We start from the raw sequence: 57,671 nt of genomic DNA, 5'->3' as shown, positions 1-57,671 counted from the left end.
CTTTTGAGTCCCAAGAAGCGAGGCTACTGAGTCATAGTGGCGTTGTGCAGCTTAGTTTGTTGTCTCGTCAGCGTTTAGCCATGCATGATTATGTCTTAGGATTAGCTAGCCAGAGTGCATCATGGCAGTATTTGCCATCTTTTACACAATGGCTTCAGCAAGCTTTATTGCATTTAGGGCTCATTTTTGAAAATCAATATTGGTTAGATACCCATCAAGGCAATTGCCACTCAAGTACTGAGCTGTTATATCGACTTCCTATGGCCGCGGTATTGATTGATAAAAATAATCGTGTCAGGGTATTTAATCACGCTGCCCAGCATAGCTTTTTAATCGGTGAAAACCTCGCTATTGAGGAATTAGTGCGTGCGGCTGAGCGTGGCATTTTGTTAGATACCATTCAATTGGTGCGTGACCGTGTTTTAGGCCAAGCTTGGTGCGAATTACCGACTATTGCAGGCACCGATAAGTACAACTGGTTCAAACTCAATTTCAGCCGCATGTCTCGCGCTAATGAAATGTTATTGATGATTGCTGAGAGTTGTAACAACAATGAAATAGATGGTTATGGTGAGCGCTTACAAGCTAATTTTGATGCACTAACAGGGTTACCGAATCGGACCTATTTCGAATCTATCTTCACCACGGGTCAGCACTCTGGCGACAAGCTATTAAAGTTTGTTGGCTTTATCAATCTTGACCAGTTTCAAATCGTCAACAATATCAGTGGCCATAAGGCAGGGGATCAATTGTTGATTGAAGTTGCCCAACGGCTAAAAAAATTGATCAGAAAGGGCGATATGGTGGCGCGACTCGGCAGTGATGAGTATGGCATTTTGATGCATGACATTAATTTAATGACCGCTAAACAAGTTGCTGCGCGTATTTGCCAAGCATTAGCCGATCATGAATTTATCTGGCAAGGGAGAACCCATGCTGTGACCGTCAGTATGGGCTTAGCAGCCATTGAAGCTGAAGATGATATTACTCAAGCGCTGGGACGAGCGGATGCAGCGTGTCGTGTGGTGAAAGAGCGTGGCAGAAACGGTTGGCACCTTTATAGCGTAAGCGATCCATTGATGGATCGCATGCATACGGACATGAACGCTTCAGTGGATATTGTTGGTGCATTAGCGCTAGATCGTTTCGTGTTGTATTACCAACCAATAGAGTCTTTTAAGGCTTCTGATTGTGGGTTACATATTGAAATTTTGCTGCGTATGGTCAACGAAGCGGGCGAGCTGGTGCCTCCTGGGGTATTTTTACCCGCAGCAGAAAGGTTTAATTTAGCCGCAAAATTGGATCGTTGGGTGGTGGAGAATGTCTTGCGCTGGGGCAGTGCACATTTGGACTTATGGCTGCAGATGTCCATGATAGCAATTAATTTATCTGCCCTGTCCTTGGGTGATGAAGAGTTTATGGAATGGCTAGAGATGCGCTTACTCTCAGAACCTGAGTTAGTAGATAAGCTATGTTTTGAAATCACTGAAACCGCTGCAGTGAGCCAGTTAGATAATGCGACGCGGTTGATTGAAATCATCCATTCGATGGGCTGTCAGCTTGCACTTGATGATTTTGGTTCCGGGTTTTCCAGTTTTGCCTATTTGAAGTTTTTACATATTGATTATGTGAAAATTGACGGTCAATTTATTAGTCAGATCTGTAATACACCAGCTGACCAAGCGATTGTAAAAGCAATTTGTGAGCTGGCAAAAGATATGCATTTTAAAACCGTCGCTGAGTTTGTAGAGTCCAAGGAGGTTGGTCGGCTGCTATTGTCATATGGTGTTGATTTTGCGCAAGGCTATGGTATCGCTAAGCCGCAACCTATGGCAAAGCTCACTAGTGCAGATAATTTACAGTGGGCCGCGTCATTATAAGCATGTATAAATGCGTTAGATTATGATGACTATCCTGATTAACTTTTGTCATTGATGAACATTGTTTAACCTGCATCGACCTCGATATACGCTGGCTAACGTTTCGCTTTGACAGGTTTCCTAGTACACTGCTGATTAGATTTTTTTGCTGACACCTCTGTTTTGAAACACATTCCAATATATAACCTTTTTGAGCCCATTCGCCAGGCGATGCAACAGCATCAACAGTTGATCATTGAAGCACCAACGGGGGCGGGCAAGTCAACAGCCCTGCCGTCAGAAATGCTCGACTGGTCAGAGATTTCTGGAAAGGTATTGATGCTAGAACCACGTCGAGTGGCTGCTCGCAGCGTGGCGCAATATATTGCCAGCCAGCGGGGAAGTCGGCTGGGCAGCGAAGTGGGTTATCGCGTCCGTGGAGAAACGAAAGTTAGCCACGAAACCAAATTGGAAGTGGTCACTGAGGGGGTGTTGACCCGCATGATCCAGCAAGATCCGGAATTAATCGGTATTGATGTGATTATTTTTGACGAGATCCATGAGCGTCATTTACCGACGGATTTAGGCTTAGCACTGGCGTTAGAAGTGCAAGCTTCCCTTCGCGAAGATTTAACCATTATCGCGATGTCAGCAACCATGGCTGGATTACCATTAACAGCGCTGATGCCGCAAGCGAGCTATCTAGTCAGTGAGGGGCGCAGCTTCCCGGTTGAAATAAGTTATCAGCCGCCAAAACCCAATAGTGATTGGATACAACATATGGGGGCGGTGATTTGCGGGTTATGCCAATCAGGGCTAGAAGGATCGTTATTGGCCTTTTTGCCTGGTCAAAGAGAAATTTTGGCCTTACAGCGATATTTAACGGGTCGAATCGATGATGCGCAGTTTGTCATTGCGCCGCTATATGGCGCCTTACCTGCAAAGCAACAAGATATAGCGATCGCACCTAGTCAAGATGGTCGGCATAAAGTGGTGCTTGCAACCAATGTCGCAGAGTCGAGTTTAACCATCGCAGATATTACTTATGTGGTGGACAGCGGCTACATGCGTCACGCCAGTTTTAATCCTAAAACTGGTGTTACTCGCCTATCGCTTAAACGTATTAGTCAGTCTTCAGCGGCTCAGCGGAGCGGCCGTGCAGGCCGAATAGCTGCCGGAACATGTATACGTTTGTGGAGCAAAGAGCAGCATGATCGTTTGCTTACAGCACAAGAGCCGGAAATAAGTCATAGCGATCTCACTGCGATGTGTTTAGACGCCGCGCTTTGGGGAGTTGCTGAACTTTCAGCGCTGCCATTAATTTCAACGCCAACCTCGGCAAATGAGCAGGTGGCTTGGCAACTTTTACACCTGCTTGAACTAACTGATGCCAAAAATAAAATCACCGCGCATGGTCAACAGGCTTATCAGTTAGGGTGTGAGCCTCGCTTAGCCCATATGTTGCTTAAAGCGCAGATGTTGTCAGAGCAACAGAGTAGGCCGCTATTAGTCGGGCTTGCAGCAATGCTAGTTGGTACCATTGAATCGCGAAGTCGCAGTTCAAAAGGCGCTGATATTGTTAACTACTTAGCGGAGAGCTTACAGGGCGAGACCGGAAAGAGGGTGAAGCAATGGCTTCATCATTTTAACGTACGAGCTAGTCACAGTGAGTTGCTGGCAGCGGCCAATGAGAGCGATGTTGCTATGCTATTGGCGTTTGCGTATCCGGATCGTATCGCTAAGCGACGGGGTCAAGGTTTCCAGCTCTCAGGTGGGTCCGGGGTGAATCTTGCTGAGCATGATTCACTGGCCCATAGTGCTTGGCTGGTTGTTGCTGACCTGCAAGAAACTCAAGGGCAAGCAAGTGGTAAAGTGTATCTGGCCGCACGACTTGATAATCAGTTATTTGATAGTGAACTTAGCGGCTTAGTGACCCATGAGCGCCTTTGTGGTTGGGATGACACTAAGCAGGTATTTTATGCTCATGAGCGACTTGGCGTGGGTGAAATTGACTTAAGCTTGCGCCCTATTAAAGTCGATGTCGACATGATTGCTCCAGCATTGTGCCAGCAGATACAGCAACGTGGTTTAGCCTGGCTGCAATTGAATGATAAAACAAAGCAATTGCTGATTAGGGGCAAATTAATGCAATCTTGGCATGATGATTGGCCTGACTATGGTGAGGCAACGCTATTGGCGCAGGTATCGGATTGGTTACAGCCATATCTTGATGGTGTAAAGGGGCTGCCTCAGTTGTTGAAAATGGATTTCTTTACCTTGCTATTGAATCGATTGACATGGGAGCAACAGCAATTGCTCAATAACTGGTTACCTAGCCATTGGGTGATGGCCACCGACACGCGCTCGCCTATACGTTATGATGAGTCTGGCCGCGCGTTAATCAGTGTGCGGCTACAAGAGGCTCTGGGTATGGAGCAAAGCCCGCAATTAGCTAAAGGTAACTTGGTTGCCACCATGGAGTTATTGTCACCAGCTCAGCGACCTATCGCGTTAACTGCTGACTTATCTGCGTTTTGGCAAGGAGCATACACAGAGGTCAAAAAAGAGATGAAAGGACGTTATCCTAAACATTTATGGCCAGATGATCCTGCCAATACGCTACCGACTAAATTTACTAAAAAGAAAACGCTTAATCGTGCACAGTAATCGGCTGTTGTGATGATTTTATTGTAGTAACGGAACCAGAATGACAACGAAACAAACAGCCAAAAAACGCGCCCCTAAATCTAAGGCGAAAGCTAAAAAGTCGAATACTAAAGGCAAGTCATCCAGTTTACTGGCAAAGATTTGGTCTTTGACTTGGAAGCTGTCGCTAGTTGGACTCGCCGCATTGGTGTTTTACTGTATTTATTTAGATCAAATCATTGCACGCAAATTTGAGGGACAAAAGTGGCATTTACCGGCACAGGTATTTAGTCGTTCAATGGCACTTTATCCTGGTGCGGCAGTGAGCCATCAACAGTTGATTGCTGAGCTAAAGCTGCTGGGGTATCGTAAAGTTGCTAATCCGCGCCAGGTCGGAGAGTTTTCAGCATCAAAAACTAAAGTAGATTTGTGGCGACGACCGTTTTTACATCCTCAAGGTGAGCAAGCAACTCAACGGGTGATGATAAGCTTTGATTCCCAAGGCGTTAGCAAGGTCAGCCGCCATAGCGATCAGCGTCAATTAGCCGTGTTTCATCTTGAACCTGTGTTACTCGATCGTATTGTCACGGGTAATGACGAAGATAGGCTTTTTGTGCCGACGGATAAAATGCCCCAAGCCATTGTTGATGCATTGATATTGGTTGAAGATCGGAGCTTCTATCAACATCATGGGGTCAACCCCTTTGCTATTTTACGTGCGCTAATGGTCAACATCAGTGCAGGGCGCACTGTGCAAGGTGGCTCAACCTTAACTCAGCAATTGGCTAAGAACTTTTTCTTGTCCAGCGAGCGCTCAATCGTACGTAAAGTCCGCGAAGCATTGATGGCGATAATTATCGATTTTCGTTATGAAAAAGATGAGATCCTTGAAGCCTATTTAAACGAAGTGTATATGGGGCAAGATCGCGCTAGGGGTGTGCACGGTATGGGTCTTGCGTCGCAATTTTATTTTGGGCGGCCCATTGCAGAATTGACCATACCCCAACAAGCTTTTCTGATTGCGGTAATTAAAGGGCCATCCTATTACAATCCATGGCGCTCACCTGAACGTGCTCAAACGCGGCGTGATTTGGTACTGCGTCTACTGTTAGAGGACAACAAGCTGAGTGTCGCTGAGTATCAAGCGGCGGTTGAGTCCCCATTAGGCTTACGTAAAGCCGATAAACCGGTGCACCAAAAGTTGCCCGCATTTTTTGCTGTGGTAAAAAATGAGTTGAATCGTCGCTTTGGGGATCAGTTACTTCAGCAGTCAGGTATCAAGGTATATACAACACTAGATCCATTAGCCCAAGAAGCTGCTGAAAAGGCAGTGGTATCCACCATGAAGCAACTCGCTGAACGTGATAAGGCATTACAAGTGGGCATGGTTGTGACAGACAAGTACAACGCCGGCATTGCGGCAATGGTTGGCGATAAAGTACCAAGCTTTCAAGGCTTTAATCGGGCGGTGGAAATTCGTCGCCCAATCGGATCTTTGATGAAGCCATTTGTTTACGCAGCGGCACTGTCTCAAGGTGATAAATACACCTTGGCGACGCCATTGGCAGATAAACCAATTACCTTACAAAATGGTCAAGGGAAAACTTGGTCGCCGCAAAATGTGGATCGTCAGTTCCGCGGTGAAGTACCTTTGATGACAGCGTTTGTAAAATCGATGAATGTGCCGACAGTGAATCTAGGTATGCAGGTTGGTACCGGAAGTGTTGCCAGTATATTGGATAAAGCCGGTTGGCGAGAGACGATTCCGCAATATCCTTCTATGTTGCTTGGTGCAGTTAATGGTTCGCCTTTAATGGTGGCACAGGCTTATCAAACTGTGGCCGATAATGGTCGCTATCGACAGTTATCTTCGGTAACAGCGGTATTAGATAGCCATGACAACCCCTTAGCGGTGCAACGTCTCCCACAAAGCCAAGCAATAGAGCCAGCGCCTAATTTCTTAGTGCAACATGCAATGACTCAAGTGGTTGCCCAAGGGACGGCTAGGCGATTAGGTCAAGCTTTCCCCCATACGACATTAGCGGGTAAAACCGGGACCAGTAATGATTCTCGCGACTCCTGGTTTGCCGGTTTTGACGAGCGAAATGTGGCCGCTGTTTGGGTTGGGTTAGATGATAATGGTAAAACGGGTTTATATGGCAGTAGTGGTGCTATGGCGGTTTATCAAGCATTTTTGAAAAATCGTGCGCCGATCAGTTTAAGGCGTACACCGGTAGATGGCATTGTTAATGGCTATTTTGATAAAACTAGCGGAAAAGCAATGCAGCAAGATTGTGGTAATGTGATGCGGCTACCTGCGCTGACATCCAGCTATCGACCCGCTAAGAACTGCGGTGAGCCATTGTCTTGGTGGCAAAAGCTTACCGGAGGTTAACCCAGCGTAAGTGGCGATATGAAGCCACTTACACGGGGTTAGTGCTAGTCAGTTAATCCCTAGTGTTGACTAATTGGTTCATAGCTTCAATCAAACCGTCGATGTTATCACTGCTGAGGTAGGGAACAAGTCGGCTGACTTGTTCCTCGGGAAGCCGATATATCTGTAGTGAAAGCAGTCGATTAATGACGCTGATTTCAAAGCGGTATTTGATGATTTTGGCAGGGTTGCCAGCAACAATACTGTAGGCTGGCACGTCCTTAGTCACTACCGCATTGGCGGCAACGACCGCACCTTCGCCAACAGAGATACCTGGCATGATCATCGCCCGCATGCCAATCCAGCAGTTATCGTTAAGGTAGGTATCCCCTTTGCTCTGATAGGCATTGCCAATGGTTTCCATAAAAGGATACAGGCATAACCAGTCCGTGCGATGGGTATGGTTTGCTCCCATTAAAATTACCGCTTCAGCACCAATACAAACGTAATTACCGATATAGAGTTGATCGACAGGCCATGGTGGCGGCGTATGGCGTGTTTGCTCATCGCCATGGAGGTAACGGACTACTGATGTTTCGAAGCCTTGGTCCCAATAGTCACTGTAATAGCTATGGGTTCCTTGAATGTGGATATTGGGGTTGCTAACCGTTAAGTGGAGTTTTTCAGTGCGTGTCCAATGTTTTTGCATAATGTACCTTTATTGCATTACGCCGAATGCACGGCATAAGTGGTTGAATGAGACGCTTTGGTTGAACTCGGTTAAAGACGTCAATCAATTTCAGGTTGCAATAAGTACTTAATTTTAAACATGGAGTATTCAGTCTATGGTCTATTTGATGATGTCAGCCAACAGCTAATGGTCGGTGATCTTTCTGCGGCGATTATAGCGATAGTTGTATAATTTGTACGTGTTCAGCATCAAATATTAGCTTGAGGTGTTTCTGCCAAGAAAAACGCCGCTAACCTTAACAGGTTAGCGGCGTTTTATATAAACGATGAATCAATTAAAATTGGTAGCTATAACCAACAGTTACGCTCATCGGCTTACCAGCAAAGTTTGAACCATGGATCTTAGTGGTCACATACTTTTCGTCAAATAGGTTTTCTGCTGTTAAGTATATTTCTTGCTGCTCAGAGATATAGTAGCGGCCAGATAGGTCGAAGATTGTTTTAGCTTCGATAAGTTGCTCGCTAGGAATACTTCCTTGACCCGCTTGAGTACGGATATCGTCGGTATAACGTCCAGCTAGAGTTAGCTCCCAGCTGCCAGCTTTGATACCTGCTGATGCAAATAGCATGTTTTCCGGTAGATAAGGTAGTTTATCTCCTTTTTCTACATCTCCCCAAGCGTCGAAATCAGACTCAAAGCTATTGCCAAACTCTGCGTTGGTATAAGTGTAAGCCAACTTCACAGGGAAGCTAATGTCGCCAGCAGTGTTAAAGCTGTAACCTAAGCTGAGCTCTAGACCTGTGACATCGACTTCACCACCATTGTATTGGTTGCCAATATTGTCGTCGTCACACCCTTGTGCAGCTGTACAGTTACCATGCATATTGCTGTAGTCGCTGTAGAAGAAAATCGCTTCTGATGTGAAGTCACCGCTATTGAAGCGCGCTCCAGCTTCATAGTTCCAGCTTTCTTCCTCTTGACGATCAGCGTTACCCGGTGCTGCAGGTGAGAAACCTTTTTGCGCGCCAGCAAGCACGAGTAATGCGTCGTTGATTTGGTAAGTTGCTGACAGTGAAGGTAATACTGCAGAGAAGCTATTGCTTATATCTTTGCTTGGATCACCATCACGGCCAGGGTTGGTTTTACCCCAATCTAGACGGTTGGTTTCAACATCTTCGTAGCGTAGGCCAGCTGTAATGTTAAAGTCACCAAAAGTGATTTTGTCTTGTACATATAGAGCGAGTGCTTTAGCACTGTCGATACGATTAGAGTCGGTACCTGGGATACCTGCTTCAGTCAAAGTCATGACTTGATTAGCGCCTAAATTGTACTTATCAACCCACTGGAAACGATCCATTTCATCTTCATGGTAACGTGCACCAAAGGCGAGCTCATGGCTATCCAAATACCAATTAAGCTCAGTTTGAATACCTTGAGATAAGTAAGCACGGTTATTCGCTTTAACTTGTACTTCTAAGTCACCACTGCTTGGATCTTTATCAAAGTCCGCAGCAATTTGAGTGCCGTCGCCACTGATGCTCTCGCCACCCACTTTACTGGTTTTATACCAGTTACGCTTAAAGTCATTGTAATAGGCGGTTGTGCCTAAAGTGACGCTGTCACTGAAGTCAATGATGTGGTTAACTTGCAGCTGTTTGTGCTCAGTGTTCATCACATCTTTTTGTGATGCACTGTAGCGACTATATGGATTGGTTGCGTAATCTTCATCAGTTAGACCCATGTAGGTCTCGTTTGAAGTTTCATCTGAGTACTTAAGTTTGAATTCAAGAACTTGGTCAAACTTGGCATCTTTTGCCGAGCGGATACTAAACTTGGCAAGCGCATCATTTTTCTGGAATCCGGTGTTTCCGCCAACGCCGTTAATATCGCGGAATCCATCAGCTTGATAGCGATATAAGTCAACAACGCCACCGATTCGTTCACCTTGACCACCGGCCCAGCCATGGACCTTTGCAAAACCGTCTTGCCCTGCTGCAACATCAATTTTACCGGCAAGATCTTCCTCTGGAATTTGGCGTGACAACATGTTGATCACACCGCCTGTTGTACGAGGGCCATATTTGACGGTTGAACTACCTTTTAATACTTCAACTGACTGCATACGACCAGATGTTGGGAAGTAATAAGCAGCAGGCGAGGCGTAAGGTGCAGGTGCAGCGAGTACACCATCTTCCATTACGGTAATTTTTTCAGAGCGGTTTTGTCCTGTACCACGCATACCTAAATTTGGACGCAAGCCATAACCATCTTCTTCTTGAATATATACGCCAGGAACAGAAGCCAGAGTGCGCATGATGTCAGTATATTTAAACTGTTCTAACTCAGCTTCAGTAATTTGGTGACCACTACCAGGCACGGTATTAAGTGGGTTCTTTTTACCAAAGATAGTTATCTGCTCCATGGTTGAAGTATCTGCAGATTCATCTGCAAGGGCTGTTTGAGACATAGCGGTTAATAGAGCGACTGAAAGTACGCTAAGAGGCAATGCTTTAGGCTTAGACATGGTTTCTCCGAATGTTAGCCAATATAAAGGTTAATGTTGTCACTAATGAGATTGATTCGCATTATAAGTCTTAATTGTAAAGAAGGTAAATTAAATTTAACTTAATCGCTCATTTTCTTTACAAAAGTGGCTGGTTTGTTTGTTAGATGTGATCTATGTCGCAGGGGAAACTGCTTTTTTGTCAGCTTATAGTTGATTCTATAGTGGCAAGCTGAGGCCGCTTAAGTCATCGGGTGAGTTGTTTTAGCTTTCTGCTATAGAATATGCCGCTAAAATGACAACTAACCGATGGACCCCCATGTTTTTATCGCCGTACTTTTCTAAGCAAGACCAAACCGTTCGTGTTACTGCCCAGCAAGCGAGTGACTTTGCCAAAGCCATTGCTGGCGACTTTAACCCTATTCACAATGTTGGCGCTAAGCGCTTTTGTGTGCCGGGAGATCTGCTATTTGCACTAGTATTAAATCAGTATGGGCTACATAAAAACATGCACTTCACTTTTGAAGGCATGGTGGGAGACGGAGTTGAATTACAGTTTGCCGATACGGTAGCGGATCAATTTACTATTAGTGATGCGCGTGACAAAAACTACCTGCAGGTGCAAACCCAGGGGGATAAAGTTAATTGTGCTACTCAAATTGAATCATTTGTACGTAGCTATGTGGCTTTTTCAGGGCTGAACTTTACCCATGTATTAGTGCCGATGATGCAACAGCACCAGGTGATGATAAACCCTGCAAGACCTTTGGTGATCTATGAGAGTATGTCTTTTGATCTGCATACCTTAGATTTTGATCAAGTATCGTTAAACTTGGTGGACCAGCAATTGGTAGTTGATGGTAAACGTGGCGATGTGACATTGAGTTTTGAGTTGATTGCCGATGGCAAGGTAGTCGGTACCGGTGTAAAGACATTGGTAATGAGCGGTTTGCGTCCATTTGAAGCAGAAAAAGCTGCTGCTATGGTCGCTGATTATGAAAGCTACCGGCACCAGTTTGAGGTTGCCTAATACAATCTATGCAGTGATCTAAGGGCGCATTTATTGCGCTCTTAGTGAGTAAAGCATACGAGTCAGTTCATTTCCCAACACTTTAATCAATCTAGTTTCATTTGCTCCTTCCTTGAACACTCAATTTCTTCATATTAGCGTATGATGGCAAGTCATAAATCTTGAGATAAAACCTGATGCTAGGTGGCATTGCCAACGGCGCCACATTTGTTTTATTTTAAGGATAGTTTTGCCCTGTTAGTCGCTTTGTTTAGTTAAGCATTAGCTTACTGCAGCTGGTCTTGGCCGTAATGGTACGGCGTTGTTTGGATAAGGATTAAAATGCCAAGCTTGAATCGAATTGTGTTGATTAACACCCATCTTCCTGGCGTTGTTGAGTTACTACTCGATGGTCATACGAATATTTGTGGAACCAATGCGTCGGGTAAAACCACGTTGCAACGACTGGTGCCTGTTTTTTATGGCGAATATCCAAGCCGTGTTGTGCCGTCGACTCGCGACAGCTTCGAACGTTGGTATTTACCCCATGATTCAAGTTTTATCATATATGAGTACAAACGTGATGATGGCCAGCTTAATCAGGCGGTATTGGCGTCGGCGGGTGATGGTAAAGGGGTGAATTACCGCTTTATTGCCAAAGCGTTTGAGCTAGATGATTATATTAAAAGCCAAACCGATGAAACAATTATCTGTCATACCATGGCCGAGCTAGGTCGTAAGATGAAAAGCGCCGGTGTTAGTGTGACCAATCTACTCAATACCCGAGAGTTTCGCGCCATTATTCAAAATGATCGCACGTTACTTAGCACTGGCGGTAATCGAACCGAGCTACGCAATTATGCCCGTCAATTTAGCCTGTGTGAAAGTCAGCACTCATTGCGACATATTGAAAAGCTAGCTAAGGCGGTGCATTCAAAAGAAGGCAAGATGGAAACCATTAAGTCTATGATTGCGGCAATCTTAGAGGAAGATGGTGTTAATCCGCCTGCTTCGCGATTAAATCCACAGCGAGTTGAAAGTTGGATCCGTGAAAGCCAGTTGATTCAAGGTTTTGAACAAATTCGTCCAGAATTTGAAAAATTAGAGCAAGAGTTTAATCAGTTACTGAGTGTTGAGCAGCGTTTAGGTGGCCTGAAGCGAGGCTATGTTCGTGATGAAAATGTAGAAGTAGAACGTCAGGAAGCACATCAGCAAAAGTCGAAGTCATTGGGACAACAATTACGTCAGCTTGACGACGAGTGGAAAGAGCAGCGCGATGAGCTGAACCTTGATCTGTCTGCGGCTAAAGGTGACGTGGCGAAAATAGAATTTGAACTGGACGCCATTGAAGATCAGCACGGTGCATTTCTTGATGCCGATATTGAACAAGCAAAGCTTGATATCGACCAATTACCCAATTGGCGAGGCAGCTTGGAGAACCTCAGTGAGCGCCACAAGCTGCAAACTGAAAAGCATCAAGATATTGAAGCAGCTTACAATGCAAGACGTAGCAAAATTGGTGAACGTTTAAATCGGGAGTTAGAACAGCTCGATAAAGAACAAGATAAGCACCGTGAAGCTCGCGATAAACAGCGCGAAGTTGCGCGACTTGAACTTGATGAATTAGAAACGCAATGGCGCGAAAAACGTCAAAGCGGTGAAAAGCAATATAGCGAACAAGAGTATGGCTTAAAGTTGAAAGTCGCCGAGCTTAATATGCAAGTGGCCAATGTGACTTACACCGAAGAGGAAAAGCTCAATCTTGCGGTGTTTGATGAGCGTATTAATCTTGCTGACGAACAGCAAGAAGCTTGTAGCCACGATGTGGATCGGATTAGCAGCGATGAACGTAAGTTAAAAGCTAAGCGCGACCAAGCCAATGAAGCGTTACGATTGGCAGGCGTGCGCGTGATAGAGCGTCAATCAACCCTTGATGAAGTAAAGCATATCCTGTTTCCTCAATCTCACACGCTGCTTGAGTATCTCCGCAAAGAGGTGCCCGAATGGGAAAACTCAATTGGTAAAGTGATTAATGCAGAGTTACTTCACCGAAGCGATCTTCACCCTAGCTTTAACATTGAAAATCGTGAGCAACTTTTTGGTCTTAATATTGACCTAAAATCGCTTGATATCCCTGAATATGCACAATCAGAACAAGCGTTGCGTCAACGACTGACGCAAGCCGAAGAAGCGCTTTCTAGTGCCAAGGAGTTAAAAGCTGAGGCCGAAGATAATCTGGTTAGTATTAACAGTGAACTGGATAACGTGAATCGTAATTTGACGGTAGCGCGCACCGCCCATAAAAATAGCCGTGACGATTTGCGTCGTTTATTTGATGAAAAGCGAGTAGAACAGCAACGCATTAATGATGCGTTAAGTGCTCGTAAAGCTGCAGCCAAACAAGGATTGATTCGCCTAGAAAGTGAAATCAAACAGCTTAAGCATCAGCATCAAACCTGGCTTGAGACTCAAGAAGAGCAAGCGCTTGAAGCGCGCATGGAAAAGAAAGCTTATTGGCAAGAGGTTATTGGCGCATTAGAAGCACAATTGAATCAAGTTAAACACAATATTGTTCAACGTCGAGCCGATGCTAAAGCGGAACAGAAAGCCTGTGAACAATGGTACAAAAGTGAGCTTAAATCTCGCGGGGTTGATGAGCAAAAGATTGTCAAACTCAAGCAAGAGATCAATGCCTTGGAGCAAAACATAGCTAAGGCAGAACAACGTCGCAGTGAAGTGCTTCGCTATGATGACTGGTATCAGCACACTTGGTTGGTGCGTAAACCCAAGCTGCAAACTGAACTTTCAAGTGTAAAAATCGCCACTTCAGAGCTCGAGCAACAGCTGGCCAAACAAGCCAGTGAAATTAAACAGCGCCGCACTGAACTCGATAGCCAACGTAAAGCCTCTGATGCTGTTCAAGTTGAAGCATCAGAAAATCTTACCAAGCTGCGTAGTGTGATGCGTAAGCTTGCCGAGCTTAAGTTGCCTGCCAATAATGATCAACCTCAGGGCGGACTCACGGAGCGTCTAAGACAAGGTGAAGAGTTGCTGCTGAGCCGTGACCAGTTACTCAGTGCGGTGAAGCAATATGTTGAACATTTTGATTCAGTGATTGCCAGCAAATCCGGTTCAAGCTTATCGGAAACTTGGGAGCGTGCTCGTGAAGAGTCCAGCACCATAAATGATAAAGGCATACGCTTGCTTGATTATCGCAAGTTAGTACCGCAACTCGAGCAATTACTGAATGTCATGGTGCCGCAATCTATGATGGCATTGCGTGAACAAGGCCGAATTTTTGGGGTCGATCTCACGGCTTTCTATGACGTTTTAGCGGATATCGATCGCCGTATTGCGTCGCAAAGTGCGCGCATTACCCGCGAGGTGGGTGAAGAGCTATTTTTAGATGGTGTGTCTGAATCAGCTGTTAAAATTCGCTCGCGAATTAGTGAGTTAGAGTTTTGGCCTGAGCTTGAAGAGTTTGTTAAAGCCTTTAAGCAATGGAAAGCTGACGGCTTTAGCGAACTGCCTAACGAGCATTACACCAGCAGTATGCGTCGTGCACTCGATATTATCGGCAAAGCGGCATTAACTGGCGGTATTGCTAAGTTATTGGAAATTGAACTGCGTCTCAAAGAGGGCAACAGTGACTTAGTGATCCGTACCGATCGCCAGCTAAATGAGTCATCAAGTCATGGTATGGCGTACTTAATTCTGTGTAAATTCCTGCTAGCGTTCACACGGTTACTCAGAGGGCCTGCAGCAGTCACGATTCATTGGCCGATTGATGAGCTTGGCACATTGCACCATGGTAACGTCAAAAAGATATTTGATGCTTGTGAAAACAACAACATCAGCGTGCTCGGTGCGTTCCCTAATCCAGAGTCTGAGGTACTTAATTTGTTTGCTAACCGCTATATCATTAATAAGCAGACCAAGAAGCTACAAGTGGTGAAGCCACAAATTAATGCCATTGCTGACAAGCTTAACCAGCGTATGGCCAAGGAGGCAGTGTAATGACTGAGTCTGTATTAGTGGGTCAAGGTGCACTGATTGAATCCTTGTTACGTGGTGAGTTTATTTGTAAGACCACCAATGAAGACGGGTGGCGAGCGCTGAAAAGTGCCAATACCAGAGAGCAAATTGAAAGTTATCTTAACCAAATAAATCGCACCCTCGCCCAAGCGGGTGAGGGTGAGGTGTTTTTCTGTGGGTATTTGCAGTTAGGCGAGCGTGAACGCAAAGTGATTTCTCAACAGTTTAGAGATATCTGCAATGCCTTAACTCCCCTAGTGGAATGGTTGGTATTGGTTCAAGAAGCGAATGGCCAAGATGCGCCACTAAGTGAGGGGGCTGCAATCCGATTAACTGAGTTGCAAAGCCGTATTGAAGATACACCAGCCTTTAAAGAAGCATTAGCTAAAATTAGTCATTATCGCTTGTTTGGCTCGACGAGTAGCCAAGTAGATGCGCAGATTAAATTGGTGTTCAAACGATTGGTTGAACTTGGATATTTATTGCGCCCTAATCTAGAGAAACAGATATATATAGCTACAGGTAAGCTGGATTATTTGTATGAAGTGATCCGATTTATTGACGAGACAGAAGGGTTGAGTTTGGAGTTGCAGGCTGAAACCGCAACCCAAAGGGAGCTGATGTAGTATGGGGAATAATTTACATCAGGCTGGGGTTAAATTACTCAAACAGCTCGGTCGCCATGCTGAAGTGGTGATGGATGTATATTTGGCCGGCTCGATTGCTGAAAACAATGATAATGCCGCCATTGTCGATAAGCTGCGTAAAGCCGATATATTATATCGCCCAGAAGCTGAGCAAGAGCTTAGGCTAAAACGCTCAGTAAGGGCGCTGCTAGAAGAAGCGCTTAAGGATGAGCGTAATCGGCAGATTGATGCCAACGTTGGCTCCTCTATTGCAACCATTAAGACCCTTGCCTCCCATTATAAAGAAGCGCGTCATGCGGTTGATTACGCGGCGTCTGAAGCTTATTTGGCAGATTTAAGCGAGCATGTTTACAGTTTTGCAGAAGGGCTACGCTATTCGATTCGGGTGTTATGGAGCCGTATCAATAACGAGTTTGGTTATGTAGGGACGATTAGCGCTAAAATTCGTGAGAATGAGCTTGCCCAGAGTCAAGTGACAGAGTTGCTTAACGGGCTGGAGATGGTGCAGTTTGACGAACTGGCAAATATTGCTGGGGATATTCGAGAGTTACGTAAATTGCTCGTCACTCGACTACAAGAGACATTGAGTGATTGTACCCAAGAGCTCAGCGTGGTTCAGGGGCGATTACTTGAGCTGTTGGGCCGCTTTAGACAGATCCAAGGGCGAACTCGACTATTAAAAGGTTGGTTGTTATACACCGACCAACATCCAGATTACACCCCAGACAATCATGTGGCTCATAAGCAGGTGCCTATCTTGTTTAATCAAGCGGATAGGTTATTAAGCCCAGCTCATGCAGATGTGTTTAATCCTGGTCACGAGCATGATTTGTTGCAGCTAGTAACGCAAATTAAGTCAATCTCGCGTCAGCAGCTTATTGCACCAGTTCGAGAACATGATGTAGCGCTATCGCTTGCACAAACAGAAGATTTTGATATTCCAGACAACCCACTTAAATTGGATGTGGATGAGTATTTTTGTGCGGTCATTGACAGTGGTATAAGGCAGTCGGCGTTACAGTACCATCAGCAGCAACAGTTGCAATGGGATGCAGAGAGCTGGCTTTACCAAGTAATTTGTGGTTTTGAAGGGTTGCCTGAGGAGCATAGACAGTTCTTTGAACTGGAGCCCATAGGTGAACTTCATCCTTATTTTAATGGCAACTTTATCATTAAAGATGTCGAACTTTGGTTGGCCTAACTTTTCTGACTTTACCTTCCTGACTATCCACCTTTATTTTTAAGGTGGGTAGCCTATTCCTCTTTTTGCCCTTTGTTGTTAGGTGTTTTTGTCTGACTTTGTGTTTATTTTAGGGGTTTTTAACCTTTGTTGGTGAATAAGAACCATCCCTTGATGTTAACATTGATTTAAGTTTGTAAAAGTTGGAGCGTTTTAAATGCCGCGGGGAAATAATAATTAGTCGTTATTTTGAGGTCTTAGTTGTTGTTTTTGACAATGTTCCTAACTTGTTGTGCTTAACATTTGCCTAATTGGATTTGAAATTACTGCCAGCATGATTCACTATCGTTGCTGAGTAGCGCGTTTTAAGGCTTTTACTTGTTTAGTAAAAGGCAGTTAGCAGTTTTTAACCTGCTGATCTAAAAATAAAAATATACAAATCCTTAAGCGTCGATAAATTGATGAATGCACAAGTTAGTAGTGTGCAAAAAAAAGGCAAGCAAATGACTAAATCTCTTTCGACCCGGATTTTTATTGGTCTATTTTCCGGACTTCTCATCGGCAGTATCATTCAGTATTTCTTACCCCAAGTGGGACTATTGTCTGACACCTTAGTCGATATCGCCAGTGGTGTTGGCAGCATGTTCGTCAACATGATCATGATGTTGGTTGTGCCACTGGTGTTCGTCAGTATCGTATGTGGTGTGTTGGAACTGCAAGATTTAAGAAGTTTTGGCCGTCTTGGCGGTAAAACCTTTGGCTTTTACATTATCAACACCTTGATTGCCATATTTGCGGCATTGTGTGTGGCACTGCTTCTATCACCCGGCCGAGGGGTGGATATGTCTGGTGGCAGCGGTGTTGAAATCACTGCGACAGAGCTACCGAATCTAATGCAGCTAATCGTCGGTATCGTGCCAAGTAACCCTATCGCCGCATTTAGCTCAGGGAATATGCTGCAGGTGATCTTTATGGCATTGCTTGTGGGCGGAGTGATTAAATCCATGAGCCAATCTGTTCCTTTGCTTGTGCAAGGGTTCCAGGAAGGCAATAAGCTGATGATGAAGTTGATCAGTGTGGTAATGCAATTGGCTCCTTATGGTGTATTTGCATTGATGCTGAAGCTTGGAGCGACACTTGAAGCGGCACTATTTTTCAGTGTTTTGGAATATCTAGGTTTAATATTAGGGTTATTGCTGTTGTGGATTTTTGTAGTTTATCCATTTGCAGTGAGCTTGTTTACCCCGGTATCGGCTAAAGCATTTCGTGCAAAAACCCGTGAGCAAATTTTATTCTCTCTTTCCACAGCGAGCTCAAATGCCACCATTCCGGTGACAATGCGTACGTTAACCGAGAAGCTTGGCGTGAAGCGCGCGGTGGCCGGTTTTGGTGTTCCTCTCGGGGCAACCATGAACATGGGCGGTGTTTCGATATACATCACCATTGCAATTTTCTTTGTGGCTAACTCTTTCGGTGCGCCGATTGCCATGGATCAACTCCCCGCGCTGCTATTTAGTATCTTCTTGTTGTCAGTGGGCGCCGGTGGGGTGCCTGGTGGTGGTATGGTGATGATAGGCGTGCTGATTCACCAGATGGGTTTGCCTGTTGAAGCGTTTGTTATCGTTGCTGCGCTAGATAGACTTATTGATATGGTGCTGACATCGTGTAACGTTGTTGGTGATACCGCTGTGTTAACTATTGTTGATGCCACCGAAAACGAGCATTTAGCTGAAGAAACCCAGGGGCTGCAAAGCAAAGCTTAGTTCGACATGCGCTAATAACTGCTTTAATAAAAAGCCGAAGCTTATATAGCTTCGGCTTTTTTGTCGTTAACCTTTAAGGCGGCGACTTAAGGCGCTTTGACTGATGCCTAGCATTTGTGCCGCTGCAGTTTGATTATTAGCGGTACGGCTCATGGCTTCATCGATTAACGCTTGATTCATTTGTGCCAGTGTTGGCAGTACCTTGGGAAACACAATGGTGTCTTGGGGGCGCTCGCCGCTACTGCGGTGTTCATTGATTGCCTCCATGAAAGGACTGATGTTGAGCTGAACGCCATCACTGCGGCTCACCGCATCAAACACCATGCCTTTGAGTTCGTGAAGATTACCTGGGAATCGATATTCACTGAGCTGGCTGGCCAAGTCTCGTGGCTGTTGTGGTGGCGGCAGTTCCATTTCTTGAGCTGCTTGGTCAATAAAGTGATTGATCAACATGGCTAAATCGAGACTACGTTCGGCCAATGGCGGCAAATGTATTTTATGGGCTCGCAATCGGTATAGCAGATCGCTGCGAAACAGACCTTGCTGATTGAGAGCCAGTAAATCATCTTGAGTCGACGCAACGATGCGGCAGTTGACCGGATAAGGACGCTCACTGCCCACGGGATAGTATTGACGGCTTTCGATGACATCTAACAGTTTTAACTGACTGGCAATGGATAGCGCACCCACTTCGTTAAGATACAGGGTGCCTCCATTCACATGGTGGAGCACACCCGCTTGGGCAGTAACTTGGCCATCATCGTGATGCTTGAGTTGCCCAAATAGCTTTAATTCAAAGGATTCATCGCTTATCCCTGCCAAATTAACACTGATAAAAGGCCCTTCTGGACAGCACAACTGATGACTCGATTTGGCAAATTCACTTTTGCCTGTGCCGCTTTGTCCTGATATCAGCAGTGGTTCTGGGCTGTGGGCTATGGCTTCAAGATAGCGAAATTGGTCTAACAGCTGAGGCTCGCAGGTCAGAATATTATTAAACGCTTGAGGTTGATCTAAGGTACGACTGAGAAAGTGCTCTTTAATTTTAAGGTAGTTGCGCTCCAGCCCAACGACTTCTAGCGCGCGTCTTACAGTGCGAGCAAGATCTTCGACCGCATCAGTTTTAATAAAATAATCATAGGCGCCATTTTTAATGCACCTAACTGCGGTATCGACCTCATTGACGCCAGTAACTATGATAACCCGGGTATTGGGGTGTTCGCTGCGAATCATAGCCAATAGCTCTTCGCCAGAATGAAATGGCATAGTGAGATCTAAAAGCACTAAGGCATAATCGGTGATATTAAGCCTATTTTCGACTTGGCGGCTATCAACGCATGTGTCTATTTGGGCCTCGGGCACCAAACGGTTTAAGGTGTTGGCTAATGTGCGTAGCCAAGCGGCTTCATCGTCAACCAGTAGAATATTACGTGCGAGTTTCATCTAGTTGTTCTCTTTTGTCGCCAAGGGAAGGCATACTTTGATGCACGTACCTTGTTTAAGTTTAGAGGTCATTAATAGCTCACCTTTGTGTGCTTTGATGATACGGCTGCAAACCGACAAGCCCAGGCCACTTCCGCCCACAGTGCGGCGGGTGGTGAAAAATGGCTCGGTGACTCGCGCTAGTGTCGAGCGACTCATACCACAACCATTGTCGGTGACACTCAGTATGGCTTGTTGATCTTTGGTGCGGGTCTCTATGACCAAGTTACCTTTGCCTGCTTCACAGGCATGACAGGCATTCTGAATCAAGTTGATAAGGACCTGTTGCAGCTGCTGGGCATCACCATAAACCATCGCTTCAGGTTGACTAAGCTGAATGCTAACTTGGAACGTTTTGATCTGATTTGCCGTTAAACGCAGTGATACATTGACCACTTCATTGAGTGAAACTAAGGTTTGCTCACTTGAAATCGTTGGCAACGCATAACGTTTAAGATCGCTAACGATTCGGCTTATTCGTTGTGCTCCTTCCTCAATGGTATTACAGCTATGGTAGGCTTCATCGAGTGCTTGCTCTGGAGCTAAACCGGTTATTAGCCAAAACGGATTTTGCTTTTGATAACTATCAAAAGCTGGCTGACAGTCAGCAATGACCTGCTGTAGTTGAGAGATTGAATGGACAATCAGCCCCGTTGGGTTATTGATTTCATGCGCAATACCTGCAGATAGCTCCCCTAAAGAAGCTAATCGGCTGGCTTCATCATTCGCTTGGCGCAGTTGATGAGCCTCGGTTGTCTCTTCCAGTAATATCACCACCTGATCATTGGTTATCGGGTGAACTTGCAGCTGCCAAAACTGTTGCCCGTGGGCCATCTCTTCAATTTGTGACGTTTGCTGGTTAATCACTTGGGTTACGACACTATCGAGATTAAAAGCTCGGCCGTCCTCATAATGAAAATCGGCACTACTAAGGAGCTCGATATTATTATCATTACTCCACAGTTTTTGCAGATCTTGGCTGTAGATGGTGACCCCATTGGGTATCCCATCAAGCACCGACTGAAATTGCTTTGATAGGCTGACAAGTTGCCGTTGGATATCTAACCTTTGTGCGAGTTCTGCTTTCAGGGCGCGTTTTTGTTGGCGTAAACTGATGCTCACAAATCCAGTAAATATCATGCCGATCGCGGAAATGATACTGATGACAATAGCCAGGGCAAACGTGCGCTTTTGAGTGGAAGTTAAGTCTACCTTTTCTCGGCCAGTACCAAACCATTTATTGACCAGAGCGTCATATTCGCCCGATAACTTGAGTTGCCGCAACGCATCATTTATCTCTATCATCAATGCATTGCGTTGGTTATTTGCGACGAAGTTAAATGCGCCATAGATCAGTGCATCACTGCCACTACGAATTCCTGGATATAAAGGCAACAGTCTGCGGGCGACAAAGCTTTCAGCTAGGACCACATCCACTTTACCTTGGGTCATTAATTGAAAACCGGTTTCATACAGATCGACATCAACACGTTCAAACTCTTGCGGGTAGCCCGATAGGTAGACATCTACAAAAGCGCCTTTTTTAATGGCGACGCGTTTGCCGATGAGATCTTGCCAGTCATTAATATAGCCTTTGCCATGCAAGGTATAAGCTTTTGCGTGGGTAGCATAAATTGGATCGGATTGGCTGAGTTGTCGTCCTAAGTTAACTGGGCTGACGACGGCAATGACGTCAATATCACTATCGGGGTTGTGAATGTCTGCCACCAGTTCTTGGAAACTTTTGCGCCTGACGATAATGCGCCGATTGGTGAGTTGACCGATGCGGTCCATTAACTCGATATTAAAGCCTTGATCGACGCCATTATTGCGCCATTCTAGCGGCGCTGTTTTTGAGTGAACCCCAAAGACAATACTTTGGTCGGCAACGCTGTCAAAGCACAGCAATGCAAGCAATAGAGTTAAGTATTTCATGGGGGCATTTTAGCAGTCAGTAATGTTATAAACTGTGCGCAAATACGCGCTTTTATCAACATTTTGTCACATTAACTAAACCTGATTTAGTCGCCCAAGCCGTGTATTCAATCTAAAAATCACTTCAGTACATGCTGTTGATGTGAGGGCGTGGCAAGTGATCATCGTCAAAGGTGTTTATGCAAAAATGCATAACAGCAGTAAATCCCATGCAGTTATGCATAGCGTCTTTTTCAGCTTGTGATTGAGGCTTCAAATCCCGTTGGAGTTAATTGTTGCTCATCTTGGTTTAAGTGAAGATTAATCCAGAGCAATGAAACGGTCCGCTTGGCGGACGTCATTCAGTGTGAAGCCTGAATAAACGAAAAGCATCTCTAGGTTGCGGCCAATGATGGCCAGAGGCAGAGAGATTGGGAGCGAAGATGAAAAAAGTAAAATTAGCGGTCTACCTAGCAGCACTATTTGGCAGTGCTGGGATTGCAGCAAACGCAACTGCAGCAGATAACTTAGCTGACTTCCACGGTGAAAACATGGAATGTGAAAGCTGCCATACCCCTGATGGCGAGTTATCAAATGATAACCTAAGCCATGAAAATGCACAGTGTGTTTCTTGTCATGGCACCATGGCTGAAGTGGCAGAGCAAACTCAACACGACCACTACAATGCCCATGATTCTCACTTCCCTGGTGATATCGCTTGTACCTCTTGTCATAGTGCCCATGAAAAATCGATGGTGTACTGTGATTCTTGCCACAGCTTTGATTTTGACATGCCATATACCAAGAAGTGGCAACGTGATGAGCCGACTATCGATGAGTTAGCTAAAGATAAATCTGACCGCGAAGCGGCACTTGCTGCAGCACCACGTGACACAGTAGATGTGGTTGTTGTGGGTTCTGGTGGCGCAGGTTTCTCAGCTGCTGTTGCTGCGCACGATAAAGGCGCTAAAGTCATCCTTATCGAAAAAGAGCCTGTGATTGGTGGTAATGCTAAGTTAGCAGCTGGTGGTATGAACGCTGCTTGGACTGATCAGCAAAAAGCCAAAGGCATTGAAGACAGCGTTGAGTCAATGCGTAAAGACACCATGAAAGGTGGCCGCGATCTTAATGACCCAGCCTTGGTTGATGTACTGGTTACTCATTCAAAAGGTTCGGTTGACTGGATGACCAAGATGGGTGCAGACCTTACCGATATTGGTCGTATGGGTGGCGCTTCAGCGAACCGTTCACACCGTCCAACTGGTGGTGCGGGTGTCGGCGCTCACGTGATTCAAGTGCTATACGATAACGCTAAAGAGCGTAACATCGATATGCGTATGAATACCCGTGGTATTGAAATTCTTCAAGATGCTAGCGGTAAAGTAACAGGTATCTTAGTTAAAGGTATGTACACCGGCTACTACTGGGTGAAAGCAGACGCTGTGGTATTAGCAACAGGTGGCTTCGGTAAGAACAATGACCGTGTAGCTAAGCTTGATCCAAAACTAAAAGGCTTTGTTTCAACTAACCAACCTGGTGCGACTGGTGATGGTATTGACGTTGCGCAAAATGCCGGTGCTGCAATGCAAGACCTTCAATATATTCAAGCACATCCAACGTTATCTGTGAAAGGTGGTGTGATGGTCACTGAGGCAGTACGTGGTAATGGTGCTATCTTAGTTAACCGTGAAGGTAAGCGTTTCGTCAACGAAATCACTACCCGTGATAAAGCAGCGGCAGCTATCTTGCAACAAACGGGTAAAACAGCGTATCTAATTTTTGATGACTCAGTTCGTAAGTCATTGAAGAAAATTGATAAGTATATCGGTTTAGGGGTAGTACCTTCAGCTGAATCTCCAGAGAAACTTGGTAAGCTTGAGAACATCGACGGTAAAGCATTGGCAGAGAGCATTGCTCGCTACAATGGCTTTGTTAAAGCCGGTAAAGATGCTGACTTTGAGCGTCCAAACCTACCTCGTGCATTGAACGAAGGTAACTACTACGCCATTGAAGTTACACCAGGTGTTCACCACACAATGGGTGGGGTGAAAATCGACTCTAAAGCGGAAATCATGAATGCTAAGCAACAAGTCATTCCTGGGCTATACGGTGCTGGTGAGGTAACAGGTGGTGTCCATGGTGCCAACCGTCTAGGTGGTAATGCTATCTCCGACATTATTACCTTCGGTAAGTTAGCCGGTGAAGAAGCCGCTAAGTACTCGACTAAGTAATCATTGCCGAGTCAGTAACGCTTTATTGCTAGTTAGTCTTTAGTTTAAAGACAGGCGGTGCTCAGAGCCGTCACCCAAGCCACAGTCTCCATGCTGTGGCTTTTTTTATGCCACAAAAAAACGCCACATAAAGTGGCGTTTAAATTGTCCAATAACCGCTAACGAGTCAGTTACAGCTCGGGCTCTTGGCTATAGTCTTGTCCGTGATACTCCAAGCAAGCGTCGACTTCATTGGCTGAACCTAAGATAACCGCCACACGTTGGTGAATTTCACTTGGCTGAATGTCCAAAATCGTTTCATAACCCGTAGACGCTTTACCACCAGCTTGTTCAACCAATAAAGACATTGGGTTAGCTTCATACATCAAGCGCAGTTTGTATGGCTTTTGAGGGTTCTTATTATCAGTTGGGTAGGTGAATAGACCACCACGGCTAAGCACGCGGTGAACATCGCCTACCATGGCCGCAATCCAGCGCATATTGAAGGCTTTTTCACGGGGGCCAATCTTACCTAGCAGTAGATCCGCAATATAGGTCTGCATTGGTGCTTCCCAAAAACGTTGATTTGACATATTGATGGCAAATTCAGCGGTATCTTTACTGATGCTCATCGCGGCATCGGTAAGTAAGTACTCATTGGTTTCTGGGTTTAAGGTAAATAGCTGTACGCCTTTACCTGTGGTGAGTGCCAACATGGTTGATGGACCATATAGCACATAACCAGCGGCGACTTGATTACGACCAGCTTGTAAGAAGCTTTGCTCTGTTAACTCAGCATCAGTCGCAGGTAGCACTGAAAAAATGGTACCAACTAGCGAATTAATATCGATGTTTGATGAACCATCTAATGGGTCAAAGCAGACTAAAAATTCGCCGTTGCTACCAACTTCAACAACATGATCTTCCTCTTCAGATGCAAGGCCGCGTACGGTTGAATCAGCCTTTAGTGCATCTTTAAGCATATCGTTGGTGATAACATCGAGCTTTTTTTGGGTTTCCCCTTGAACATTTTCTTGCTCGGTTGCACCAAGTACCCCTGCCAAAGCACCATGACGAACGGCGTGGCTAATGGCTTTTGAGGTATCGGCGAGGGTAAGGATTAGCTGCGTCAGTTCAGGGCTAACACCTTGAGAGCTGAGGTTCTGCGTAAGAGTCTGCATCTTTTTTCCTATGCTTATGCTGAGCAAGCCCAGCGTGAGATCTAAATTGGGTAACGACAACAGGGTTGACAGTGCCAGCTGGCAACAGCATCCCACCGCGTTTTATGCATTGATTATTATTTGGCGGCGATTATATCTGAAATTGTAATAAGTTTCAGTGACAACAATAGCGCGATGATTGTTTTAGTTTTGTGAAGCTTTAAGGCACAATGATGCAGATGTAATACCAATCGGCATAAAGATGTGATCGCTCAGCGAGAGTTTAGCGCTTCTGAGACAAGGTCATTAAATGCTCCTGCATTAATGACATTCACCACATCCATGTGGTTTGCAACGAATGAAGGGCATAGTTACGCTACGTTCAAGTTCGTTTACACAGGATCAGAAGTGCTAAAACTCGCCCTTTGGGAGTTTTTTTGGGCTGCCTACTTCTTCGTTGAATAACTTCCCAATAGAACCACTATTACTTAAGTTATTCATCTCGAACTAGTTTGCCAAAAATAGCTCTGAGTAGATCACTTTCTTATGCTGATTGGTATCATCACCCATATCAGTTCATCAACGTCCAGGACACAATAATGACAAAAAAATGGATGAGTTTAGCTTTAATGGCGGTGCCCATGGTTTTATCTCAGTCTTGCAGTTCACTTAATGCATCATCACAACCGGTTGGCGGACAAACTCCGCTAACCATTGAGCGGTTATATGATTCGCCAGCGCTAGCAGGAAGCAGTCCCCGGGGGCTGAAATTATCACCCGATGGTCAGCGAGTGACTTACCTAGCGGGACGCGCTGAAGATCAGCATTTTTACGATCTTTGGCAGATGGATGTGACAACCGGCAAGCAAACTCGTTTGCTTGATGCCGAAAAGCTCACTGTTGCAGAGCTATCGGATGAAGAGAAAGCTCGACGAGAGCGCCAACGTATTTATGGCCAAGGGATCATGGAGTATTTCTGGTCCGAAGATGGCGACAACATATTAATTCCGGCCAGCGGTAACTTATACCTGTTTGCGGTGAATACGGGTAGTGTCAAACAATTACAGATTGGTGAGGGTTTTGCCACCGATGCGCGATTATCGCCTAAGGGCCATTTTGTATCGTTTGTGCGAGAGCAGAATTTATATGTGCTTGAGTTAGCCACTAATAAGTTGACCGCCTTGACCACCGATGGTGGCGGCGCCATTAAAAATGCTATGGCGGAGTTTGTTGCTCAAGAAGAAATGGGGCGTATGACCGGCTATTGGTGGGCGCCAGATGAGTTGGCGATAGCTTATACTCGCGTCGATGAGTCGGCTGTTGAGTTGGTAACACGCAATGAAATATATGCCGACGGTATTAAGTTAACCGAGCAGCGCTACCCTTATGCGGGTAAAACCAATGTCACTGTAGAGCTTGGCGTGGTGAATCTGGCATCGAGACAAACTGACTGGGTAGATTTAGGTGAGAATACAGATATCTATCTTCCCCGGGTTAAATGGTTGCCTGATAGCCAACATCTGTCTTATCAATGGCAAAGTCGAGATCAGAAGGCGTTGGATTTACGGGTGGTTTCACGTGCTAAGCTGAGCGATTCTCGCCAACTGGTGTCTGAGCGCAGTCCTGCCTGGATCAACCTGCACAACGATTTACATTTTTTGAAACAAACAAAACAGTTTATTTGGGCCTCTGAGCGTGATGGCTTTAATCACCTGTATTTGTTTAACCTTGATGGCAGCCTTGCTAAACAGTTAACCCAAGGTGATTGGGTTGTTGATGCGGTTTCTTTTGTCGATGAAAAAAATGGTTGGCTATATTTCACCGGGCGTAAAACTAAAGTGACTGAGCGTCATTTGTATCGCGTGCCGCTAACAGGTGGAGACATTAGCCAACTGAGTCAACGTAGTGGCATGCACTCTCCTGTATTTGCAGACAACCAAGCCATCTATCTCGACTATTTTAATAGTTTAACTCAACCGCCGCAGATTAGTTTGCATAACGATACCGGCGAGCAATTAGTGTGGGTGGAAGAAAATGCTATCAATACTGAGCATCCACTTTATCCCTATTTTGGTCTGTGGCAACAACCTGAATTTGGGCAAATAACAGCAGAAGATGGTCAGGCGTTGCAATATCGTCTGTTCAGGCCCAGCGATTTTGATGCAAGCAAGCGTTACCCTGTGGTTGTTAGAGTATATGGTGGCCCACATGCGCAACTTGTAGTAAACAGCTGGAGTGAACATGACTACTTTACCCAGTATTTATTACAGCAGGGGTATCTGGTGTTTCAGTTAGATAATCGCGGCTCAGCTCATCGCGGCACTGAATTTGAATATGTTATTCATGAACATTTAGGTGAAGCCGAGGTGAACGATCAGAAGGCAGGAGTAGACTTTTTGCGTACTAAGCCTTTTGTCGATGGTGAGAATATTGCGCTATACGGCCATAGTTATGGTGGCTATATGGCACTGATGGGGCTATTTAAAGCGCCGACGCATTTCAAAGCGGCTATCTCAGGCGCGCCGGTGACAGACTGGGCATTATATGACACCCATTATACAGAGCGTTATTTAGGGCGTCCTGTTACCAATGCAAAAGGCTATGAGGCCAGCAGCGTGTTTCCTTATGTGAAAAACTACCAGTCAGGTTTATTAATGTATCACGGCATGGCTGATGATAATGTGTTGTTTGAAAATAGCACTCGGGTGTACAAAGCATTGCAGGATGAAGGCAAGTTGTTCCAGATGATTGATTATCCGGGATCAAAGCATTCAATGCGCGGCCATAAAGTACGCACCCATTTGTATCGCTCACTGGCGGACTTTTTAGATAGGCAGTTAAAAGCTAAACATTGAAACAATAGACAAGCAAAATAATCGCGAATTAGAACTTTCTTATGCCGATTGGTATTAGTTGCAGCGGACACAGTGCCCTGTTGCTGTGATAACAAAGCCTGGCTGTATCTAGCCGGGCTTTTTATTACCGCTGTTTTTATTGCAAGGGAATAGACTAAATCGCCGTGGCTTTCTTGGCTATTTTTATGACAGGTACAAAAAAGCCAGTCAATCGACTGGCTTTTAAATTGCCTAGTTAACTAATTAGGCTTCTTCTAAGTTACCGCAGAAACGATAGCCTTCACCGTGAATGGTTGCGATGATTTCTGGCGTATCAGGTAAGCTTTCAAAGTGCTTACGAATGCGACGGATAGTCACGTCTACTGTACGGTCATGTGGCTTAAGTTCACGGCCAGTCATTTTCATCAGTAGATCTGCACGAGTCAAAATCTTACCTGGGTTTTCTACAAAGTGCAGCATAGCGCGGAATTCACTACGAGGCAGTTTGTAAGATTCGCCTTGAGGACTGACTAAAGAACGACTGTTGATTTCTAAGCTCCAACCATTGAAACGGTAGAATTCAACGGCACTCTTCTCTTCAGACTCAGTACCAGTACTGTTCACGCGAGTAAGCAGGTTACGCGCACGGATAGTTAATTCACGTGGGTTAAATGGTTTAGTGATGTAGTCATCAGCACCAATTTCAAGACCTAAGATCTTATCAACTTCATTATCACGACCTGTTAGGAAGATTAGGCCGATGTTGTTGATTTCACGTAGTTCACGAGCAAGCAATAGACCATTTTTCCCTGGTAGGTTGATATCCATCACTACCAAGTTGATCTTGTTTTCTTGCATCGCTTTATGCATCTCTGCGCCATCATTAGCTTCTGAAACCACATATCCTTCTGCTTCAAAAATGCTTCTTAGCGTGTTTCTGGTTACGGCTTCATCTTCAACAATCAGAATGTGCGGGTTTTGCATATTTAAGTACCTAAGTATTTGTTCAAATCTGTTCTAACCATGAGCGCGTGCTACGGCTGCGCCCCATCTATATTACTGACAATTACTGATTCACGTCGGTGCTCTCAAAAACTAGCCTGAAACAGCAACACACTTCATGATTAGTAAAGTATGCGTATCTCTATATTTTTAGGAAACGCGAACTGTATTCACTTCGATTAACAATAGTAGAGAATAGTTCCCGCTACTAGTTAATTATTTTTAAGCTTTAAATGCGCTGGCTGGTCACGCCTGCATTTTATACAGAAATGTTGGTTTATTCGTTACTTGCGTGTCAGTTAGTCGAAGTAACTGTGTGTGCAGCATTTCATGGTTCAAAAATGCTAACCAACAAGAATCATTGTACTCGTTTTAGGCATTTGTTAACAAATGAAATGTTAACAAATTTACTTTGGGTTTTGAGGTATATCACACAGGGTGATCTAAGTTGTTGATTTTTAACATTCATAAAAAAATCATTTTGGTGATCGAGATCACACCTGTAAGATAGGTCTGAGTATTTGCTATAATATTTCGAACCAAATTTGGAACTTGACGGCAATGAGTACTGTTAATCACCCCCTATGGCAATGTTATCAACAGACCCAATTTTTGTTTACTCAACCCCTTTCTGCGCAACTCTCTTTCGCTATTATTACCGCTCATAACCCCCAAGGTAAGATTTTAAGTAGCTGTCAAAATCGTTTACTTGATAGAAAACTCCAGCGGGAAATTGAAAAATTGGACTATCCTTATCGTGCCACAGTAGGGACTTCTGTCGATCGCAGTCATATGGAAAAAAGTTGGGCAATAGCCATAGATAAGCCCGCTGCAGTTGCGCTGGGTTTAGCATTTAAGCAAAATGCTATTTACTTCGTTGAAAATGATACTTTGCAGCTTGTACCTTGTTTGCTGACCCATACAGAAACTAACATCGGTCGCTTTTCAAGTCGGGTGAATTTAGTGAGTGAGTTACCGGATAATTGTTAAAAGTGGCCGTGCATGTATCGATTTTTAGCTAAGTAAGCGTCATTGCATTGTTAAATGAATAAAAATCACTGTTTTATCAATTTGCGGCGTTGACATTATTTAGCCAAATTTGTTAGTTTTGCGTCATTGGTATGGAAAACATACCAATACAGAAGAGGAGCACTAACTAGGTAGTAAGCTTGAGGAGACCAAACTCCATTGACAGCTTATGAGGGAGATTAGTGCCGAGATATTGCCATTGTGTTTGGGTCACAGCAATATCGGTCGTGTAGGCTGAATCCTAACGATTGTCACCTGTTTTTTGGTGGAGAGCTTCTGGTGACGATCGCTTTTCCCTAATTCTAGGGTGTGTAATCTTTACACCAGGCTCTTCGAACGAAGTAAGTTCGGAGCTTAATATGTTTATCATTTCAACATTTTTACTTGTTTCTCTGCTACCTGCGGAGGAATGCTAATGTCTATTGCTAATCAAATTGTAGTGGCTAAGTTCGGTGGTACATCAGTTGCCGATTACCTGGCTATGAGTCGTTGTGCAGATATTGTATTGGCTAATCAGCACACTCGTGTGGTGGTAGTTAGTGCGTCTAGCGGTGTGACCAACTTGCTGGTAGAGCTTACTCAAGCAACTTTAGAAGAAGATCGTCGTAAGCAGGTCATTAAAGAGATCGCTTCCATTCAGTATCGAATTTTGGATGATTTAGGTCGACCAGAAGCGGTGGCCGCTAAAATTGATAGTGTGCTGAGCCAAATTGATAATTTGAGTGAACAACTCATTTTAAACCGCAGTAAGCAGATCATGGATGAGTTGTTGGCTCAAGGTGAGCAGTGTTCTTCTGCCTTATTCGCTGCAGTGCTGCGTGAAAAAGGTGAGTCCGCGTCCGCATTTGATGTTCGCCAAGTATTAAGAACAGATAGTCACTTTGGTAAGGCTGAGCCGCAGATTGAAACGATTGCCCATTTAGTTGAAGGGCAGTTACAACCATTACTAGCCAGCCAACGTATTGTGACTCAAGGCTTTATTGGTGCAGATGAGCATGGTACGACAACTACACTCGGGCGAGGAGGCAGCGATTATTCAGCAGCATTGCTTGCTGAGGCGTTGAAAGCTGATGCCGTTGAAATATGGACTGATGTTGCCGGTATCTATACTACCGACCCTCGTTTGGCGCCCAACGCCAGACCTATTGCTGAGATTAGTTTTAATGAAGCGGCAGAAATGGCTACTTTTGGCGCTAAAGTGTTGCACCCTGCAACGATATTACCTGCCGTTAGGCAAAAAATTCAGGTTTTTGTGGGCTCTAGTAAAGAGCCTGAGCGCGGCGGCACCTGGATTCGTCACCAAGTCAGTAATGAACCGGTTTATCGCGCCGTTGCTGTCAGACGTGACCAAACGCTATTGAATTTGCATAGTTTGCAGATGTTGCATGCACAAGGTTTCTTAGCTGAGACTTTTTCAACCTTAGCCAAACATAAAATCAGTGTCGATTTAATTACCACCTCAGAGGTTAACGTGTCACTGACGTTAGACAAAACAGGATCGGACTCTGCTGGCAATGGACTATTAAGCGAGTCACTGCTGCAGGAGTTGTCACAACATTGCCGAGTGAGGGTGGAAGACGACTTAGCGCTTGTGGCTATTGTTGGTAATAAAATTGCCTCAACAGCAGGTGTTTGTCGTCGCGTGTTTGAGGTATTAGAGCCCCATAACGTTCGTATGATTTGTCAAGGAGCAAGCCCGCACAACTTGTGTGTTCTGGTTGCTGAATCAGAAGCAGCTCAAGTTGTACAAGCATTGCATCAAAATCTTTTTGAAGGATAACAGCATGTCATTTACTCAGTCCCATTTGAAGGTGGGGGAATTAGCGACCGGCCATGAGCTGAATGTACCGATTTTTAAGTTTACAGGTACTGATGCTAATGCGCCCACCGTCTATATTCAGGCCAATGTTCATGGGGCTGAGGTGCAGGGCAATGCGGTTATCTATCAGTTGATGCAGTTGTTGGAGCAAAGCACGATACTTGGCGATATCGTATTGGTTCCATTGGCTAACCCATTAGGGATTAACCAAAAGAGCGGTGAATTTACGCTTGGGCGTTTTGATCCGATAACTGGGGTGAATTGGAATCGTGAGTACTTTAATCATCAAGTAGACGTACAAGATTGGTATGTAGAGCATCAACATCTTGATGATGCTGCGTTGATAAGCGCCTACCGCAGCCACTTAGTGGCAGCTTGCCAGCAACGACTGGATAACCCATGGGGAATTACCAGCGGCCATCTATTGGCTGTTAGTTTACAGAAAATGGCCCATGAAGCTGATGTGGTATTGGATCTGCATACCGGCCCCAAATCTTGTAAGCACTTGTATTGTCCGACTTATGCCCATGATCGAGCCAAGTTATTTTCTATTCCTTATACCTTAATGATCCCCAATGAGTTTGGTGGTGCTATGGATGAGTCCATCTTTTGTCCATGGTGGCAATTGAGTGAGTTTTTGCGCACGCAAGACAGAGAGTTGCCCGTTGCTGTTGACGCATTCACCCTTGAGTTAGGCAGCCAAGAGCACATTGATTTACACGATGCTAAAAATGATGCGTTGGGAATCATGGCTTATTTTAGTGCTAAGGGGGTGATTGAAGAGCACGTGGCCCCAGCACAGATGCAACGCTTTGGTTGTTACTTGCAAGACTACAAAAAATATCATGCACCGCTTGGCGGAATGGTTGAATACAAAGCGCCACTGGGCGAGTTACTGGTTGGTGGAGAGCCGCTAGCTAATATTTTACGTCTGGATAAATATGGCACAGATCAGGTGCTAACATCTTTGTCACTGCCCGATGATTGTGTACCGATATTGCACTTTGCTTCGGCTTCGGTTTATCAAGGGACTGAACTATATAAAGTGATGACGAATTTGTTTGAGCTTTAGATGAGTATTCCCTCCCTCTTTAATCGGCACGAAACCTTACAATTTGTCATATGAAATAATTAATTTGTTGCCAAATGCGGTTGTGGTCGTATTTGGCAGGTTTGGCTCCAGCTGAGTAACACTTTCTTTACACTTTTGTCGTAATACATAGGGATTACAAGCAAAATTGATATTGCTTGTTTTCTAATTTGTTTTTTTGTTGTTTCTTTTGTGTTAATAATGTTGGTTCGTCAGTCGAATGTGCTGATGAGCCTATTTTTGCTTAGTAGATCTTCTGGGAAGGGAGTGGCTAAGTTAGGTGTTGTTCAGGAAGTAATAAAACAAAAGCACAACAAAGTGTTAAGGAATTGACAAGTGAAAACTAAAATTGCTATTGCAGTATCAACTGCATTATTAAGCATGGCAGCGAGTGCGGCAGTCGATGCCCCTCAAGTTACCCAGCTTGATACAGCCGGATTAAAAGCAAATATCTCCCCTGTAAACTCAAAGCCAGTAGCACAACAAAATATCGTACGTACTCGCGCCGTTTTTACCCCTGAAGCAGATTTAGATGGCGGCGTATACAGATATTTTGTGAGGTTGAATGAGAGCCCTGTGGCCTTATATGAAGGCGGCATTCAAGGTTACAAAGGCACATCCGTTGCAGATGTTAATCAGAACAGAAAGCTTGATGTAAATAGCACAGAAGTTAAGTCTTATCGTTCGTTCTTGAATGCTAGACAAGACCAAGTGATCCAAAAAGCGACCTCGATACTTGGAGAACTTGAAGTTAAACAAAGAACCACCCTTGCTTATAACGGCATGGTAGTGGAAATGACTCAAGCGCAAGCAAAAAAACTGGCTAAAGTAGCTGGTATTGCTCAGATTCAACGCGAAATTCTACGCCAGCCTACAACGGATTCTGGCCCAACAATCATAAAAGCACCGTCTGTTTGGAGTGGTGAAGCCACAGGTACAGAAAGCCAAGGCGAAGGTATGATCGTTGGTATCATTGATACAGGTATCAACAGCGATCACCCTTCTTTTGCCGACGTAGGCGGTGATGGTTATGATCATACTAACCCTTGGGGCGATGGTGTTTACTCAGGTGATTGTGCTTTAGATTATCCAGAGCTTTGTAACGATAAGCTTATCGGTGTTCACAGTTGGCCAGCTGTGACTGATTTATATGCCGATTACGATCCTGATGTGCCAGCAAATGGTGAAGACCATAATGGTCATGGTTCTCATACTGCAGGAACGGCCGCCGGTAACGTGTTGATTAACGTTGATGTCCCTAACGTAGATGCACAAAGCACTGGTGTTGTATTTGAGCGAGTTTCTGGCGTTGCTCCGCATGCTAATATTGTATCTTATCAAGTATGTTTACCTGGTGAGAATGATGCTATTCGTTTCTCAGGATGTCTTCCATCACTTACTGTACTTGCTGTAGAGCATGCGATTGAAAATGGTGTCGATGCACTTAACTACTCAATTGGTGGTGGTTCAAGCAATCCTTGGTATGACGCAGATGCATTAGCATTTTTGTCTGCCCGCAAAGCAGGTATTCATGTGGCGACTTCCGCTGGTAACAGTGGACCTGGTCCTGAAACAGTGGGCTCACCAGGTGATGCACCATGGCTAAGTACTGTTGCTGCTTATACACACGACCGAGACTTTTCAGATAAATCTATTAGTGGTTTTACTGGTGGTGATACTCAAGCACCAGGCGAGTTAACTGGTAAAGCAATGACGGGCGCTGTATCAGGCGCAATTGTGTACGCTGGTGATTTTGAAAACGCCAATGATCCTGATAACGACCCAGCGCAGTGTTTACAGCCATTCCCTGAAAACACATTTGCTGAAAACACCATTGTTATGTGTGACCGTGGTGCGATCGCCCGTGTAGATAAGGGACGTAATGTTAAGGCTGGTGGTGCAGCAGGTTTAGTATTAGGTAATTTGCAAGGCGGTGCGACCAGTGTGGTTGCTGATGCCCATGTATTGCCAGCTATCCATGTTGATGCTGATAGTGGTGATGCTATTCGCGCATGGTTAGCTAGTGGTGATGGTCATATGGCTAGCATCTCTGGTACAGAAGTGATTCAAGATGAAAAACTTGCTCGTATAGCGGCTGGTTTTACTTCTCGTGGACCAAATAAATCTGTTCCAGATGTTATTGCTCCGTCAATTGCTGCTCCTGGTGTAAGTATTTTTGCAGCTTATGCTGATGATCAATCAGCAGGCTTTAAAGAGAATCCAGATCCAAGTGACTATGGCTTCTTAAGCGGTACATCTATGGCAAGCCCGCATGTTGCAGGTGCATTAACCTTGCTGGCAAGCATTCACCCTGAATGGACACCAGCAGAGGCACAGTCAGCTTTAATGCTTACTGCTGACCAAAATACCTATAAAGAAGATGGCGCCACGGCTTCTGATTTCTTTGACATGGGTGCAGGTTATGCCAATGTTGAAGCTGCTGCTAAAACTGGTTTAGTCATGGATGAGACCTACGTTAATTACGTAAAAGCTGATCCAAGCTTAAATGGTCGACCTTCTGACATTAATTTGCCCACCATGGCTAACTCTCAGTGTATCGATACTTGTACATGGACACGTACCGTTAAAGCAACCCAAAACGCTAGCTGGGTAGCGAGCGCTATGGGAGTTACAGATGGCTTTAATGTGACAGTATCACCTTCGGAGTTTGAGTTGGAAGCGGGTCAAACTCAGGAGTTAACCATCACTGCGGATGTTAGTGCTGCAGATGCGGGCTGGAATTTTGCAAATGTAAAATTGGCCGCTGATGGATTACCTGAGGTTAAGCTGCCAGTAGCTGCTAAAGCAAATGCCAATAACCTACCTGCAAGCTTTGACATTATGGCTGGTCGAACAAAAGGAACCATGACATTTACCGGATTGGTTTCTAAAGAGTTAGACACGTTTACAGCCGCTGTGTACGATAAACCATCATATCTAGTGGAGCCGCAAACGTTAGCAGTGACAGATGGCGATCTAGCTTTTGTTGCTTATAATTTCCCTGCACTATCTAACTTGATTTTCACTACATCTTCTGAGGCGGCACCTGATGTCGACTTACGTATCTTAGATGAAAACTTCACTAATATTGCTAGCAGTGCAGGTCCTACATCAGATGAGCAGGTGGTGTTAACAAATTTCCAAGGCGGACTACTTTACATTGTTGTCGATGCATATACACCATCAGCGCCCGGAGCAACAGATGATGTATTATTGGAAATTTCATCAATTTTACCAGATGCTGATAAGCAAAGTGATGATGTAACCGTTGAAGCCGATGGCAATGCTGATAACTTTTCGCTTAAGTTCAACTGGGATACCGATACGTATTCCTGGGGTGTTGTAGCACTTGAGTCTGAAGATCAAAGTGTGTCTGTACAAACTTTATATACGCTAACTCGCCGAGATGACATTGCAATTATGACCAGTCTTTCAGATGACATGGTTGCTGGTGACAGTTCTGCAGTGAGCTTTGAAGTGGAAGCTAACTTTACCGGAGCAGATAAAGAGCATACGTTCACTGCGGTTATGCCAGAAGGGCATGGTGCTACGAATATTACTCATGATGGTGTATTAAACGGTAATACTATTACTTGGAACGTTGTCCAAGAAAGCGATACGGTTGAACCATTATCTGTAGGTTTTGATTTTGTTCCAGGTAGAGCGGGTACCAATCAGGAATTAACGCTAACTGCGTCTTTCGGAGAGGATACTATTGAGGAAGTTGTATCATTTGGTGTTGAAGAGGTTGCACCTGTTGCAATGGCTGACTCACCAAGTTGGGTTGTGGAAGGCCAAACCGTGACGGTCAGCGCATCAGGTTCTTATGATATGAATAATGATGAGCTTACTTATCAATGGGTACAAACTGCCGGAGCACCAATTAATTTCGATGCTACAGCGGAATCCTTTAGTTTTATTGCGCCAGATGTTAGCAGTGAAGGTGTGATTCTTTCATTTGATGTGACTGTATCTGATGGTAACGGTAACTCAGATGATGCATCGACAGTAGTATCAATTACTGAAGCTAAAAAACTAGATACTGGTGGAGCGCTAGGTTGGGTTGGCCTGATGCTAGTACCATTGGTTTGGCTACGTAGAAAGCTATCAAATTAAGAAGTCATAAATGATAAAAAGGCTAACGTAAGTTAGCCTTTTTTTATGTTTACTGGTTTATTGGTGTTTCCATATTCGCTTCTATGGCTTTACGGCACGAACAATAGGGTTTTGTAGGCTAATTAATGTCTCTGTTGATTGAATTTCATCAATCGATTGAATCCGATTAATCAACACATGTTGCAAGCCATCTATGGATTGGCACATGACTTTAACAAAGACGCTGTAGTTACCGGTGGTGTAATAGGCTTCAGTAACTTCCTCTAATGCATTTAGCTTTGCTAGGGCAGCCGGGTAGTCTCCTGCACTTTTTAAGTTGATACCAATAAAGCAGCAAACATCATAGCCTAGTGCTTTTGGGTTCACGGTAATTTGCGCACCTGTAATGATGCCTGCTTGCTTCATTTTCTCAACGCGTACATGAATCGTACCAGCGCTAACGCCAAAACGTTTTGCCAGCTCTGCAAAAGGTGTACGGGCTTCTTCCATTAACGCCGACAAAATTTGATTGTCGAGCTGATCTCGTTGAAATGATGTTTCCATAAATTTTTACCGGTATAGCCATGGGTTTATTATTAATTTATCTAAAATAATATTGTTATTCGATAAAAATAATTAAAAGTTTGAGAAAACAGCGTTTTCAGGCGACTGTGGTTATTGATTGTCCAATAAGGTAGTAAAAGGGATATCGGTAGAAAAGGTTAACGTTTCGCCGCTGTAGGGCTGTTTGATAGTCAAAGATTGCGCATGCAACTGTAGCCTTGGCGACAAGCTTTTGGCTAGCGGATCGGCGTAAAAGCTGTCACCAAGAATCGGGTGCCCGAGCGCCATCATATGCACTCTAAGTTGGTGAGAGCGGCCTGTAATTGGCGTTAGTTTAACGAGTGTAGAGCGCACTCCATAACTGATAACTTCATAAAATGTCGTTGAAGGTTTGCCCAGCTGATGATCCACTTTTTGTTTAGGACGATTTGGCCAGTCACAAATAAGTGGTAGCTCAACTTTTCCTTGCGGGATTCTGACGTGTCCCGCCACTCTGGCATAATAGGTTTTCTGAGTTTCCCGTTCACTGAATTGGCGTTTTAGCTCTTTCTCAGCACTGCGTCTAAGGGCAATAACGATAATCCCAGAAGTTGACATGTCCAGTCTATGAACAACTTGCGCATTAGGGTGCTGCTCAAGTACACGTTGGTACAAGCTATCTTTGTGTTCTGGAGCGCGTCCAGGCACAGAAAGCAGGCCAGACGGCTTATTGAGCACAATAATGTCTTTGTCCTGAAATAGGATATCAAGCCAAGGCGTTTTGGGTGGGTTATACGTAAAGTCAGTCATAGCCACTAGTTGGTAGGTTAATCGGCTGCAACAATACTGATAATTTTTATCCTGTGCAAGTTGGAACTTTTTGTATACAAAAACTGAAATCGTAAAAGCATGTGAATTTTACGCATCTTCTATTGATTTCATGGGGTTATATTGGTCTAGTAGGCATATTAGTAAGACACATAATAACTAAATGGCATTAGCATGTTACCCGAGAAGCGCTTTTTACTATCTGATAGGCTAGTTGACCCTAATCACTGCACCATCTCTTTTACAGATACCGTTAATAAGGTTGAACTGCGTGCCATGCAGGTTTTGTTGTGTCTGATAGAGCATGCTGGTAAACCGGTTAGCCGTGACATGCTGATTGAAACAGTCTGGCGCGGCGGTCATATATCTGACAATGCAATTAATCGCATTATTGGTCTACTTCGCAATCAACTCGGTGACAATGCTAAATCTCCTCAATTCATAAAAACCGTGCCGAAAGTAGGTTATGTGCTCATTTGTCCTGTGAGTGAAGTGGAGGAAACAGAAGAGGAAAGAGTACTAACTAAGCTGTCAAAGAAAGAGTTACAACATAGCGATGTAACGAGTTGGAAGAATCGCGTATTTTGTTCTTTATATCAACATACTCGAGTTTATATCGGCTTATTAGTCGTTATGAGCATTTTTTTCTGTTACTTATTCTTAGCTCAATCTCCTACAGTACACTCTCCAGTCGTCGCTAAGGTTTCACCATTGACCTTTCTTGAGGGGCAGGAGTTTGCTCCTTCTTTGTCTCCTGACAGTAGTTTGCTTGTTTTTTCTCATAGAAATGAAGACAACATGCGTTGGCGCTTGGGACTGATGCATATGAAAACCAAAGAAATTAGCTTTTTATCAAGCGCCTTCGAGAATACAAATTATCCCTCATTTAGCCCTGATGGAAGAAGTGTCGCTTATATAGGGTTTAACTCTTCTGGCGAGTGTGAGATTCGCATAGTTTCTATCGAGAATGGGGGCTTTGCAGAGTCGAAAACAGTTACTCAATGTAAACAAAATTCTGTAAGTACGAGTATTGCTTGGCATCCGTCTGGCTTAAGTTTGTATTACACTGATGAAAACTTATCAAACAAATATATGTCAGCCAAAATGGTATTTTCTGTCTCGATCAACGGAAAGAATAAAAGGCAGTTAAGTCAGCCTTTTAATGTTGGACGGGGTGATTATGCTATATCGGCCTCCCCCGATGGAAAAAAACTGGCGGTAATAAGAAACGTTAAATGGTTTCAGAGTGTCGTGATGTTGTTCTCATTGGATAAGGGGAGTTGGGAAACTCTGTTTACTGTTGATTACCCGCTTAATAGCATTATTTGGAGCTCGGATAGTACTAAGTTGACATATAGGGCGATTACTGGTCATTTAAATGAATATGATTTGAGTACCAAAGAAGACTTGGAAGTGGCCTTAGTTTCACAGCGGATATCAAGGCCTATGTCTAATGCTAATGGAGATGTAGTAGCAGTTGCTGGTAATTATTATTCTTCTGAAATATGGAAAATTGATAATCCATTTGAGAATAAAAAACAAAACATAATTAGCAATCGTTTTATACACTCTAGTAGTAGCGATAGTAGTGGTGTGCAGAGTCTAAATGGAGATACTGTTTTTTTATCTAGTCGCAGCGGTACTCCCGAGGTGTGGATTAAAAAGTCTACTGGGGTAGAGTATCAAATTAGCCAATTTAATCGTTATGGAATAATTCGTCAGCTTAGCTTTTCAATTAATAGTAAACGACTGTTGGGGACGTTTAATTCAAGAGTTTTTATATATGATTTTGAAACAAAGTACATGGATTTTGTTGAAGGTTTGGATAATGTATTAGCTGTTACATGGGGTAATGGTGAGTCCGAGATTATTATTTCAAGGGAAAACCTAGGGAATTGGTCATTAGATATATTTGATACCCAACAAGGTAAGGTTATTCGTTCACTTTCAGAAGATGGGGTTTACGGTAAGTATAGCGAGAAAAGAAATAGTTATTTCTACATTGAACGTAATGATAACAGCTTATGGGAATCAACCGAAGGTAAACCTCATCTTGTAAGAAGCAATTTCAAAGTTACGCATCCAACCGCTTGGCAGATCGTTGGTAATTCTGTATACCGCATTAATATAGCTGAGCATAACTCAGTTATAGAGCGATTAGATTTATCATCTGCAAGTGTTCACTCTATAGCTTTAGGCAGTGAATCATTTCAAATGAGTGGTTTGTCAATTTCTCAAGATGGAGATATTTTGGCTAATAAGGTTTCTCTCGGAAAGATGGATGTTGTGAAAATAAAATATTAATTAACATAAGTTGTTGATTTTAAATGATATCACTTTTTTATCACTTTTGCGTTATGGTTCGTTGTTGTGACCAGAGTTAGTTTTTTACTCAGACAGGTTAATCAAGTGTTCTTAATTAACGCTAGGTCAAATGGACTTTACCCTGGGTTCATTTTACGCCTGACAATGACGCTCAAGACTTAAACAGTATCTGGTCCATACTGTCTAAAAATTTAGAGTAATGCTCCTATATTCTCTAAAGAGTCTTAAAGTGAACTCTTGTCTAGCTTCAATCTACTAAGTGTTACGCTTATTAACCTGTCTCCCAATTTATAAGTTTAGCTGATGCAAGTTTATTTATCTTAAATTCATTTTGGTAACTAACTTGTTAAGCTAAATCAGGTTGAAATTATTCTGTTAAATTGCGAAATTATTCTGTTAAATTGCGTAGTTTTTAAAAATATAACTAAAATTATATGTTGAGGTTGATATGAAAAAAATAGCGTTGAATTGTTTAAAGGTTGTAGGTTTAGCTTTTGTTTTTTCATCTGCGAATGCTTCACCAGAACATGTGAGTAACGTAAGCCTTAGTGCTGGTGATACAAGTTTTGATTTTATTCAAAAGCAATTGGAAGATAAGTTTAGCCTTTATGCCCCTAAAGGAAGTGGTCCAGTTATTTTATATTGTAGGCCATGGCCTGAGTGTGAGCTTCATCAACCACAATCTTCATTTAGCTACTAAATGGTAATCAATTATTTGAGTGAAATTTGTCGTCGCCATCCTTGCTAGATAAATGGCTTTAAAAATTGACTGTATTTAATTAATTGTTGCGTATGGCTTTTAATTTTTAATGTAGTCAGGATATTTTTATCTCCCTTCAGACAAGGGCGTGTCACCTAAGTGGGCATGCTCTTTTTTTTATTCTTCGACTCCCCGATAGTATTAGTAAAAGCAGAATGCTAGTGCTAATAGGTGAGTCGCTGATTACTGCTAGTGCCAAATGGGTTGAAGGCTAGGAAAAAGCGGTACCATTACTGTTCATAATGGAGAATGTCCACACGACAAAAGATAAACATAGGTGGATAAGCGCGTAAGTAGCTTGATCTAGGCGTTCCATGCCATCTTTGGCATGCCAGATAAGTTTAAGGTGTAGCAAGATGACTAAAGGAAATAGCATGAAAAGGGGATACATGGCTAATGGGCTAGCGTCACCGAACAGCGGCCGAGTCACAAGGGTCCAAAATACCATAAAAGCAGTAATGATTGGCGGGGCAGCAAGACGGTACTGTTCTGGGTAGGGAAACACGGCAAAATCCTTCTATTTTTGATTACGCTATTTCTAACAGCTTGGCTTTCGGCTAATCAACTGTGCTTTATAGCAAGGTGATTGCTCGGTGCCCGTATTGCCTTCAAAATAGTGCAAATTTTGCCATTGAGCAAACCTGTTTTTAAGCTCATCGGGTTGTAGCAGAAAATTGGGATTTTTAGGACGACCGATTTCTGCTTGAGCGGTAATGAAAGTTTCGTAAAACAATAACCCATTGGGTTTAAGGCTATTGGCGATATCTTCCATAATTTCCCTATGAAGATAATTAAATACCAGAACGATATCAAATTCAGCGACCGGGAGTTTATTGGGGAGACCGTCTTCTAAATCAACCTGTAATAGCTGATACTGAGCACCGGCTGTCGCCTGTTTTTGCTGCTTGAGTGATAGAATGTCTTTGTCGATATAGGTGACATGACACCCTTGCTGTTCAAACCATAAACCGTTGCGGCCGCTACCACAGGCGAGATCGAGTATCTTAGTTGCAGACGATAAACTGACTGGGTATTGGGTAATTAATTGAGCCGCAAGACTAACCTTTGATCTCTTTTCTTCCATCAATTCTTCTACCATGTATTACTGAAAAGTGTCTCAAGCCCGCGGGCCCGTGAGATACAACCACTGACAACAATAACACAGCGACTAGAATTTCTGGTTTAAATTCAGCAAATGGAATAAACATCAGCAGTAACACCAATTTGAAAAGTGTTAATACGCCTTTAAGTTGGATCAACCATCGCCAATCTCGGATGACTTCCCACAGCATCAATAAACTGCCGGTCGTCATGGCTGCACACCAATAGAATATCCACTCTGATTGCGGAACATTGAGTAAGATACCTCCGCCGGCGCCGGTTACGCCCAAAATGTGGATGGCGCGTAAACTTGTTTTGCCCAATCGCTGTGCCCAAAATTGGGCTTCTGACATGGTATTTTTTGGCATAAATTAAGTTAGCTTTAACGTTTGTAACTAGCTTAACAGGATTGGAGACATCAAACAGCGGGCTTTGATCATATCTTGAGGATTAACTTACCTAGAAGTAGCTTGGCGATTGTTTTAAATCTCAATGACAGTGTTGTTGGCCAATAGCCTGACATCAACGAGTTTGGCTGGTAAATTAAACCTAAGTAAATAATTAGGAATACTTATTATGATGGTAAAACAGGAAGTACATGATATTGCAACGCCTACGGGAGAGATGCGGACCTATTTGTATCGCCCCGATAGTCATGGTCAGTTTTCTACAATTATTTTCTACTCAGAGATCTTTCAGCAAACGGCACCGATTGCTAGAGCCGCAGCAATGTTAGCTGGACACGGTTTTGTAGTATTAGTGCCTGAAGTGTTCCATGAGCTTAACCCCATTGGCACTGTGCTCGCCTACGATGATGCTGGTAAAGATAAAGGCAATAGCGACAAGTTTACTAAGCCATTAGAGCATCATGATTCAGATACCCAGGCCTTGGTAGAGTTTGCCCAGGCTCAGACTTTTTGTACACCACATGTTGGTGTGATGGGAGTCTGTATCGGTGGTCATTTGGCTTATCGAGCGGCGTTAAATAGTAATGTTCTAGGGGCATTTTGTTTATACGCAACGGATATACACTCCAATACGTTACCCTGTGAGACTGGTAATGATTCATTGACGCGAACAGCTGACATTGAAGCGGAGTTGGTGATGGTGTTTGGTAAGCAAGACCCGCATGTGTCATCAGAAGGACGTAAACGTATTTTTGATATGCTTGAACAAACTCAGCGTCGATTTACTTGGCTAGAAGTGAATGCTCAGCACGCATTTATGCGTGATGAAGGGGAGCGTTATGATCCTGCCCTAGCATTACAAATGTATTTGCAGGCCGTAAGCTTTTTCCAGCGTACGTTACGTTAGTCACTAACATAGGTACAGCCAATTTTGTGAAATTTGCTGTACCTTAGCTCGCTAATACGCATAATGCTGCAGAGTTAACTGGAGCAAATATGTCTGAATATAAAATCCTTTATGAGAGTCATGATGAGCTTGGCCCGCTGATTGTGCTCGATTCTAAAACCACGCGTACCTTGTCTTTCGGTGACAATGATGAGCAAAGCAAGCTGCTTAAGCTGCAACCTCATATACCTCAGCATACCTATGTGCAAGCTATGTTATTGGTGCTGTTATTTTTAAACCCTAAACGAGTATTGATTCTCGGTTTAGGTGGCGGCGGCTTGATTCATGCACTAAAACACTTTGATGCAGGCATAAAAATGACTGCCGTTGAATTGCGACAGCCAGTAATTGATATCGCAAAACGCTACTTTCAATTGCCGGTCGGTAAAAAACTGGCAATCGAGCACAGTGATGCGGCAATATTTTTAGCATCTGGGCAGCATAAGAAAGTGGATGTGATATTTGCCGACATCTACAGCGCACAAGGGGTAGATCAAAACCAATTATCTGATCCATTCATTGCTGATGCAGCTGCCATGCTGAAAGCTGAAGGTGTATTGGTATTAAACTGCTGGAAAGAGCATAGCCAAGATCGCGAATTGCGCGCTCGGCTCAAGCAACATTTTGCTCAAGTGAGTGGATGTTTAACTGGCGCAGGAAACTGGGTCATATTTGCCACTAAGCGCGATCAGCAGATGACACATTCTGGGCTAAAGTCAAAAGCTCAGCAATTATCACAACAATTGGACTTTCCACTAGAAAAACTGCTAACTCGGTTTGATGTATGGGATTAGCTGATGGGTTAACGCATTGAAATACTGGAAACAGCAAGGCAATGAGGTGCGCTAATCGGTTTTTTACAGCTTTGTCATTTGTAATTTGAAAAACCGATTAGAATGATAGGATTTCCCCGTTATATTAAATTGCCAGTTAGGGTTACTATTTTCACATCGACAACAAACAGACATCCAACAACGTGATGTACAAGTTGTTTAATTAGTTTAATAACCCTATTGGAGTAACACATGACACAATCTATCATCAACACTGAAATCAAGCCATTCTCAGCAACTGCATACCATAATGGCGACTTTACTCCAGTAACGGAGCAAGACTTACTAGGTAAGTGGTCTGTGGTTTTCTTCTACCCAGCTGATTTCACCTTTGTTTGCCCAACAGAGCTTGGCGACATGGCTGACCACTATGAGAAGCTACAATCTATGGGTGTAGAGGTTTACTCAGTATCAACAGATACTCACTTTACGCACAAAGCATGGCACGATAGCTCAGACACCATTGGCAAAATCAACTACCCAATGATTGGTGACCCAACAGGTACTATCAGCCGCAACTTCGGCGTGATGATTGAAGAAGATGGTTTAGCACTACGCGGCACTTTTGTGATTAACCCTGAAGGTCAAATCAAAGTTGCTGAAGTTCATGACTTAGGTATTGGTCGTAGCGCATCAGAGCTTGTTCGTAAAATTCAAGCTGCACAATATGTTGCTACGCACGACGGTGAAGTTTGCCCAGCAGCATGGCAGCCAGGCGAAGACACTCTAGCACCATCACTAGACCTAGTGGGTAAAATCTAAACCGGTTTAGTTAGTCAAATAGGTAAAGATAGCTCCATCTCCGGCACTTTACCTGACATACATCTCCACTCAAGGGTCAGGCTTCCCCCTGCATGGTCTGGCCCTTTTTTATTGCCAAATTTTACTCAATTGATAAATTTTCGGGAGTCACAATGCTAGATACGAATTTAAAAAATCAGCTGAAAACCTATCTGCAAAACCTCAAGCGCCCAGTTGAACTTGTCGTATCAGCAGATGACACACCAAAAGCACAAGAGCTATTAAGCTTAGCAAAAGATATAGATGGTCTTAGTGAACTTATTTCGCTAACACAGAGCCAAGGTGAACGAACGCCTGCAATGTCTGTACGTGATCCCAGTGCACAGACTACAATCAGTTTTGCTGGATTGCCTATGGGGCATGAATTCACTTCATTAGTATTGGCGCTATTGCATTCAGGCGGCCACCCTATCAAGTTGGCCGATGATTTAGTTGCACAGATCCGCGACTTGCCAGGTCAATACCAATTTGAAACCTATGTATCATTGAGTTGCCAAACTTGCCCGGAAGTCGTGCAGGCATTAAACATGATGGCAGCCATTAACCCTAACATTACTAACGTCATGATTGATGGTTCATTGTTCCAAGATGAGGTGAATGAGCGCAACATCATGGCTGTACCATCGGTATACTTAAATGGTGAACCTTTCTCGGTTGGTGCTATCAGCGTTCAAGAGATTTTAAACAAACTCGATGTTAATGCAGCGGGTCGCCAAGCTGAACAAATTAGCCAGAAAGAGGCGTTTGATGTATTGGTTATCGGTGGTGGTCCGGCTGGCGCCAGTGCAGCAATTTATGCAGCGCGTAAAGGTCTACGCACAGGTATTGTTGCCGACAAATTTGGTGGCCAAGTTGCTGAAACCGTTGGTATTGAAAACTTTATTTCTGTCAAAGCAACCGAAGGTCCTAAGTTAGTTGCCAATCTAGAAGCCCATGTGCATGACTATGATGTAGACATCATGGATAACCAGCGTGCGTTAAGCCTTAAATCGGGGGAACTGTTCGAGCTTAACTTAGAAAGTGGTGCTCAAGTACGTAGTAAAACTGTGCTGATTGCCACCGGTGCCCGCTGGCGTGAAATGAATGTACCTGGTGAAAAAGAATATCGCGGCAGCGGTGTAGCGTATTGTCCCCATTGCGATGGTCCATTATTTAAGGGTAAACGTGTGGCAGTGATCGGCGGTGGTAACTCGGGTATCGAAGCGGCGATTGACTTAGCCAACATCGTTGAGCATGTCACCGTACTAGAGTTTGATGTGAAACTGCGTGCAGATGAAGTATTGCAGCGTAAAGCAGCGTCGATGGGCAATATTGATATTATTACTCAAGCAATGACCACTGAAGTCACCGGTGACGGTAAGCGAGTTAATGGTCTTAACTTTACAGATAGAGCGACGGGCGAAAGTCATCATGTTGAGTTAGCCGGTATTTTTGTACAGATCGGCTTAATTCCAAATGCTGAATGGTTAACTGATACGCTAGAGTTAAATGCTCGTGGTGAGGTCGTCGTTAACAATAAAGGTGAGACTTCAATACCTGGCGTATTCGCTGCTGGCGATGTGACTGACTCAGCTTACAAGCAAATTATTATTGCCATGGGCAGTGGAGCCACCGCTTCGTTGGGCGCCTTTGATTACTTAATTCGTAATGAGGCCCCGCAAGCAGAACAAGCTGCTTAACGTACAATAAATAAAACAGCCAGCAAATTATTGCTGGCTGTTTTAGTTGTGTGCCCTATAATTCCTATTAAATCAGCAGCTAAAAAAGGAATTCAGGCCAATGTATAAACCCCTGCCGACCGCAGAGCAGTTACTACAACGCGAGCGACTGAGCTACTGTGTTATGGGGGTGAAGTGGGCGACTTTACTGTCTTTTTTTCTTATTGCTGCCATCTATCTTACTGTTTATAGCGCCCCTGAGCCGACAATCAGTTTGACCGATGCGATTATTTTTACTGCACCGGTTTTTGTTTTAGCTTTTGCAGGCCATCTATTTTTTAATCATTTTGAATCGCAATACATACAATATTATCTGCGTGTATACCTAGTTGCATTCGATCTTGCCTGGATTTTCATTCTAGTTCGCTTAGCTCAGGCGGCGACCATGGATGCCGATGGTAATGCGGCAATAGCCGGTATTGAATCGGTCGTCGATATTCTGGTACTGACATTTGCGATAGCACTATTTCCCGATAGGAAAACCATGTTTTTAATGGTGTTACCTTTAATGCTGTTTAATGTGGTGATTCGCCTTCATGAGATCCCTAACAACTGGATTTTCCCCAGTACCAAATTTATCTGCTTTTCAGTGATTTTATATACTGGCCAACAGGTCTTTTCTAATTGGTTCACACAGTCTATTTTACGCAACTTAGAAAACAAGAAGCTGGTGCAGCAGTTTCGGCTATTGGCACTTGCAGATGGATTAACCAATCTCAGTAATCGTCGTCATTTTGATGACATGCTTGCTCAAGAAATTCGAGCGTCAGAACGTAATGGTCACCCATTAAGTTTAATTTTATTAGACGTCGACTACTTTAAGCGCCTTAACGACAGTGTTGGCCATCAAGTGGGCGATGAATGTTTAGTCCAATTGGCCAAAGTGCTGGGACAAAGTGCAATGCGGCCGCGAGATCTAGCTGCTCGCTACGGCGGCGAAGAATTCGTGGTGGTATTGCCCGAAACTGATCTTGATGGAGCTTGTGCGATTGCTGGGCAAATTAGCCTGGCGTTGGCCGAGCTTAAATTCCCTCATCCAGATTCAGATGTGGCGGAGTATGTCACGGTATCTCAAGGTGTTACCCAATGGCAGCCTGGAATGAAAGCAGATGATTTTACTCATCAAGCTGACAAATTACTGTATCAGGCTAAGCAACAAGGTCGAAACAGATTTGTAGCTGATGACCAATAAAAAGCCCCGCGGTTAAGCAGGGCTTTGGAATACTAAAATTACACGGCGTTAAGCAGTGGTGTTAATGTTATGACCACTGTTGCCAACTGGGGCACTTTGCGGTGCTGGATCTGCCGCTTGTACCAGTTGTAAGGCGATATCACCTTCAACTTGTTGTTGCTCTTTAGCAAGTTGAGCTACTTTGACCCCAACGCTGCCATTACTTAGATTTGGTTCTAAATTGCTCGTACCGATTGTGATTGCCATTACTACCCCATTTCAAATGACCATACTTTACTATAGCTGTATCGGCCGAGTTTATCGAACCTTAATAATTATTTGCCGGTTAATCATCAAATCCCATCGATAATAGCGCTTAAGCCAGTTATCGATGGGAAGTTGTATAGTTATTTACGACGTTTTTCAATCCGTTTGCGGATGAAGGTGATGATAAAGGTTAATCCAATAGAGGCTGCAATCAGTGAAATAGCCAGTCCAGGATTTTGCAACGATACCGGGTCAATTGCTAACATTATTCCCATACCTATCATCATGATACCTGACATTAACTTCAGGGTTTGTCCCTCTTTTTCAGTGAGTTTCCGCTTACCAAGAGTGGCACTAAACACAATTACAATAATCGCTAGTGGAATGACATACACCACGTTGTAGAACACTAGGTACATGTAGCGTTCGATTTCAGGTAGGTCATGCATTGACAATACACTAGTGTAAATCATCGGGAATCCAGCGGTGCATAGCAGCTCATAGGCATTAGCTAAAATCGCCAGCACAATTGTGCCACCAATCATGGCTGCCATGGAGCTAGCGCTGGTCAGTTTACCCATACGCTTGATGAGACCGGTCCTGTTTTCTGCCGACATCGATAACGTCACTTCTCCTTTAGTGAAGAAGTAATCCTTAACATTAATCACCCCAGCGATTAAGGCTAAAATTCCGGCCCCTAAGATGATGATGCCACCATCACTGCCTGCTCCGAGTAGTTTAAAGATGTTGAGCCAAGCAATCATGAATAGGAAGTAAATGAAGCCTGAGAAGAACACGAAAATACCGCCAACAATCAGCATTCTAGTACGGCTTTTTGCGTTAACCATGATGCTTAAAAGGAACAGCAGTACAAAGAAGGCGCAAGGGTTAAATGCATCGACGCCTGCCAACACAATCGTTAGTAAAGGCAGAGATAAGCGCTCTGGTGCAACCACGCCTAAAAAAGGAATTTCTACCGGCTGTACTGAGCTGACTGCGGTTTCATCATTGGCTAAATCAAGGCCAAGATCGCACGTTCCCTCTTCAGCGCTTTCGCTACAAGTACCAAAAAGTGGCGCTTGTTCACCATTACCGCTTGCAATGGGGTCATTTTCAACCACAGTGCCGCCTAGCGAGCGATAGCAGGCTTTCAGGTTGTTAAGAATATACTGGCCAGTTACAGCCTCACTACTGTAGCCGATAGTGGCATTATCGCAGGCAGCAATATAAGGCACTGAACGGGCAGGTGTGTTGGTGGCTTCAGCGATTTTTTGCCACTTTTCCATGGTGCCATCAGCAGAAACGAGATGGCTCTCTAGTTCTATCCACGGGTAATGTTCAGGTAACGCATCGATAAAGGGGTGGGCTTCCGCGCAGTGAGGGCAAGTTTCTGACCAGAAGAAGTACAGTTTTACTTTTAGCTCTCCCTGGTCATTGACGTAGTGCCACATTTGAGTGCTTTCGGGTGCGTTTTGGGCGTTTGCAAAAGGGCTCACCATGGAAAAAATTAGCATTAAGCCAATTAATATCGTTCTAAACATTATCCCTCCTAAGGGGCAAGTGAGATCGACGGAACTCAGTGTATTCTTAGCCATATTTTACCGAAATGACCGCCAAGCAATGAAATTATGTTTCGAAAATGCTAACCAAATCGCGATAAAAATTGATTTGTTAACTATCGCTAATAACGCACTTTTTTTTGAAACTTTTTTGCGTAACAGTAATCTCTTAACTAGCGGAGATTATTTAGGTTCTCTGTTCGAGCTGAGGCGGAATTTGTGCGAAAGGCTATGGTAGCTGAGGTTGACTGCTAGATTGAGCAAGTTGAGGTGATGTTTCAGTCGCGCACCAACTGATACTGACTTGTCTGAGTTCCTCTGTGCTCGCGGTGAGAATTCGAGTAATCACTGGGAACGGATATTCTGCATTTGTTAGAAATTGTTTAATTCTTGTGAGCCGTTTACCTGCTAGCCACATATTATATTGCCGGCTTTGCTCATCTTTTTGCTGTTTTGTGACAGGGAATTCTAGCAACAGGTAACCTTCGCTCGGATGTTCTGCACCAATGATGGCTTCAAGCTGAGCATTATATTGACTATTAAAATAAGAGCTATTTTTCGGATAGGGAATGTCGGCCATATGCAAAGGCTGCTGACACTGTGCAACAGCAGATCCTGCTACTAACATTATCATTAACCAAAGATATCGCATCCTATCTCATTCCTATCCATGTTTTGCGCTGAGCATTTGACTTCTTAGGGCAAAATTTACAGTGATAAAATGCTAAAATCAATAACCTTTACAGCACCTTGTTAGCGCCTTTTCTGGCAACTTTAGCAATGGCTTTACAATGACAGAATTCAGTCGGCATGGGTTTACTTTGTTTATCAACTAATTATCGCTTTGGTTAGCTGATTGATGGGTGAGGTGACAAAAAAATGGCTTTTAAAACAGTCCTCTAAAAAATATTATGATTTATTTTCATCTAGGTTATTATAGTAATAAGTTGCGTGCTATTTAATTGAATACCAAAATGACCAGTAAAGATGACAATGATCCTTTAGCGCTAGAGAATCAGGTGTGCTTCTCCTTATACAGTGCTACCAACGCTATGATTCGAGCTTACCGCCCATTACTTGATGCGATTGATCTCACCTATCCACAATATTTAGCCATGATGGTGCTATGGCGACACCATGGTATCAGCGTCAAAACTTTAGGTGAGCAGTTACATCTTGATTCTGGCACCCTAACGCCTTTGCTTAAAAGATTAGAGTTAAAAGGCTTGGTCCAGCGAGGCCGCTGCGAGCAAGATGAACGTGTACGCGTGCTTCACGTGACAAAAGCGGGTAAGGCGCTGCACGCTCAGGCACAAACGATCCCAGAAACAATGCGCTGCCAAGTTGGCGGAGAGCCACAAGATATGCTGCAATTGAAGTTGTTGTGTGAGCAAGCATTAAAGCACCTAAATCAGGTCAAGCCTGAGTAGTTAGCGGCTAACACGCCATGGGGTAGCTTTAGCACCAGTCAAAGGAGCGACAATATTTGTTTGATTTAGTGGTCATTGGCGGAGGGATTAATGGGGCTGGTATCGCACAAGCTGCCCAGGCGGCAGGTTACAAAACACTATTACTTGAGCGTCACCAAGTTGGGGGGCAAACCTCTGCTAACTCGAGCAAATTAATCCATGGTGGTTTGCGTTACCTTGAAACAGCGCAAATTGATCTGGTTCGTCAATCATTACGTGAACGCCAAAGTTTGTTGAAACTTGCGCCTACACTGGTTAAGCCAGTGAAGTTCTATATTCCTGTTTATCAAAATAGCCGCCGTGGTGCATTGACCATAGCTGCCGGTTTAAGTGCCTATGCGTTACTTAGCGAGTTTCATGCGCTGGGGCGATTTAAGACCATTGCCGCTTCAAAATGGCCAACATTAGCGGGCTTAAGGCAAGCTCAGCTTAAAACCGTTTTTCAATATTGGGATGCCCAAACTGATGATTCGGCTTTAACACGGGCGGTGGTTAATAGTGCTAAGCGCTTAGGTGCAGAGGTTTTCGAACAAGCAGAATTGTATGGCGTAACCCATAACGCCGATGGTTGTCAGGTGCAGTACCATCATGCTAACCAACACGTTAGCGTGTCCACAAAAGCAGTCATTAATGCATCAGGCCCATGGGTGGCTAAGACGCTTGATTTAGTGTCACCGCCATTGAAAAGCCCTGCGCTGTCTTTGGTTCAAGGCAGTCACCTCTTGTTAGATTTTGACGCTCCCAAAGGTATTTTCTATCTTGAATCGATTAGCGATGAACGGGTTATTTTTGTTATGCCATGGCACGGAAAAACCTTAGTCGGTACGACTGAAACGCCCATTGATACAATTGAAGATATGGGAGTAACGCCAACCGAGCGGCATTATTTGTTAGCCAATTACCGCCATTATTTTGCTCCGCATCTTAGCGAAACAGCATTATTGCAAAAAGTCTCAGGTGAGTATTGTGGGGCAAGGGTATTGCGGGATGCTAAGGCGACAGCCTTTTCTCAGCCAAGAGAAACCATGCTTCATGATAATCCGTCACATCCACGCTTGTTATCTGTTTATGGCGGTAAATTAACCACTTATAAGCACACTGCACAGCAAGCTCTAGATTGGCTGCGCGAGATCGCTGGCAAGCGCCGCAGCGTTGCAGATGTTGAGCAGCTGACTTTACGATAGAGCCAAAGTGCAGCCGATGTTATAATCTGCTTTCCTTGCAGCAGCTGCAATGCTGTGACTTTTTTATCAGTGAGCTTTATTCGTGAATTGCCAATACTTTAATACTCAGCAATGCCTGTCTTGTACTCATATACAACAGCCTCAATCACAGCAGTTATTGGCTAAAGAGCAAGTATTAAAATCGCTGCTAAAAGGAGTGGCGGTCGACCAATGGTTAGCTCCAGTCTCGGGCGAGCAGGCCCAGTTCCGCAATAAAGCCAAAATGGTGGTGCTAGGCGCCGCCCATCAACCTGTACTTGGTATCGTTAATCCTCAGGGCGAACCCGTGAGCCTATGCGATTGCCCTTTGTATCCTGAGGATATGCAGCGGTTACTGCATCGATTAACTGATTTTGTTCGTCAAGCCGGTATTCCACCTTATCGGGTTGATAAAGCCAAAGGTGAGTTGAAGTATATTTTACTTACTCGTAGCCACAGTCTTGGTGAGTATATGTTGCGCTTTGTGCTTAATAGCCAGAAATCGCAGCCTAGAATCGAACGGGAGTTACCTAAGTTACTGGCGGAATATCCGCAAATTAAGGTGGTGTCGATAAACTTACAACCAGTACATATGGCAAGACTGGAGGGAGAGCAGGAGATTTTCTTGACTCAAGATACCCGTCTTGAAGAGTGCTTCAACGATGTGCCTTTGTTTATACGGCCTAAGAGCTTTTTCCAAACCAATCCTGAAGTTGCTGCAAGCTTATATCAAACCGCTAGAGAATGGGTGAGAGCGTTAAACCCCAGTTCTATATGGGATCTATTTTGTGGTGTGGGGGGCTTTGGGCTGCATTGTGCAGATGAAAACATTGCTTTAACGGGGATAGAAATTGAAGCTGAGGCGATTGCGTGTGCAAAAATGTCGGCGCAAAAGCTAGGCTTACAACAGGTGAGTTTTGCCGCGCTAGATTCAACTGGTTTTGCCACAGCCCAGCAGCAAAAAGCTGTTCCAGATGTGGTTATTGTCAATCCACCAAGGCGTGGTATCGGCGAGCAACTTTGTCAGCAATTGAGTCAATTTGCGCCAGATACAATTCTCTATTCCAGTTGTAATCCTCATACCCTTGCTAAGGACTTACCACTGCTGGAGGGCTATCAGGTGAGCAAAATACAGCTATTTGATATGTTTCCTCATACCGATCATTTTGAAGTTCTGGTTCTGTTACAAAAGCGGTCTTAAACAGCTGTCATTACTTTGTCATATTTTTGTCATACTCTAAAGCGAGATCATTGTTTGAGGTATTGATTTTGCTAAAGATATTTACTCAATTCTTGCTATTAGGTTTAGTGAGTTTTGGCGGGCCTGCTGCACATATTGGTTATTTTCGTAAGACATTTGTCGAGAAACTTAAATGGGTTGAGCCCCATGAATACGGCAGCTATGTTGCGCTAAGCCAGTTTCTTCCTGGTCCTGGTTCTAGTCAGGTAGGTTTTGCCATCGGCTATCATAAAGGGGGCATATTGGGCGCAATTGCCGCTTTTATTGGCTTCACTTTACCGTCATTTTTGCTGCTATATGTCATCGCTATTTCAAGTCAGGCTTGGCTTGAACAATCACTATTTATTGGCATGATCCACGGACTTAAATTGCTGGCTGTGATTGTGGTTGCCGATGCTATCTTGACCATGTATCGCCAATTTTGTCTTACTTGGCAGAGTAAAGTCATTTTGTTGGTTTCGAGCGTTCTATCAATCGCCTTTAGTCAAAGCTTGATGCAAATAGCCTTGTTGGTTGTCGCTGCCTTGATAGGGGCCACGGTACTTAAACAAGCTCCTCAAACAACGCCTAGTCCCAAGGGCAAGGTGAATATGGCTGCCTTGATCGCTTTTTTAGGGCTAGTGTTATTGTCTGTTTATGGGCTTTCAAGTCAGGGGCTAACACGCACTTTTGCCGATTTTTTCCAAGCAGGAAGTTTAGTTTTTGGTGGTGGTCATGTTGTGCTACCTCTGTTGGAATCGAGTGTTAGCGGCAGCATGAGTGCCGAACGTTTCTTAACAGGTTACGCCTTGGCGCAAGCGGTACCCGGGCCAATGTTTACCCTCGCGGCCTTTCTGGGCGCTGAGTTACATCCGCAATCAGCGCTAATGGGGGCACTTGTTGCTACCATCGCCTTATTCTTACCTGGTTTGCTATTACTTTTAGTGATTTTGAATCGCTGGCGCTCATTAAGCCAGCAGCCTCGAGTTAACGGCGCTTTGATTGCCATTAATGCTTGTGTTGTTGGCTTCTTAATAGCGGCGTTTTATAGTCCTGTAGCCACATCCGCATTGTTAAGTTGGCTTGACTATCTGTTAGTGATTGCTGGCTTTGTTTGGCTGCAGAAATTTAAACCTAATATTGTATTATTGGTGCTAGCCGCTGCGCTGGCCGGTGTCGCCATGGTGTGGTTTAGTTGATATAGGGATTAAATAAATGTTGCGCCATGTGGCATAAATGCAACTTTGAAGTAACTCTCCAGAACAATCAGCTATATTATATGCATGTAATGCGTTTTTGTTCTGGAGATCAGGGTTGATGAAAAAACTAAAAATGAAAAACAAGCTGCTCGTGTTTGCTTTACTGCCATTAATTGTCAGTCTGTCATTGTTAATGGTGATCGCCTACAACATTGAGATGTCATACCTTGAAGATGACATTCAATCCTTCAAAGAAAAGCTGTTCCAACAACGTCAACATCAATTAGAAGAGGAAGTCGAAATTGGCAAGCAAGTTGTTAATTATCAGCTTTCTCTAGGAGAGCAAGGTAACGTCAACGCAGCGCTACGTAACCTTACTTTTGGTAACGCAGGATACTTCTTTATCTATGATGAGCAAGGAACCAGTATTTTTCATGGCCTTAGCCCTGATATTGAAGGCAGCAACAAAATTGGTTTGACCGATCCCAACGGTAAGAAAATTATTGTTGGCTTACTTGAGGCGGCTAAGTATGGCAATGGTGTATTTAGCTATCATTATCAAAAGCCTGGTGCCAGTGAGTTAATTGAGAAGCTGAGTTTCGCTGCCATGATTCCCGGTACAAACTGGATGATAGGCTCTGGCGCTTATCTGGATGACATTGAAGCTGAAGTGAGTGATTTTAGGCGTATCGCTTCGGAGCATATGTTTGATAAAGCGGTGACTATTTTGCTTATCGCGTTGGTGATGCTCGCCATTACAGCTGTGGCAGTTTTGATGTTATCGCAAACCATTGTTAACCCTATCCGTTCGATGCTCACCAACCTTGAGGAGATAGCAAAAGGGGAGGGGGACCTCACTAAACGTTTAAAGGTAGATGGTAAAGATGAAATTGCCATGCTGGGCGCTGCGTTTAATACCTTTGTGGAAAAGCTTCAAGGGTTAATTGTGGAAGTGACCAATGTCACCGGTGAGGTCAAACAGGGCGCCGATACGATTTCAAATCAAACTCAACATATTGCTGCCCAGTTAGTGAGCCACAATAACGAGACGGATCAAGTGGTGACCGCTATTACCGAAATGTCGGCAACGGCAAGTGAAGTGGCGCAAAGTACCACCCAAGTTGCAGAAGCCACCAGTGCTGCCACCGATGATGTAGCCAATGCCCAGCAGTGTGTTGATAGCTCGCTAGGTGAAGTGTCTAATTTGATGGCTGAGATTGATGCGGCAGCGGGTCACATCCAATCATTAAGTGAGCAGTCGCAGAAGATTAATAGTGTGCTTACGGTGATCGGTGGCATTGCCGAACAAACCAATCTATTAGCACTCAATGCGGCGATTGAGGCGGCTCGTGCTGGTGAGCAAGGGCGTGGATTTGCTGTGGTGGCTGATGAGGTAAGGAGCTTAGCCAGCAGAACGCAAAGTAGTACCTTAGAGATTAGCGATATGCTTAATGAGTTACATAACTTGGTCTCGTTAGCGGTTGACTCTATGGAATCTAGCCAACAAAGCTGTAATCGCTCTGTGACGTCATCGCGTGCTATTTCAGACAGCCTTGGCGCCGTGACGTCGGCGGTCACCTCGATTAATGATATGAGTACTCAAATAGCGACCGCAGCCACTGAGCAGAGCTCGGTAACCGAAGAGATTAATCGTAACGTTTTTGCTATACAGGATATTGTTAATGAGCTACTGAGCGCCAGTGAAAGTGGTGAGCAAGTGAGTGCTAACTTAGCCGAAGAAGGCGAAAACCTAGGGCGGTTAGTGGCACAGTTTAAAACCTAATAACTTGGTGTGCAGTGTATAGAAAAAGGGAGCTAAATTGCTCCCTTTTTTATTACCTTGACCCGTCCTAAATAACGTTGACACTTTTCAAACCTTTTTTGGAGAGTGTTATGAAATCAATAGTTAAGCGAACTCAAAAAGATTACTCCCTTGCCTTTAAACTGGCAGTCGTTGACCAAGTAGAAAAGGGAGAGATGA

The 57,671-nt window shown here is 44.2% G+C and carries 40 protein-coding genes and 1 riboswitch (1 of these 41 running past the window's edge); of the genes, 26 read left to right on the top strand and 14 right to left on the bottom strand.

What is annotated here, in order from left to right; genetic code table 11:
* The 3 genes from ACHUFW_RS05295 to mrcB all read left to right on the top strand — a co-directional run.
* On the top strand, positions 1 to 1,880 hold the 3' portion of the coding sequence (locus ACHUFW_RS05295; RefSeq protein WP_394201220.1) for a putative bifunctional diguanylate cyclase/phosphodiesterase. Its footprint begins 295 nt before the window's first position; the window shows 1,880 of its 2,175 coding nt (coding positions 296-2,175); its start codon lies off the left edge, out of view; its stop codon occupies positions 1,878 to 1,880.
* 162 nt (positions 1,881 to 2,042) lie between these two features.
* The gene (gene hrpB / locus ACHUFW_RS05290) at positions 2,043 to 4,526 is read left to right on the top strand and encodes an ATP-dependent helicase HrpB (RefSeq protein WP_394201218.1); all 2,484 of its coding nucleotides are present in this window, start codon (positions 2,043 to 2,045) and stop codon (positions 4,524 to 4,526) included.
* A gap of 40 nt (positions 4,527 to 4,566) precedes the next feature.
* Positions 4,567 to 6,900 (top strand): penicillin-binding protein 1B, encoded by a 2,334-nt coding sequence (gene mrcB, locus ACHUFW_RS05285; protein ID WP_394201217.1) that lies wholly within the window; start codon positions 4,567 to 4,569, stop codon positions 6,898 to 6,900.
* A gap of 52 nt (positions 6,901 to 6,952) precedes the next feature.
* Here mrcB and ACHUFW_RS05280 read toward each other — a convergent pair whose 3' ends face one another.
* Both ACHUFW_RS05280 and ACHUFW_RS05275 read right to left on the bottom strand, forming a co-directional pair.
* A complete protein-coding gene (locus ACHUFW_RS05280) occupies positions 6,953 to 7,591 on the bottom strand; it encodes a CatB-related O-acetyltransferase (protein WP_394201702.1) in 639 nt (212 codons plus the stop codon).
* 313 nt (positions 7,592 to 7,904) lie between these two features.
* Positions 7,905 to 10,094 carry a TonB-dependent receptor family protein gene (locus tag ACHUFW_RS05275; RefSeq protein ID WP_394201215.1) on the bottom strand — a complete coding sequence of 730 codons (2,190 nt, stop codon included), beginning with the start codon at positions 10,092 to 10,094 and terminating at the stop codon, positions 7,905 to 7,907.
* 298 nt (positions 10,095 to 10,392) lie between these two features.
* Here ACHUFW_RS05275 and ACHUFW_RS05270 point away from each other — a divergent pair, with 298 nt between their 5' ends.
* The 5 genes from ACHUFW_RS05270 to ACHUFW_RS05250 all read left to right on the top strand — a co-directional run bounded on the left by ACHUFW_RS05270 (position 10,393) and on the right by ACHUFW_RS05250 (position 18,707).
* Complete coding sequence (locus tag ACHUFW_RS05270; RefSeq protein ID WP_394201213.1) at positions 10,393 to 11,103, top strand: DUF3581 domain-containing protein; 711 nt, start codon at positions 10,393 to 10,395, stop codon at positions 11,101 to 11,103.
* A 321-nt stretch (positions 11,104 to 11,424) separates the two neighbouring features.
* On the top strand, positions 11,425 to 15,099 hold the full coding sequence (locus ACHUFW_RS05265; protein ID WP_394201211.1) for an ATP-binding protein: 3,675 nt from the start codon (positions 11,425 to 11,427) through the stop codon (positions 15,097 to 15,099).
* On the top strand, positions 15,099 to 15,743 hold the full coding sequence (locus tag ACHUFW_RS05260; RefSeq protein WP_394201210.1) for a condensin complex protein MksE: 645 nt from the start codon (positions 15,099 to 15,101) through the stop codon (positions 15,741 to 15,743). The genes ACHUFW_RS05265 and ACHUFW_RS05260 overlap by 1 nt, the downstream gene beginning before the upstream one ends.
* Before the next feature lies 1 nt (position 15,744).
* Positions 15,745 to 16,965, top strand: coding sequence for a phosphoenolpyruvate carboxylase (locus ACHUFW_RS05255; RefSeq protein WP_394201208.1), 1,221 nt, complete (start codon positions 15,745 to 15,747; stop codon positions 16,963 to 16,965).
* 482 nt (positions 16,966 to 17,447) lie between these two features.
* A complete protein-coding gene (locus ACHUFW_RS05250; protein ID WP_394201206.1) occupies positions 17,448 to 18,707 on the top strand; it encodes a dicarboxylate/amino acid:cation symporter in 1,260 nt (419 codons plus the stop codon).
* Positions 18,708 to 18,773: 66 nt separating this feature from the next.
* Here the strand turns inward: ACHUFW_RS05250 and ACHUFW_RS05245 are convergent, their stop codons facing one another.
* Both ACHUFW_RS05245 and ACHUFW_RS05240 read right to left on the bottom strand, forming a co-directional pair.
* On the bottom strand, positions 18,774 to 20,150 hold the full coding sequence (locus tag ACHUFW_RS05245) for a sigma-54-dependent transcriptional regulator (RefSeq protein WP_394201204.1): 1,377 nt from the start codon (positions 20,148 to 20,150) through the stop codon (positions 18,774 to 18,776).
* Positions 20,151 to 22,124, bottom strand: a complete 1,974-nt coding sequence (locus ACHUFW_RS05240) for an ATP-binding protein (RefSeq protein ID WP_394201203.1) — start codon at positions 22,122 to 22,124, stop codon at positions 20,151 to 20,153.
* Between the two features lie 422 nt (positions 22,125 to 22,546).
* Between ACHUFW_RS05240 and ACHUFW_RS05235 the strand changes: the two genes are divergently transcribed.
* The gene (locus ACHUFW_RS05235) at positions 22,547 to 24,334 is read left to right on the top strand and encodes a flavocytochrome c (protein ID WP_394201201.1); all 1,788 of its coding nucleotides are present in this window, start codon (positions 22,547 to 22,549) and stop codon (positions 24,332 to 24,334) included.
* A gap of 170 nt (positions 24,335 to 24,504) precedes the next feature.
* Here the strand turns inward: ACHUFW_RS05235 and ACHUFW_RS05230 are convergent, their stop codons facing one another.
* Positions 24,505 to 25,494 carry a class 1 fructose-bisphosphatase gene (locus ACHUFW_RS05230; protein ID WP_394201199.1) on the bottom strand — a complete coding sequence of 330 codons (990 nt, stop codon included), beginning with the start codon at positions 25,492 to 25,494 and terminating at the stop codon, positions 24,505 to 24,507.
* A 578-nt stretch (positions 25,495 to 26,072) separates the two neighbouring features.
* On the opposite strand from ACHUFW_RS05230, the gene ACHUFW_RS05225 reads away from it, so the two are divergent.
* Complete coding sequence (locus tag ACHUFW_RS05225) at positions 26,073 to 28,328, top strand: S9 family peptidase (RefSeq protein ID WP_394201198.1); 2,256 nt, start codon at positions 26,073 to 26,075, stop codon at positions 28,326 to 28,328.
* A 243-nt stretch (positions 28,329 to 28,571) separates the two neighbouring features.
* Here the strand turns inward: ACHUFW_RS05225 and arcA are convergent, their stop codons facing one another.
* Positions 28,572 to 29,291, bottom strand: a complete 720-nt coding sequence (gene arcA / locus ACHUFW_RS05220) for a two-component system response regulator ArcA (protein WP_394201196.1) — start codon at positions 29,289 to 29,291, stop codon at positions 28,572 to 28,574.
* Between the two features lie 579 nt (positions 29,292 to 29,870).
* Between arcA and ACHUFW_RS05215 the strand changes: the two genes are divergently transcribed.
* The 4 genes from ACHUFW_RS05215 (at position 29,871) to ACHUFW_RS05200 (ending at position 37,363) form a co-directional block, all read left to right on the top strand.
* On the top strand, positions 29,871 to 30,299 hold the full coding sequence (locus ACHUFW_RS05215) for a DUF3293 domain-containing protein (protein ID WP_394201194.1): 429 nt from the start codon (positions 29,871 to 29,873) through the stop codon (positions 30,297 to 30,299).
* A 144-nt stretch (positions 30,300 to 30,443) separates the two neighbouring features.
* A riboswitch (Lysine riboswitch) is annotated at positions 30,444 to 30,622 on the top strand.
* A gap of 131 nt (positions 30,623 to 30,753) precedes the next feature.
* Positions 30,754 to 32,118 (top strand): lysine-sensitive aspartokinase 3, encoded by a 1,365-nt coding sequence (gene lysC / locus ACHUFW_RS05210; protein WP_394201193.1) that lies wholly within the window; start codon positions 30,754 to 30,756, stop codon positions 32,116 to 32,118.
* A 4-nt stretch (positions 32,119 to 32,122) separates the two neighbouring features.
* On the top strand, positions 32,123 to 33,229 hold the full coding sequence (locus ACHUFW_RS05205; RefSeq protein ID WP_394201191.1) for a succinylglutamate desuccinylase/aspartoacylase family protein: 1,107 nt from the start codon (positions 32,123 to 32,125) through the stop codon (positions 33,227 to 33,229).
* Between the two features lie 354 nt (positions 33,230 to 33,583).
* Positions 33,584 to 37,363, top strand: a complete 3,780-nt coding sequence (locus ACHUFW_RS05200; RefSeq protein WP_394201189.1) for a S8 family serine peptidase — start codon at positions 33,584 to 33,586, stop codon at positions 37,361 to 37,363.
* An 81-nt stretch (positions 37,364 to 37,444) separates the two neighbouring features.
* Here ACHUFW_RS05200 and asnC read toward each other — a convergent pair whose 3' ends face one another.
* On the bottom strand, positions 37,445 to 37,906 hold the full coding sequence (asnC, locus tag ACHUFW_RS05195; RefSeq protein ID WP_028772105.1) for a transcriptional regulator AsnC: 462 nt from the start codon (positions 37,904 to 37,906) through the stop codon (positions 37,445 to 37,447).
* 111 nt (positions 37,907 to 38,017) lie between these two features.
* On the bottom strand, positions 38,018 to 38,695 hold the full coding sequence (gene rluA / locus ACHUFW_RS05190; RefSeq protein ID WP_394201187.1) for a bifunctional tRNA pseudouridine(32) synthase/23S rRNA pseudouridine(746) synthase RluA: 678 nt from the start codon (positions 38,693 to 38,695) through the stop codon (positions 38,018 to 38,020).
* Between the two features lie 192 nt (positions 38,696 to 38,887).
* On the opposite strand from rluA, the gene ACHUFW_RS05185 reads away from it, so the two are divergent.
* Positions 38,888 to 41,017 (top strand): winged helix-turn-helix domain-containing protein, encoded by a 2,130-nt coding sequence (locus tag ACHUFW_RS05185; protein ID WP_394201185.1) that lies wholly within the window; start codon positions 38,888 to 38,890, stop codon positions 41,015 to 41,017.
* 469 nt (positions 41,018 to 41,486) lie between these two features.
* A complete protein-coding gene (locus tag ACHUFW_RS05180) occupies positions 41,487 to 41,738 on the top strand; it encodes a hypothetical protein (protein ID WP_394201183.1) in 252 nt (83 codons plus the stop codon).
* 271 nt (positions 41,739 to 42,009) lie between these two features.
* Here the strand turns inward: ACHUFW_RS05180 and ACHUFW_RS05175 are convergent, their stop codons facing one another.
* Genes ACHUFW_RS05175 through ACHUFW_RS05165 form a run of 3 tightly spaced genes read right to left on the bottom strand, consistent with a single transcriptional unit; the run spans position 42,010 to position 43,267 of the window.
* Positions 42,010 to 42,303 (bottom strand): hypothetical protein, encoded by a 294-nt coding sequence (locus tag ACHUFW_RS05175; protein WP_394201181.1) that lies wholly within the window; start codon positions 42,301 to 42,303, stop codon positions 42,010 to 42,012.
* Between the two features lie 33 nt (positions 42,304 to 42,336).
* Entirely contained in the window at positions 42,337 to 42,882 is a 546-nt protein-coding gene (locus ACHUFW_RS05170; RefSeq protein ID WP_394201179.1) for a class I SAM-dependent methyltransferase, read from the bottom strand.
* Positions 42,857 to 43,267 (bottom strand): hypothetical protein, encoded by a 411-nt coding sequence (locus ACHUFW_RS05165; protein WP_394201177.1) that lies wholly within the window; start codon positions 43,265 to 43,267, stop codon positions 42,857 to 42,859. The genes ACHUFW_RS05170 and ACHUFW_RS05165 overlap by 26 nt, the downstream gene beginning before the upstream one ends.
* Positions 43,268 to 43,475: 208 nt before the next feature.
* On the opposite strand from ACHUFW_RS05165, the gene ACHUFW_RS05160 reads away from it, so the two are divergent.
* From ACHUFW_RS05160 to ACHUFW_RS05140, 5 genes are all read left to right on the top strand, one after another.
* Positions 43,476 to 44,213 carry a dienelactone hydrolase family protein gene (locus tag ACHUFW_RS05160; RefSeq protein WP_394201176.1) on the top strand — a complete coding sequence of 246 codons (738 nt, stop codon included), beginning with the start codon at positions 43,476 to 43,478 and terminating at the stop codon, positions 44,211 to 44,213.
* Between the two features lie 89 nt (positions 44,214 to 44,302).
* Positions 44,303 to 45,046, top strand: a complete 744-nt coding sequence (locus ACHUFW_RS05155) for a spermidine synthase (protein ID WP_394201174.1) — start codon at positions 44,303 to 44,305, stop codon at positions 45,044 to 45,046.
* Between the two features lie 231 nt (positions 45,047 to 45,277).
* Positions 45,278 to 45,847, top strand: a complete 570-nt coding sequence (gene ahpC / locus ACHUFW_RS05150; protein WP_394201172.1) for an alkyl hydroperoxide reductase subunit C — start codon at positions 45,278 to 45,280, stop codon at positions 45,845 to 45,847.
* Between the two features lie 152 nt (positions 45,848 to 45,999).
* Complete coding sequence (ahpF, locus tag ACHUFW_RS05145; protein WP_394201170.1) at positions 46,000 to 47,565, top strand: alkyl hydroperoxide reductase subunit F; 1,566 nt, start codon at positions 46,000 to 46,002, stop codon at positions 47,563 to 47,565.
* A gap of 100 nt (positions 47,566 to 47,665) precedes the next feature.
* Entirely contained in the window at positions 47,666 to 48,796 is a 1,131-nt protein-coding gene (locus ACHUFW_RS05140) for a GGDEF domain-containing protein (RefSeq protein ID WP_394201168.1), read from the top strand.
* Between the two features lie 48 nt (positions 48,797 to 48,844).
* Here the strand turns inward: ACHUFW_RS05140 and ACHUFW_RS05135 are convergent, their stop codons facing one another.
* The 3 genes from ACHUFW_RS05135 to ACHUFW_RS05125 all read right to left on the bottom strand — a co-directional run bounded on the left by ACHUFW_RS05135 (position 48,845) and on the right by ACHUFW_RS05125 (position 51,229).
* Positions 48,845 to 49,042 (bottom strand): cytoplasmic protein, encoded by a 198-nt coding sequence (locus ACHUFW_RS05135; RefSeq protein ID WP_394201166.1) that lies wholly within the window; start codon positions 49,040 to 49,042, stop codon positions 48,845 to 48,847.
* Positions 49,043 to 49,182: 140 nt separating this feature from the next.
* Complete coding sequence (locus tag ACHUFW_RS05130) at positions 49,183 to 50,583, bottom strand: TlpA family protein disulfide reductase (RefSeq protein WP_394201164.1); 1,401 nt, start codon at positions 50,581 to 50,583, stop codon at positions 49,183 to 49,185.
* 247 nt (positions 50,584 to 50,830) lie between these two features.
* On the bottom strand, positions 50,831 to 51,229 hold the full coding sequence (locus tag ACHUFW_RS05125; RefSeq protein ID WP_394201162.1) for a hypothetical protein: 399 nt from the start codon (positions 51,227 to 51,229) through the stop codon (positions 50,831 to 50,833).
* A 346-nt stretch (positions 51,230 to 51,575) separates the two neighbouring features.
* Between ACHUFW_RS05125 and ohrR the strand changes: the two genes are divergently transcribed.
* The 5 genes from ohrR (at position 51,576) to ACHUFW_RS05100 (ending at position 57,473) form a co-directional block, all read left to right on the top strand.
* Complete coding sequence (gene ohrR, locus ACHUFW_RS05120) at positions 51,576 to 52,031, top strand: transcriptional regulator OhrR (RefSeq protein WP_394201160.1); 456 nt, start codon at positions 51,576 to 51,578, stop codon at positions 52,029 to 52,031.
* 56 nt (positions 52,032 to 52,087) lie between these two features.
* Positions 52,088 to 53,254, top strand: a complete 1,167-nt coding sequence (locus tag ACHUFW_RS05115; protein ID WP_394201158.1) for a glycerol-3-phosphate dehydrogenase/oxidase — start codon at positions 52,088 to 52,090, stop codon at positions 53,252 to 53,254.
* A gap of 82 nt (positions 53,255 to 53,336) precedes the next feature.
* Positions 53,337 to 54,473 (top strand): 23S rRNA (uracil(747)-C(5))-methyltransferase RlmC, encoded by a 1,137-nt coding sequence (rlmC, locus tag ACHUFW_RS05110; protein WP_394201157.1) that lies wholly within the window; start codon positions 53,337 to 53,339, stop codon positions 54,471 to 54,473.
* A gap of 68 nt (positions 54,474 to 54,541) precedes the next feature.
* Entirely contained in the window at positions 54,542 to 55,690 is a 1,149-nt protein-coding gene (gene chrA, locus ACHUFW_RS05105; RefSeq protein ID WP_394201156.1) for a chromate efflux transporter, read from the top strand.
* A gap of 118 nt (positions 55,691 to 55,808) precedes the next feature.
* Positions 55,809 to 57,473, top strand: coding sequence for a methyl-accepting chemotaxis protein (locus ACHUFW_RS05100; protein ID WP_394201155.1), 1,665 nt, complete (start codon positions 55,809 to 55,811; stop codon positions 57,471 to 57,473).
* The last annotated feature ends 198 nt before the right edge of the window (positions 57,474 to 57,671 follow it).

The organism is Shewanella waksmanii, assembly GCF_043643685.1.
Taxonomy (GTDB): Bacteria; Pseudomonadota; Gammaproteobacteria; order Enterobacterales; family Shewanellaceae; genus Shewanella; species Shewanella waksmanii_A.
Note: the sequence above shows the minus strand (reverse complement) of the source record. Positions and strands in the feature narration are given on the sequence as shown.

Bases quoted from the DNA above. Each gene is read 5' to 3' on its own strand.
- mrcB (WP_394201217.1), top strand. From the start codon at position 4,567: ATGACAACGAAACAAACAGCCAAAAAACGCGCCCCTAAATCTAAGGCG.
- ACHUFW_RS05275 (WP_394201215.1), bottom strand. From the start codon at position 10,094: ATGTCTAAGCCTAAAGCATTGCCTCTTAGCGTACTTTCAGTCGCTCTA.
- ACHUFW_RS05270 (WP_394201213.1), top strand. From the start codon at position 10,393: ATGTTTTTATCGCCGTACTTTTCTAAGCAAGACCAAACCGTTCGTGTT.
- ACHUFW_RS05265 (WP_394201211.1), top strand. From the start codon at position 11,425: ATGCCAAGCTTGAATCGAATTGTGTTGATTAACACCCATCTTCCTGGC.
- ACHUFW_RS05260 (WP_394201210.1), top strand. From the start codon at position 15,099: ATGACTGAGTCTGTATTAGTGGGTCAAGGTGCACTGATTGAATCCTTG.
- ACHUFW_RS05255 (WP_394201208.1), top strand. From the start codon at position 15,745: ATGGGGAATAATTTACATCAGGCTGGGGTTAAATTACTCAAACAGCTC.
- ACHUFW_RS05250 (WP_394201206.1), top strand. From the start codon at position 17,448: ATGACTAAATCTCTTTCGACCCGGATTTTTATTGGTCTATTTTCCGGA.
- ACHUFW_RS05245 (WP_394201204.1), bottom strand. From the start codon at position 20,150: ATGAAACTCGCACGTAATATTCTACTGGTTGACGATGAAGCCGCTTGG.
- ACHUFW_RS05240 (WP_394201203.1), bottom strand. From the start codon at position 22,124: ATGAAATACTTAACTCTATTGCTTGCATTGCTGTGCTTTGACAGCGTT.
- ACHUFW_RS05235 (WP_394201201.1), top strand. From the start codon at position 22,547: ATGAAAAAAGTAAAATTAGCGGTCTACCTAGCAGCACTATTTGGCAGT.
- ACHUFW_RS05230 (WP_394201199.1), bottom strand. From the start codon at position 25,494: ATGCAGACTCTTACGCAGAACCTCAGCTCTCAAGGTGTTAGCCCTGAA.
- ACHUFW_RS05225 (WP_394201198.1), top strand. From the start codon at position 26,073: ATGACAAAAAAATGGATGAGTTTAGCTTTAATGGCGGTGCCCATGGTT.
- arcA (WP_394201196.1), bottom strand. From the start codon at position 29,291: ATGCAAAACCCGCACATTCTGATTGTTGAAGATGAAGCCGTAACCAGA.
- ACHUFW_RS05215 (WP_394201194.1), top strand. From the start codon at position 29,871: ATGAGTACTGTTAATCACCCCCTATGGCAATGTTATCAACAGACCCAA.
- lysC (WP_394201193.1), top strand. From the start codon at position 30,754: ATGTCTATTGCTAATCAAATTGTAGTGGCTAAGTTCGGTGGTACATCA.
- ACHUFW_RS05205 (WP_394201191.1), top strand. From the start codon at position 32,123: ATGTCATTTACTCAGTCCCATTTGAAGGTGGGGGAATTAGCGACCGGC.
- asnC (WP_028772105.1), bottom strand. From the start codon at position 37,906: ATGGAAACATCATTTCAACGAGATCAGCTCGACAATCAAATTTTGTCG.
- rluA (WP_394201187.1), bottom strand. From the start codon at position 38,695: ATGACTGACTTTACGTATAACCCACCCAAAACGCCTTGGCTTGATATC.
- ACHUFW_RS05185 (WP_394201185.1), top strand. From the start codon at position 38,888: ATGTTACCCGAGAAGCGCTTTTTACTATCTGATAGGCTAGTTGACCCT.
- ACHUFW_RS05180 (WP_394201183.1), top strand. From the start codon at position 41,487: ATGAAAAAAATAGCGTTGAATTGTTTAAAGGTTGTAGGTTTAGCTTTT.
- ACHUFW_RS05170 (WP_394201179.1), bottom strand. From the start codon at position 42,882: ATGGAAGAAAAGAGATCAAAGGTTAGTCTTGCGGCTCAATTAATTACC.
- ACHUFW_RS05165 (WP_394201177.1), bottom strand. From the start codon at position 43,267: ATGCCAAAAAATACCATGTCAGAAGCCCAATTTTGGGCACAGCGATTG.
- ACHUFW_RS05160 (WP_394201176.1), top strand. From the start codon at position 43,476: ATGATGGTAAAACAGGAAGTACATGATATTGCAACGCCTACGGGAGAG.
- ACHUFW_RS05155 (WP_394201174.1), top strand. From the start codon at position 44,303: ATGTCTGAATATAAAATCCTTTATGAGAGTCATGATGAGCTTGGCCCG.
- ahpC (WP_394201172.1), top strand. From the start codon at position 45,278: ATGACACAATCTATCATCAACACTGAAATCAAGCCATTCTCAGCAACT.
- ahpF (WP_394201170.1), top strand. From the start codon at position 46,000: ATGCTAGATACGAATTTAAAAAATCAGCTGAAAACCTATCTGCAAAAC.
- ACHUFW_RS05140 (WP_394201168.1), top strand. From the start codon at position 47,666: ATGTATAAACCCCTGCCGACCGCAGAGCAGTTACTACAACGCGAGCGA.
- ACHUFW_RS05135 (WP_394201166.1), bottom strand. From the start codon at position 49,042: ATGGCAATCACAATCGGTACGAGCAATTTAGAACCAAATCTAAGTAAT.
- ACHUFW_RS05130 (WP_394201164.1), bottom strand. From the start codon at position 50,583: ATGTTTAGAACGATATTAATTGGCTTAATGCTAATTTTTTCCATGGTG.
- ACHUFW_RS05125 (WP_394201162.1), bottom strand. From the start codon at position 51,229: ATGTTAGTAGCAGGATCTGCTGTTGCACAGTGTCAGCAGCCTTTGCAT.
- ohrR (WP_394201160.1), top strand. From the start codon at position 51,576: ATGACCAGTAAAGATGACAATGATCCTTTAGCGCTAGAGAATCAGGTG.
- ACHUFW_RS05100 (WP_394201155.1), top strand. From the start codon at position 55,809: ATGAAAAAACTAAAAATGAAAAACAAGCTGCTCGTGTTTGCTTTACTG.